Annotated in this window: 52 protein-coding genes and 1 pseudogene (2 of these 53 cut by a window edge); 26 read left to right on the top strand and 27 right to left on the bottom strand. The window is 46.3% G+C overall.

Annotated elements, in window-relative coordinates; genetic code table 11:
• Both NC997_RS09870 and NC997_RS09865 read left to right on the top strand, forming a co-directional pair.
• Positions 1 to 384, top strand: partial view of a PAS domain S-box protein gene (locus tag NC997_RS09870; RefSeq protein ID WP_190527111.1) — the 3' portion only. Its footprint begins 3,120 nt before the window's first position; 384 of the gene's 3,504 nt are visible here — the last part of the coding sequence; the start codon falls outside the window, past its left edge; it ends in the stop codon at positions 382 to 384.
• Positions 356 to 736 (top strand): response regulator, encoded by a 381-nt coding sequence (locus NC997_RS09865; protein ID WP_190527282.1) that lies wholly within the window; start codon positions 356 to 358, stop codon positions 734 to 736. The genes NC997_RS09870 and NC997_RS09865 overlap by 29 nt, the downstream gene beginning before the upstream one ends.
• 177 nt (positions 737 to 913) lie before the next feature.
• Here the strand turns inward: NC997_RS09865 and NC997_RS09860 are convergent, their stop codons facing one another.
• Positions 914 to 1,498, bottom strand: a complete 585-nt coding sequence (locus NC997_RS09860; RefSeq protein ID WP_190527109.1) for a peptidoglycan-binding domain-containing protein — start codon at positions 1,496 to 1,498, stop codon at positions 914 to 916.
• 691 nt (positions 1,499 to 2,189) lie between these two features.
• On the bottom strand, positions 2,190 to 3,233 hold the full coding sequence (locus tag NC997_RS09855) for a M23 family metallopeptidase (RefSeq protein WP_190527107.1): 1,044 nt from the start codon (positions 3,231 to 3,233) through the stop codon (positions 2,190 to 2,192).
• Positions 3,234 to 4,163: 930 nt separating this feature from the next.
• Here NC997_RS09855 and NC997_RS09850 point away from each other — a divergent pair.
• Positions 4,164 to 4,361, top strand: coding sequence for an NblA/ycf18 family protein (locus tag NC997_RS09850; RefSeq protein ID WP_190428799.1), 198 nt, complete (start codon positions 4,164 to 4,166; stop codon positions 4,359 to 4,361).
• Positions 4,362 to 4,487: 126 nt separating this feature from the next.
• Here NC997_RS09850 and NC997_RS09845 read toward each other — a convergent pair whose 3' ends face one another.
• Positions 4,488 to 5,474 carry a WGxxGxxG-CTERM domain-containing protein gene (locus NC997_RS09845; protein ID WP_190527105.1) on the bottom strand — a complete coding sequence of 329 codons (987 nt, stop codon included), beginning with the start codon at positions 5,472 to 5,474 and terminating at the stop codon, positions 4,488 to 4,490.
• 1,473 nt (positions 5,475 to 6,947) lie between these two features.
• Here NC997_RS09845 and NC997_RS09840 point away from each other — a divergent pair.
• The 7 genes and pseudogenes from NC997_RS09840 to NC997_RS09810 form a co-directional block, all read left to right on the top strand.
• Positions 6,948 to 8,180, top strand: a pseudogene (locus NC997_RS09840) (glycosyltransferase family 1 protein); the annotation flags it as partial.
• 284 nt (positions 8,181 to 8,464) lie between these two features.
• Complete coding sequence (glf, locus tag NC997_RS09835; protein ID WP_190410070.1) at positions 8,465 to 9,697, top strand: UDP-galactopyranose mutase; 1,233 nt, start codon at positions 8,465 to 8,467, stop codon at positions 9,695 to 9,697.
• Positions 9,698 to 9,947: 250 nt separating this feature from the next.
• The gene (locus NC997_RS09830) at positions 9,948 to 12,158 is read left to right on the top strand and encodes a family 1 glycosylhydrolase (protein ID WP_347276100.1); all 2,211 of its coding nucleotides are present in this window, start codon (positions 9,948 to 9,950) and stop codon (positions 12,156 to 12,158) included.
• Positions 12,159 to 12,231: 73 nt separating this feature from the next.
• On the top strand, positions 12,232 to 12,654 hold the full coding sequence (locus NC997_RS09825) for an STAS domain-containing protein (RefSeq protein WP_190428803.1): 423 nt from the start codon (positions 12,232 to 12,234) through the stop codon (positions 12,652 to 12,654).
• 1,271 nt (positions 12,655 to 13,925) lie between these two features.
• Positions 13,926 to 15,899 carry a glycoside hydrolase family 2 TIM barrel-domain containing protein gene (locus tag NC997_RS09820; protein WP_190410073.1) on the top strand — a complete coding sequence of 658 codons (1,974 nt, stop codon included), beginning with the start codon at positions 13,926 to 13,928 and terminating at the stop codon, positions 15,897 to 15,899.
• Positions 15,811 to 16,911, top strand: a complete 1,101-nt coding sequence (galT, locus tag NC997_RS09815) for a galactose-1-phosphate uridylyltransferase (protein WP_190527103.1) — start codon at positions 15,811 to 15,813, stop codon at positions 16,909 to 16,911. The genes NC997_RS09820 and galT overlap by 89 nt, the downstream gene beginning before the upstream one ends.
• A gap of 114 nt (positions 16,912 to 17,025) precedes the next feature.
• Positions 17,026 to 18,123: a M24 family metallopeptidase gene (locus NC997_RS09810; RefSeq protein WP_190527101.1), complete on the top strand. Its 1,098-nt coding sequence runs from the start codon at positions 17,026 to 17,028 to the stop codon at positions 18,121 to 18,123.
• Positions 18,124 to 18,396: 273 nt separating this feature from the next.
• On the opposite strand, the gene NC997_RS09805 is transcribed toward NC997_RS09810, so the two are convergent.
• Positions 18,397 to 19,229 (bottom strand): IS5 family transposase gene (locus NC997_RS09805; RefSeq protein ID WP_242031354.1). Its coding sequence is split into 2 segments (ribosomal slippage): positions 18,397 to 18,845 and positions 18,845 to 19,229, totalling 834 coding nucleotides; the frame shifts between segments, so codons are not numbered across the junction.
• A gap of 133 nt (positions 19,230 to 19,362) precedes the next feature.
• Here NC997_RS09805 and NC997_RS09800 point away from each other — a divergent pair.
• The gene (locus NC997_RS09800; RefSeq protein WP_242031353.1) at positions 19,363 to 20,355 is read left to right on the top strand and encodes a DUF6745 domain-containing protein; all 993 of its coding nucleotides are present in this window, start codon (positions 19,363 to 19,365) and stop codon (positions 20,353 to 20,355) included.
• Between the two features lie 34 nt (positions 20,356 to 20,389).
• Here NC997_RS09800 and NC997_RS09795 read toward each other — a convergent pair whose 3' ends face one another.
• From NC997_RS09795 to NC997_RS09765, 7 genes are all read right to left on the bottom strand, one after another.
• Positions 20,390 to 20,761 carry a signal peptidase I gene (locus tag NC997_RS09795; RefSeq protein WP_190410076.1) on the bottom strand — a complete coding sequence of 124 codons (372 nt, stop codon included), beginning with the start codon at positions 20,759 to 20,761 and terminating at the stop codon, positions 20,390 to 20,392.
• Positions 20,762 to 20,977: 216 nt separating this feature from the next.
• Positions 20,978 to 23,086, bottom strand: a complete 2,109-nt coding sequence (locus tag NC997_RS09790; RefSeq protein WP_190527099.1) for a M3 family metallopeptidase — start codon at positions 23,084 to 23,086, stop codon at positions 20,978 to 20,980.
• 107 nt (positions 23,087 to 23,193) lie between these two features.
• Positions 23,194 to 24,213 carry an aldo/keto reductase gene (locus NC997_RS09785; RefSeq protein WP_190527097.1) on the bottom strand — a complete coding sequence of 340 codons (1,020 nt, stop codon included), beginning with the start codon at positions 24,211 to 24,213 and terminating at the stop codon, positions 23,194 to 23,196.
• 266 nt (positions 24,214 to 24,479) lie between these two features.
• Complete coding sequence (locus tag NC997_RS09780) at positions 24,480 to 26,519, bottom strand: leucine-rich repeat domain-containing protein (protein WP_242031352.1); 2,040 nt, start codon at positions 26,517 to 26,519, stop codon at positions 24,480 to 24,482.
• A gap of 59 nt (positions 26,520 to 26,578) precedes the next feature.
• On the bottom strand, positions 26,579 to 26,914 hold the full coding sequence (gene petJ / locus NC997_RS09775) for a cytochrome c6 PetJ (RefSeq protein ID WP_190527095.1): 336 nt from the start codon (positions 26,912 to 26,914) through the stop codon (positions 26,579 to 26,581).
• Between the two features lie 52 nt (positions 26,915 to 26,966).
• Positions 26,967 to 27,233 carry a hypothetical protein gene (locus NC997_RS09770; RefSeq protein ID WP_190527093.1) on the bottom strand — a complete coding sequence of 89 codons (267 nt, stop codon included), beginning with the start codon at positions 27,231 to 27,233 and terminating at the stop codon, positions 26,967 to 26,969.
• Between the two features lie 112 nt (positions 27,234 to 27,345).
• Positions 27,346 to 27,570 carry a hypothetical protein gene (locus NC997_RS09765; RefSeq protein ID WP_190410082.1) on the bottom strand — a complete coding sequence of 75 codons (225 nt, stop codon included), beginning with the start codon at positions 27,568 to 27,570 and terminating at the stop codon, positions 27,346 to 27,348.
• Positions 27,571 to 27,694: 124 nt separating this feature from the next.
• Between NC997_RS09765 and NC997_RS09760 the strand changes: the two genes are divergently transcribed.
• Together NC997_RS09760 and NC997_RS09755 are read left to right on the top strand one after the other, a co-directional pair.
• Positions 27,695 to 29,170 (top strand): alpha/beta fold hydrolase, encoded by a 1,476-nt coding sequence (locus NC997_RS09760; protein ID WP_190527091.1) that lies wholly within the window; start codon positions 27,695 to 27,697, stop codon positions 29,168 to 29,170.
• Between the two features lie 165 nt (positions 29,171 to 29,335).
• Positions 29,336 to 30,145 carry a histidine kinase gene (locus tag NC997_RS09755; protein ID WP_190527090.1) on the top strand — a complete coding sequence of 270 codons (810 nt, stop codon included), beginning with the start codon at positions 29,336 to 29,338 and terminating at the stop codon, positions 30,143 to 30,145.
• A 154-nt stretch (positions 30,146 to 30,299) separates the two neighbouring features.
• Here NC997_RS09755 and NC997_RS09750 read toward each other — a convergent pair whose 3' ends face one another.
• Both NC997_RS09750 and NC997_RS09745 read right to left on the bottom strand, forming a co-directional pair.
• Positions 30,300 to 30,491 carry a YqaE/Pmp3 family membrane protein gene (locus NC997_RS09750; RefSeq protein ID WP_190410085.1) on the bottom strand — a complete coding sequence of 64 codons (192 nt, stop codon included), beginning with the start codon at positions 30,489 to 30,491 and terminating at the stop codon, positions 30,300 to 30,302.
• Positions 30,492 to 30,704: 213 nt separating this feature from the next.
• Positions 30,705 to 31,097 carry a phage holin family protein gene (locus NC997_RS09745; protein WP_190439040.1) on the bottom strand — a complete coding sequence of 131 codons (393 nt, stop codon included), beginning with the start codon at positions 31,095 to 31,097 and terminating at the stop codon, positions 30,705 to 30,707.
• 50 nt (positions 31,098 to 31,147) lie between these two features.
• On the opposite strand from NC997_RS09745, the gene NC997_RS09740 reads away from it, so the two are divergent.
• Positions 31,148 to 31,297, top strand: a complete 150-nt coding sequence (locus tag NC997_RS09740) for a hypothetical protein (RefSeq protein WP_190429278.1) — start codon at positions 31,148 to 31,150, stop codon at positions 31,295 to 31,297.
• A 186-nt stretch (positions 31,298 to 31,483) separates the two neighbouring features.
• On the opposite strand, the gene NC997_RS09735 is transcribed toward NC997_RS09740, so the two are convergent.
• Entirely contained in the window at positions 31,484 to 31,762 is a 279-nt protein-coding gene (locus NC997_RS09735) for a hypothetical protein (protein ID WP_190429277.1), read from the bottom strand.
• Between the two features lie 15 nt (positions 31,763 to 31,777).
• Positions 31,778 to 32,260 carry a VOC family protein gene (locus NC997_RS09730; RefSeq protein ID WP_190527088.1) on the bottom strand — a complete coding sequence of 161 codons (483 nt, stop codon included), beginning with the start codon at positions 32,258 to 32,260 and terminating at the stop codon, positions 31,778 to 31,780.
• Positions 32,261 to 32,340: 80 nt separating this feature from the next.
• Here NC997_RS09730 and NC997_RS09725 point away from each other — a divergent pair, with 80 nt between their 5' ends.
• Both NC997_RS09725 and NC997_RS09720 read left to right on the top strand, forming a co-directional pair.
• Positions 32,341 to 32,829 carry a DUF4385 domain-containing protein gene (locus NC997_RS09725; RefSeq protein ID WP_190527085.1) on the top strand — a complete coding sequence of 163 codons (489 nt, stop codon included), beginning with the start codon at positions 32,341 to 32,343 and terminating at the stop codon, positions 32,827 to 32,829.
• 151 nt (positions 32,830 to 32,980) lie between these two features.
• Entirely contained in the window at positions 32,981 to 33,886 is a 906-nt protein-coding gene (locus NC997_RS09720; protein ID WP_190527083.1) for a hypothetical protein, read from the top strand.
• A 185-nt stretch (positions 33,887 to 34,071) separates the two neighbouring features.
• On the opposite strand, the gene NC997_RS09715 is transcribed toward NC997_RS09720, so the two are convergent.
• Positions 34,072 to 35,100, bottom strand: a complete 1,029-nt coding sequence (locus NC997_RS09715) for a hypothetical protein (protein WP_190527081.1) — start codon at positions 35,098 to 35,100, stop codon at positions 34,072 to 34,074.
• Positions 35,101 to 35,394: 294 nt separating this feature from the next.
• Between NC997_RS09715 and NC997_RS09710 the strand changes: the two genes are divergently transcribed.
• Both NC997_RS09710 and NC997_RS09705 read left to right on the top strand, forming a co-directional pair.
• Positions 35,395 to 36,408 (top strand): hypothetical protein, encoded by a 1,014-nt coding sequence (locus NC997_RS09710; protein ID WP_190527079.1) that lies wholly within the window; start codon positions 35,395 to 35,397, stop codon positions 36,406 to 36,408.
• Positions 36,409 to 36,688: 280 nt separating this feature from the next.
• Complete coding sequence (locus tag NC997_RS09705; RefSeq protein WP_190439025.1) at positions 36,689 to 37,291, top strand: hypothetical protein; 603 nt, start codon at positions 36,689 to 36,691, stop codon at positions 37,289 to 37,291.
• A 200-nt stretch (positions 37,292 to 37,491) separates the two neighbouring features.
• Here the strand turns inward: NC997_RS09705 and add are convergent, their stop codons facing one another.
• Complete coding sequence (gene add / locus NC997_RS09700) at positions 37,492 to 38,505, bottom strand: adenosine deaminase (protein WP_190527077.1); 1,014 nt, start codon at positions 38,503 to 38,505, stop codon at positions 37,492 to 37,494.
• A gap of 469 nt (positions 38,506 to 38,974) precedes the next feature.
• On the opposite strand from add, the gene NC997_RS09695 reads away from it, so the two are divergent.
• The gene (locus NC997_RS09695) at positions 38,975 to 41,230 is read left to right on the top strand and encodes a Tex family protein (protein WP_190527075.1); all 2,256 of its coding nucleotides are present in this window, start codon (positions 38,975 to 38,977) and stop codon (positions 41,228 to 41,230) included.
• A gap of 226 nt (positions 41,231 to 41,456) precedes the next feature.
• Here NC997_RS09695 and NC997_RS09690 read toward each other — a convergent pair whose 3' ends face one another.
• The 6 genes from NC997_RS09690 to NC997_RS09665 all read right to left on the bottom strand — a co-directional run bounded on the left by NC997_RS09690 (position 41,457) and on the right by NC997_RS09665 (position 48,517).
• Positions 41,457 to 42,167 (bottom strand): class I SAM-dependent methyltransferase, encoded by a 711-nt coding sequence (locus tag NC997_RS09690; protein WP_348257782.1) that lies wholly within the window; start codon positions 42,165 to 42,167, stop codon positions 41,457 to 41,459.
• Positions 42,168 to 42,501: 334 nt separating this feature from the next.
• Positions 42,502 to 42,972 carry a phosphate-starvation-inducible PsiE family protein gene (locus tag NC997_RS09685; RefSeq protein WP_190527070.1) on the bottom strand — a complete coding sequence of 157 codons (471 nt, stop codon included), beginning with the start codon at positions 42,970 to 42,972 and terminating at the stop codon, positions 42,502 to 42,504.
• A 125-nt stretch (positions 42,973 to 43,097) separates the two neighbouring features.
• A complete protein-coding gene (locus tag NC997_RS09680) occupies positions 43,098 to 43,955 on the bottom strand; it encodes a nitrate ABC transporter ATP-binding protein (protein WP_190439011.1) in 858 nt (285 codons plus the stop codon).
• A gap of 159 nt (positions 43,956 to 44,114) precedes the next feature.
• Positions 44,115 to 46,118 (bottom strand): nitrate ABC transporter ATP-binding protein, encoded by a 2,004-nt coding sequence (locus NC997_RS09675; protein WP_190439008.1) that lies wholly within the window; start codon positions 46,116 to 46,118, stop codon positions 44,115 to 44,117.
• A 100-nt stretch (positions 46,119 to 46,218) separates the two neighbouring features.
• The gene (gene ntrB / locus NC997_RS09670) at positions 46,219 to 47,055 is read right to left on the bottom strand and encodes a nitrate ABC transporter permease (RefSeq protein ID WP_190527068.1); all 837 of its coding nucleotides are present in this window, start codon (positions 47,053 to 47,055) and stop codon (positions 46,219 to 46,221) included.
• 103 nt (positions 47,056 to 47,158) lie between these two features.
• Positions 47,159 to 48,517, bottom strand: coding sequence for a CmpA/NrtA family ABC transporter substrate-binding protein (locus NC997_RS09665; protein ID WP_190527066.1), 1,359 nt, complete (start codon positions 48,515 to 48,517; stop codon positions 47,159 to 47,161).
• A 922-nt stretch (positions 48,518 to 49,439) separates the two neighbouring features.
• Between NC997_RS09665 and NC997_RS09660 the strand changes: the two genes are divergently transcribed.
• The gene (locus NC997_RS09660) at positions 49,440 to 49,964 is read left to right on the top strand and encodes a dihydrofolate reductase family protein (RefSeq protein ID WP_190527064.1); all 525 of its coding nucleotides are present in this window, start codon (positions 49,440 to 49,442) and stop codon (positions 49,962 to 49,964) included.
• A 115-nt stretch (positions 49,965 to 50,079) separates the two neighbouring features.
• Here NC997_RS09660 and NC997_RS09655 read toward each other — a convergent pair whose 3' ends face one another.
• Positions 50,080 to 50,244, bottom strand: a complete 165-nt coding sequence (locus NC997_RS09655; protein WP_190527062.1) for a hypothetical protein — start codon at positions 50,242 to 50,244, stop codon at positions 50,080 to 50,082.
• Between NC997_RS09655 and NC997_RS09650 the strand changes: the two genes are divergently transcribed.
• The 5 genes from NC997_RS09650 (at position 50,243) to NC997_RS09630 (ending at position 54,109) form a co-directional block, all read left to right on the top strand.
• A complete protein-coding gene (locus tag NC997_RS09650; protein WP_190527060.1) occupies positions 50,243 to 51,142 on the top strand; it encodes a hypothetical protein in 900 nt (299 codons plus the stop codon). The genes NC997_RS09655 and NC997_RS09650 overlap by 2 nt on opposite strands.
• 19 nt (positions 51,143 to 51,161) lie before the next feature.
• Entirely contained in the window at positions 51,162 to 51,656 is a 495-nt protein-coding gene (locus NC997_RS09645) for a hypothetical protein (protein ID WP_190527058.1), read from the top strand.
• 74 nt (positions 51,657 to 51,730) lie between these two features.
• Positions 51,731 to 53,065: a bifunctional ornithine acetyltransferase/N-acetylglutamate synthase gene (gene argJ / locus NC997_RS09640; protein WP_190527056.1), complete on the top strand. Its 1,335-nt coding sequence runs from the start codon at positions 51,731 to 51,733 to the stop codon at positions 53,063 to 53,065.
• Positions 53,066 to 53,130: 65 nt separating this feature from the next.
• Positions 53,131 to 53,664, top strand: a complete 534-nt coding sequence (locus NC997_RS09635) for a hypothetical protein (RefSeq protein WP_190527053.1) — start codon at positions 53,131 to 53,133, stop codon at positions 53,662 to 53,664.
• Positions 53,665 to 53,749: 85 nt separating this feature from the next.
• The gene (locus NC997_RS09630) at positions 53,750 to 54,109 is read left to right on the top strand and encodes a hypothetical protein (RefSeq protein ID WP_190527051.1); all 360 of its coding nucleotides are present in this window, start codon (positions 53,750 to 53,752) and stop codon (positions 54,107 to 54,109) included.
• A 207-nt stretch (positions 54,110 to 54,316) separates the two neighbouring features.
• On the opposite strand, the gene map is transcribed toward NC997_RS09630, so the two are convergent.
• Positions 54,317 to 55,078: a type I methionyl aminopeptidase gene (map, locus tag NC997_RS09625; protein ID WP_190527048.1), complete on the bottom strand. Its 762-nt coding sequence runs from the start codon at positions 55,076 to 55,078 to the stop codon at positions 54,317 to 54,319.
• A 150-nt stretch (positions 55,079 to 55,228) separates the two neighbouring features.
• Positions 55,229 to 55,855 carry a methyltransferase domain-containing protein gene (locus NC997_RS09620; protein ID WP_190527046.1) on the bottom strand — a complete coding sequence of 209 codons (627 nt, stop codon included), beginning with the start codon at positions 55,853 to 55,855 and terminating at the stop codon, positions 55,229 to 55,231.
• Positions 55,856 to 55,966: 111 nt separating this feature from the next.
• On the opposite strand from NC997_RS09620, the gene hemH reads away from it, so the two are divergent.
• Entirely contained in the window at positions 55,967 to 57,130 is a 1,164-nt protein-coding gene (gene hemH / locus NC997_RS09615) for a ferrochelatase (protein ID WP_190527278.1), read from the top strand.
• Between the two features lie 83 nt (positions 57,131 to 57,213).
• Here hemH and NC997_RS09610 read toward each other — a convergent pair whose 3' ends face one another.
• Positions 57,214 to 57,671, bottom strand: partial view of a DUF4126 domain-containing protein gene (locus NC997_RS09610; RefSeq protein ID WP_190410108.1) — the 3' portion only. Its footprint extends 121 nt past the window's final position; the window shows 458 of its 579 coding nt (coding positions 122-579); the start codon falls outside the window, past its right edge; its stop codon occupies positions 57,214 to 57,216.

Below are 57,671 nucleotides of genomic sequence, written 5' to 3'. Positions count from 1 at the left end.
CGGGTACTGATTGCTCGATTTGAGCGACACGGTTTGGAAACGATTCACGCAAAAAACGGACGCGAGGCAATCCAAAAATTAGCAAAGATAAATCCCGATCTGCTAGTGCTGGATATCGTGCTGCCGGAGTACGATGGTTTTGCTGTAGTAGACTGGCTGCGTCAGTGCAATCGCCTGCGCCAAATTCCAATCGTGGTATATTCTGCTAAGGATTTGAACAACGCCGAAAGAGAGCGGTTGCGGCTGGAACAAACCGAGTTTCTCACTAAAGGTCGGATTACTCCAGAACAATTTGAAGGGCGCATCATTGCCTTACTGAATCGGATGGTTCCCAACAGGAAGGAAAACTGCAATGGTGACAACGAAGCGCATCCTGGTAATTGATGATGAAGAGGATATTCGGGAAGTAGCTCAGTTGAGCTTAGAAATGGCAGCCAACTGGGATGTTTTGACAGCGAGTTCTGGGAGGGAAGGGCTTGCCAAGGCTGAAGTTGAACAACTTGACGCCATCCTTCTGGATGTGATGATGCCTGACTGGGACGGTGTAACAACGTTTCAACAGCTGCAAGCGAATCCGGCAACCCAGCACATCCCCGTACTTTTGTTGACTGCTAAGATGCAGGCTGCCGACAAACGCCGTTTTGCTCAACTAGGAGTAAAGGCAGTAATTGCGAAACCTTTCGACCCGATGACTCTGGCAGATCAAGTTGCGAAGTCTTTAGGATGGGATATTTAACTGAGTTTTGCTACCAATCGACTGCAAACTCACCCCATCCCAAATTTGAGTGAAACCCAAAAGAATAGGGCGCAGTTGTGCGCCCTATTCTTGTTAAACAGTAAAATCAATTCGATGAAATGAGGTTAACTCAGCTCGTTCTAGGATAGATAGACCAGCTTCTTAGCTAAATCTTCTCTATACTCCCAGCGCTCTGCGAGTTTGCGGTCCCACTACTCCATCTGCACGTAAGCCATTTCTCGACTGAAAATTCCGGACTGCTCTTTGAGTCACCGAACCATAATATCCAGTCGGTGAAACCCCTAAAGCAGATTGAACTTGTCGAACAGCAGAACCTCTAGAGCCTAGGCGGAGAAAGGAACCGCCAACACCAGAACCAGGATTAGAACCAGAACCTGGTCTCGTGCTGATATAGTTAGCAGCAACATAACGGCCCGTAGAAAGCTTTGCATACCCGTTGCGATAAGCCACAACTGGTGCAAGTGCAGCTCCATTACGGACGCAGCTATGCACTCCGTAACGTGTGCTGGGACCGTAGCGAGCATTGAGACAACTGCCGTTTGTATTTACAAAATACTGTGCTGCGTTAGCTGGTTGGATCTCGCTGAGACCTCCGAACAAGAAAGCTACACCAAGTAAACCCAGCCAAGCTGAACTCGGTGGTTGCTTCCAGTTCAGCGAAAAGTCACGCAGACTATACTCGATACCAGCTTCTGCCTCTTCATAGGTATTAGAAACATGAATGTAAGCAAGAGTTTCCATGATTTTTCTCCGTATGGTTGAGAAACACTTTGTGATGCTTCAGGATGGCTGCTGAGTTTTTCGGAAACATTTTTCGGAAACTCAGGTGATTTTTTATGAATTGTTGAGTTTCAGCCACATTAGAGGAACCTAATGTGCAATTTACTTTCTAAATGAGACGTTCAACTGTAGCCGTTCCAAGACATACAGACAATTCAGCAATACACAAATAATGTGAACTGACAGATGGCAATTCAATCAACGAGTCAAGTTCCAGAAATATCTGGTCTATCCCCGCTTTAGAATAAATCGTTTGCTCAGTTGTCCGATCGCTGTTTTCCCGCACTGACGCACCTTCAGAAAAGTTGCATCGATGCGAGATGGTAATGCTCGTGTCGGTCAGAACGCTTTGTCTATCTGGTTAATCAATACTGTAAGGCTTTAACTCCTCACAATAGTCAAACAATAAGGTAGACATTATCGCAATCTTAAAATCTTAATTTTTTATTCAGAAAAAAGTGAAGAAAAATAAGTTTTATTAAGAAGAAGTAAAGAAAAGGCGATCGCTTTGTCACCTCCCTTGGAAAATCAGGGTAGAAAGAGCGATCGCCTATAGAGAACCTGATAGTCTATCTAGAGAAGAAATCGGGTAGCACTTTCTCTTAGCACGTTCTTTGAAGATTCGTAACCATCAGTCGTCAAACCAAACCTTTTAGAACCGTGAAATCTTCAAAGAACCGTTAAAAGGCTCAGAACGGAGCTGACGACCATTTCGCCAAACTTCTACTCCGCGTGGACTAATAAAATAAGAATAACTGCCGTTATCCGCTTGATACCGATCCTGCCCAACACGCCAAGCAGCAAGCTGCATCGAAGCGCTCGGTTGTTGCTTTAATTGCCCCATATAAAACAATTGACCATTTTCCCGACAAACTTTCACCAGAGAGCTTGCCGTCTCACCTTCAATCAAGGGGTTGCCGCATTGATTGAAAGTCGCAGCAACAGCATAAGTCGCTGGTGCCGGAGTCACTGCAATCGGTTGCAGTGGTTTGGGTGCGATCGCGCGCGGTACTGGAAGAGAGTTCCCTTGCTGACGACCCCCAGAATAAACATTTAGATTCGGGTAAAGTTTGGTGTTGCCTCTCGTGTCCGCGTTGTTGCGTACAGTCTGAGAAACCACTGGAGGCGGATCAATCGGTTTAGGCGCAGCGGTTGCTGTTCGCGGCGGTGGAATCCTGCCTGCGACTAAAGAGGGCAATCCGGCAGCCGGGTCAACCGCTAGACGACCATCAGGATGATACTCAAAGTGGAGATGAGGGCCTGTACTATTCCCTGTCGAACCCATCTCAGCAATTACTTGACCCTGAGTAACTTGTTGACCTTTACTCACCAAAAGACGACTATTGTGACCATACACCGTGTGGCTTCCATCAGGATGCTGGATTTCTATTACGTTGCCTAATCCCCATCCCGAATCATCACGACCAGCTTTGATGACTGTACCCGATGCGGCAGCAACAATCGGAGTTCCAGTGCTATTAGCAATATCAATTCCTTCGTGATAAGTATTAAAGCCTTGAGTGAGATTCCCTTGAGTGGGCCATATTAAGCCAGAACCAAGGGAGGGATGACCTTGAGTAGGGGAATAGTCTTTTGCTTGAGTCAGGAGGCAGAAACTTGTACCTAGCACGGTGGCGCATGAGATAACGCCAATTAAGCCATATTTACGGAATTGAGAAATAGCGAGTTGTTTCATTAGATCAGAGCCTGGAAGAAGAAGGGTCTAGGAAGCCTTTTTGTTATCTGTTGGCTTCAGCTTTGAGCTAGCTATATCAGGACAATCGCTATGCAGATTAGGGATACCCGTTTAAGGGGGACAGTAGAACCCCCTCCTCTTATCTTTAGAGGCAAACCTGCATCTCCCAATCCCTCGCCGTCAACGGGGAGGGGCGCTTGGTTTATAACCTACGCTGCTAGGGAGTCATCTAAAGCGGACTGAAAAGTAGTTGTACTTTGTTCTGTTCGCTTGGAGTTGAGCTTTCGGACAGGTCTATAGATGAAGGAGCTTGCTATTTAGTTTAAGTGGATATTTTCTCTTAGAAGGGTTGCTTAGAAGTATGTTCCTTGTTTGGGGATAGATCCAAAAATGGTCAGAATCACTAATAAATGGCTTAATTTAAGCAAATTTGCTTTAATTCAGGAATTAGCGATTTTTATTTGAAGCAAATACGGCAGAATAGCCTAACCTTCTAGCCTTCCTTCCCTGAGATGCCTATCCTTTACCCATCACTGCGGAAACAGAGTTTATTTTTTTTGTGTTCTGTAAAAAAGTTCAGATAGCTCCGATAGTGACAAAGGACTCTCTCAATCTGACACGCAAGCAGATGGGCATTATTCAACTTTAGTCTGCTCGTGCTGCCCTTCACTCTCCGACAGCTCAAACAGCCTGAGTGCAAAGAAGTGTTAGATATTTGGCTAATCCTTATTGAATAAATCTATCGGATTATTTCTTAAGGAAATTAAAGTTACATCGGGTGGAAGAGGAAGCTGCAAACTTGAAAATGATATTTTGTAATTGTCAGGCAACAAAAGAAGTTTAAATAAACTGGTTCATTTAGCTTCATTTTCAGACACATATCAATTACTTAACTTTAGTTTTTGGCCTAGTTGGGCACAGGAGAATATTATGGAACGCCCCATTGAATTGTCTTTAGAGCAAGAATTTAGCCTAATTTCTTTTGCAGATCAAGTGCAGCATATGTCTCGCGAGCAAGCTCAACAATTTTTGGTTCAGCTACATAAGCAAATGATAATTCGAGACAATATCTATCAGAACTTGCTGAAGCATCAATGGGGTCTGGATTCAATTCTGGGATCTGTGTAAAGCTTGAAAGCGATCGCCTAAACTTTCCTAAACTTTGAAAAATTACATATATATGAGTAAAGCCCTGGTTTACAGCCAGGGCTTTGTTGTTAGCTTTGGTTTTTAAAGACTTGGTTTAACGCTGGTTTAACGCTGACGTGCAGTTTCATGGTTCTGCTTACGGAACAGATTAGCTAGACCGATTAGACCCAGCAAGCCTAACCAGCCCCAACTGGAATTGCGATCGCCTCTTGCAGACTGAACTCCTTGGTAAGAAGTGGTGTCTGTAGTAGCGCCGTTGGGAGTTGTGCTACCGGGAACCGTAGTTGTGTCCGAAGTAGTGCCTCCAGGCGTCGTAGTCGTGGCGTCAGGAGCAGCGGTAGTCCCTGTTGCACCCCCAGGCGTTGTGACGGTGCCGTAAGGAGCAGTAGAAGTCCCTGAAGTAGTGCCACCTGCACCCGTTGTCCCGGAAGTAGCACCTGCACCCGTGGTACCAGAAGTTGCGCCACCTGCTCCTGTGGTACCGGCAGTTCCGCCACCGATGCCAGTGGTACCAGAAGTTGCACCGCCTGCGCCTGTAGTACCGGCAGTTCCGCCACCGATGCCAGTAGTACCGGAAGTTGCTCCACCCGCGCCCGTTGTCCCGGCAGTTCCGCCACCGATGCCAGTAGTACCAGCAGTTCCGCCACCGATGCCAGTAGTACCAGCAGTTCCGCCACCGATGCCAGTAGTACCAGCAGTTCCGCCACCGATGCCAGTGGTACCAGAAGTTGCGCCACCCGCGCCCGTTGTCCCGACAGTTCCGCCACCGCCTGCACCTGTAGTACCAGCAGTTCCGCCACCGATGCCAGTAGTACCAGAAGTTGCACCGCCTGCGCCTGTAGTACCGGCAGTTCCGCCACCGATGCCAGTAGTACCAGAAGTTGCACCCCCTGCGCCTGTGGTACCGGCAGTTGCACCGCCTGCACCCGTCGTACCAGAAGTTGCGCCACCTGCACCCGTACCAGTACCGGAAGCTGAACCACCAGCACCACCGCCTGTTTGGGCAACAGAAGGCAGAGTTAAGGGTAGAGCCGCTACAGTGAGGGCAAAGGTACTTGCAAAAAGAACTTTGGACAAATTAGAAGGTTTCATCGTAGTGGTTTTTCTTATTCTCTAGAACTCTGCGATTTGTTATTATTCAAAAACAGTCTTGTTAACTTCATGGGCAGCTAAATTACGAAGACTGGATATACTTCCCGCTCATGAAGTCCCGATATAGGACGATCGTGGTTTAGAATACGGGTCTGGAATTACCAGAGCGTTTTGCTATTCTCCTCAGATGCGATCGCTCTTAGGAAGAATAACTGCCATCAGTTCTCTTTACTTCTACCAGAGGAACAGACCCACCTCTCCCTGAAGGATTGACTTTACTTTAAGCCAGTGTGTGCTTAAGAATACAAACAGTTCTATGGGGAGCTATGCTATGCTATGCTTCTCCCGATAGCACAGCAGATAAGCTTAGTGATTAGTTGAGACTGTGTCATCGAGGGGAAAATATTTTCCTTTCGTTATTAACTTTCCTTGGCTATTTTCCCCTTTCATCCATCTGCTTTACAGTTTCTCTGAGCAAGCGATCGCTCAACGCTCAGTTTGTAAAACAGAGTCAAGATTCATCACTCCCTTTGGGAGGTTCGCCAAATTCTCCTAGAGAAGTTACTATCTACTGTTCAGTAACTTTGCAGAAGGCCTTTCGAGGCAATTCCTCGAAGTATACTCCACGCTCAATAAAAATTATTAATATATTATTAAGGTTTTTATTTAAAGCCTAAATAATATATTTTCTTTAGTAGCTTTGGCTATTAAAATACTTACGAAAAACTTTTGCACACCTTTTGTATTTGCTACTAAAGGTGATACATAAAGCATAAATTATATAAATTTAGTACTGTATTTTTTTAGGATACAAGCATTTAATTCACCTTTATTCAATCCATTTAGAGCGATCGCTAAGCGCACAGCTTCGGCGAATATAACTCTTATTGAATAACCTAAAATGCAAGCACCTGAAATGATAAACCGGCGTAAAACAAATTACGTGAGATTACGTGCGCTCGTTACTGAAGCTACTACAGCCATCGAATAGGGATGCAATAATGCTGCTACTTGGAAGCATTGTCTTCTAAGTCCTGCAACCCACCCGCATCTCTTGTTTACTCCCATTAGAAGTCACTATACTTAGGTATTTTGTATTATTTAGCACAAACTAATTTAACATTAAATTTATTCTTTAGGAAGAAGTCGCGTCATTCCTCTGGTAGAAGCTAGAACTCAACAATAGCTATTATTTTTTTAGCAGTGGCAGCAAATTCCTTCTCCAGGCAGAAGCGGATGGTAATAAAACCCGATAAATTAAGCAGAAGTGCGAAGTCAATGAAACTGCTTTAGAGTCGCAAAAAGGGTAAACAAGGCAGGAAAACATCATTTCTAGCTGCTTTTTGTAGTTATAGCTAGGAATTAATTTTAAGTGTTCTTTTCACTTCAAGGCTTTCCACTTTGTTCTTCTTTGTGTGTAGGTAGGCGATTCTGAAAGCTTAAATCCAATCTACGAAATATCTGAGGCTATTTATGTCCCAGCCCAAAAATTTGATAAAGAATAGTGTGAGTAATGGTGGGGCATGGGAGATACAGTTCTCCATAAAAGATGCACTTGAGTCTCCCTCAGCGAGTGCATTTCCAACATTACAGTCGGATGGTTCTGATTCCTTGTCAAATACACCGGCGCTCATTTGTTTGTCGCATTTGCGTTGGGATTTTGTCTACCAACGACCGCAACATCTCTTGAGCCGCTGTGCAAAGCAGCGAAGAGTATTCTTCATTGAAGAACCGATTTTCAGTTCCGATCCATCTTGGCGGCTGGATGTTAGCCTCCGCGAGAGTGGTGTCTCGGTGGTGGTGCCTTACTTGAGCGAAGGAATGAGTGAGGAAGAAATCATTGCTGCTCAAAAGGGGATGCTCGATGATTTGTTAGCACAAGCGCAGATCCGCGAGTATATTCTGTGGTATTACACACCGATGGCAATCGCGATCGCAGACCACTTAGATCCTTTAGTCGTTGTCTACGACTGTATGGATGAGCTATCTGCATTTAAGGGAGCGCCACCCGTGATGATTGAGCGCGAAGCCGAACTCTTTAAACGTGCAGATTTGGTATTTACAGGCGGACAGAGCCTTTACGAAGCCAAGCGCAACCAGCACCCGAATGCCCACGCCTTCCCCAGTAGCATCGAGAGAGCGCACTTTGCACAAGCAAAAACTCTGACAGAGGAACCAGCCGATCAAAAAAATATTCCCCACCCGCGTCTGGGATTCTATGGGGTAATTGATGAGCGCATGGATCTGGAACTGCTGAGTGGCATGGCCCAAGCGCGACCTGACTGGCATCTGGTTATCATTGGCCCAGTCGTCAAAATAGACCCCAAAGAGCTGCCCCAACATCCCAATCTTCATTATCTGGGTGGGAAGTCTTATCAAGAGTTGCCTGCATATCTTGCTGGGTGGGATGTAGCGTTGTTGCCTTTTGCTCGTAACGAGTCAACCCGCTTTATTAGCCCTACCAAAACTCCAGAATACCTCGCTGCTGGGAAGCCAGTCGTATCTACCTCGATCCGGGATGTCGTTCGTCCTTACGGAGAGATGGGTTTAGTGCAGATTGCAGATACCGTCGCAGATTTCGTCGCCGCAGCCGAAGCAGCAATCGAGCAAAATTACGATCGATCGGCATGGCTGAGTCAGGTGGATGCTTTCTTAGCGCAGAATTCATGGGATTCCACTTGGGCGCGGATGATGCAACTGATTGAGGGTGTAATGAACGACACGAGTGTATCTCAAGAATTGCGCGATCGCGTTGCCAAAACTTCAGCGTCTCAAATGGACGAGCGTGCAGGAGTTACCTCGGTTAACAAACCTCAACAAACATCCTGAGCTAGTCCGCTCAAAGCGAATCAGGACTGGTTTTTGGTTGATTTTCTGACTTTTCAGTTTTTCAATTTTTACTTTCTACCCAAGGGTAGCCGTTTCATTTTTCCCTTACTCCCGTAAGGGTTTCACCGCCATATTTCTATTAAATAAGCGAGGCTTTTAGAATGTTCGATTATCTTATTGTGGGTGCAGGGTTCGCTGGAAGTGTCCTTGCAGAGCGGCTGGCGACTCAGTCGGGCAAGAAGGTTCTAGTGGTTGACAAGCGATCGCACATTGGCGGCAATGCTTACGATCATTACGATGATGCAGGCGTTCTCGTACACAAATACGGCCCTCACATCTTTCATACCAACTCCCGCGAAGTCTTTGAGTACCTTTCCAAATTCACCGAATGGCGCTCTTACGAACACCGCGTTTTGGCGAGTGTAGACGGTCAACTGGTACCCATGCCCATCAACCTCGACACCGTTAATAAACTTTACGGACTGAGTCTCACCTCCTTTCAACTCGAAGAATTTTTCGCCTCGGTTGCTGAGAAAAAAGAACAGATCCGTACCAGCGAAGATGTAGTTGTCAGCAAAGTAGGGCGGGAATTGTACGAAAAATTCTTCCGGAACTACACGCGCAAGCAATGGGGAATCGATCCCTCGGATCTCGATAAGTCAGTCACCTCACGGGTGCCTACCCGTACCAATCGAGACGATCGATATTTCACCGATAGCTATCAAGCGATGCCATTGCACGGCTATACCCGGATGTTCGAGAAGATGTTGTCTCATCCGAACATCAAAATCATGCTGAACACCGATTATCGGGAAATTCAGAAAGTCATTCCGTACCGGGAAATGATTTACAGCGGGCCTGTTGATGCTTACTTCGATTACCGCTATGGAAAGCTTCCCTACCGTTCCCTTGAATTCAAGCATGAAACGCACAACAAGCCTGTGCATCAATCAGCGCCAGTCGTAAACTACCCCAATGAGCATTTATACACGCGCATCACTGAGTTCAAGTATCTGACCGGACAAGAACATAGTAAAACTAGCATTGTTTACGAGTACCCCCAGGCAGAGGGAGATCCTTACTACCCAGTACCGCGCCCAGAAAATGCCGAACTCTACAAGAAATACAAGGCATTGGCTGATGCAACCCCGGGGGTACATTTTGTCGGACGCTTGGCGACCTACAAGTATTACAACATGGATCAATGCGTGGCTCAGGCGCTCACGGTTCACAAACAGATTGGCACGAAACAAGAACCAATCACTTTAGAACCTGTGGAAGCGAGAAGCAACTACACCCAGAATGTTTCTCTCAGTGAAATCGTTGAACAACGCCCGCAGACAGAAGTTGCAACTACAAACGGAAACGGTCACGGAAAAGCCGTTAGTCATTAGTCAGTAGTCAACAGTCATTAGTCATTAGGGATTTGCTAATGACTAATGCTTGCTTGAATCATTTTTACTGCCATGAACGATGAATAAAACATCGGAAACAATAGCCATGAGTCATGGGCTACTGACACTTCATGCACAAGTTATTCGGGGGTGAGGAATGATAAGAGCAGCCTTAAGTAAAGAACTAATCATTAGCAATTCTGAACGAACTCAAAACTCAAAGCCCAAAACTCAAAACTCTAAATTGGAGATGTGGGCTGGAGTAGAGTGTACCGTTAACCGCGTAGGCGATCGCTATTTCAACCAGTTGGAACGAAACGGTCACAAAACGCGCTTAAGTGACCTCAATTTGTTTGCCGAACTCGGCGTAAGTGCCATTCGCTACCCGATCCTCTGGGAATTAACTGCCCCTGATGGGCCAGATAGCGCCGATTGGTCTTGGGCGGATGAACGACTGGGACGTTTGCGCGAACTCGGTATCCGTCCCATTGTCGGTTTAGTTCACCACGGCAGTGGCCCTCGTCATACAAGCCTGGTGAATCCCACCTTTGCCTCTGGGCTTGCCCAGTTCGCCGAAGCCGTTGCCCAACGCTATCCGTGGGTGGAAAATTACACCCCTGTTAACGAGCCGCTCACGACAGCGCGTTTTAGCGGACTATACGGTCACTGGTATCCTCACGGTCGGGATAGTTTAACTTTCTTGCAGGCATTGCTGACGCAACTCCGCGGCACAATCCTGTCAATGCAGGCCATTCGCCAAGTTAACCCAGACGCAAAGCTGGTGCAAACCGAGGACTTGTGCAAGGTGTTCAGCACGCCACAGATGGCGTACCAAGCAGAGTTTGAAAATGAGCGTCGCTGGCTGAGTTTCGATCTGCTGTCTGGTCGCCTCAATCCCGATCGCCCGATGTGGCAATATCTATGTAAAGTTGGAATTCCTGAAGCTGAACTGGAGTGGTTTTTAGAAAATCCCTGTCCGCCAGACATTATTGGGATTAACCATTACTTAACGAGCGATCGCTTTCTGGATGAGCGCCTAGAACGCTATCCCCAGTGGACGCATGGGGGAAATGGGCGGCAGCAGTACGCAGATGTCGAGGCAGTGCGGGTGCGTGCTGAAGGAATCGCTGGACCCTACACGCTAATCAAAGAGACATGGGAACGCTACGGCTTGCCAATTGCGGTCACTGAAGTCCATCACGGTTGCACCCGCGAGGAACAACTGCGCTGGGTTAAAGAGGTGTGGGAAGCAGCAACCCGTCTGCGTTCCGAAGGCATCGATCTGCGGGCTATCACCGCTTGGTCGCTCCTCGGTTCTTATGACTGGACTAGCTTGGTAACAAAAGATAACGGTCATTACGAGCCTGGGGTGTTCGACTTGCGATCGCCTGAACCCCGCCCAACTGCGATCGCCCATATGCTGCGCGAGTTGGCACGCGGCGAGATGCCTCACCATCCCCTTTTGGATGTGCCAGGATGGTGGCATAGAAACCAGCGACTGCTCTATCCACCCGTTGCGGAGAGCAACGGCGCAGAGGCGCAGAGGCACAAAAACCCAGAAACGCACCTCAGTCCTCAGTACCTAAGCACCTCAACACCTGTCCGTTCTTCCTCACCGCGTCCGCTCGCCATTATTGGAGCGAGAGGCACGCTGGGGAAAGCTTTTGCTCGAATTTGCGACATCCGGGGTATCCCCTATCACCTCCTTAACCGTCAGGAACTGGATATTGCCGATCCTGCCTCGGTTAAGCGGGTACTGGCTGAACTCAAGCCTTGGGCGGTTGTAAATGCGGCTGGATACGTTCGCGTAGATGATGCGGAGCGCGAACCGGATGCTTGTCTGCGCGAAAACGCAGTTGGCCCAGCAACTCTTGCGGCTGCTTGCGCGATGCAGAAAGTGGCGTTGCTCACCTTCTCATCGGATCTGGTATTTGATGGAACTGGTGTTGCTCCTTATGTGGAGAGCGATGCTGTTGCACCGCTCAATGTGTATGGACGCAGCAAAGTAGAAGCTGAGTCGCAAGTTCTAAAGTTTCATCCCTCGTCGCTCGTCGTCCGCACCAGCGCCTTCTTCGGGCCGTGGGACGAGTACAACTTTATTACAATGGCGCTCCGCACCCTAGCGGCAGGAAAACCCTTTATTGCGGCAGAAGATTCGGTCGTTTCACCGACCTACGTTCCGGATCTGGTCAATGCCAGCCTTGACCTCTTAATTGATAGCGAGAACGGTTTGTGGCACATTGCGAACCCTGGTGAGAGTTCTTGGGCAGATTTGGCACGGTTTGCTGCAAAGAAAGCTGGTTTCGATGCTACCCGAATTGAAGCTTGTCCCATGCAGGCGCTGAGGCTATTGGCACCACGCCCAATTTACAGCGTTCTGGGCAGCGAGCGAGGGGTACTGTTGCCGTCGCTGGAAAATGCGATCGCCCGCTACTTCCAAGAATCCAAAATTTCCCTGTAAAAATCGATACTTTAACCCACTCTAAGGTGGGCAGTGCCCACCTTAGTCCATTTACCCATTGAGGTTTTATAAGATGAACGTTCTTTTTAAAATCGTTAAATCCCCAGACATTTTTGATAGCTCTAGAGCAGCTCAGTTTCATCAAGAAATTGAGAATCTGATCGACGCAGGAGTCAAATTTGTTCTCCTCGATCTCAAAAATGTCACTTTTATCAGTAGTTCTGGCTTAATGGCTCTTGTTTCAATGGTGAGGCTTACCCGCTCCGCAGGTTGCAAAATTTTACTTTATTCCAAGAGCGAACAGGTTAGGATTTTATTGGAGATGACGGGTTTAGATCAGGTTTTGGAAACCTTTAATAAGTCAGAAGGATTTCAAAGCTTAGGAAGCTTAGCGCGAGCTAATGTTAATCCTATATCAGAAACCTTGTCAAAGTCAGCATATTCACCAAAGCTGAAATCTACCAGCTCGCCTGTCCAGCCTGCTTCGGCTCGTTAAATCGTTAAGTTTTCGCGATTCTTCTCCGAAATTGGAGCGTGTGTTCCTGAACGATGAACGCAGCAAAATTATTACTCTTTTGCTTCTAACAATGCCTGACAAGCGTTGTGCTAACGTATCCTACTCTTGAGAAAAGGTACGTTATCAATGAAGCAACAGTAATATACTCTTTCTGCGAACGGCAAATAACCCGATTTAATAACATCTCCCAATTTTCTTAATTGCAACCATCACAGTTATCCTGACATAACGCCGGATTTACGATTCTGACCAATCCAATTTTTTTCCATTAGCCAGAGAGAGTGCATTTGGGCGAATATCTTCGCTCACCTCACTGGAAAAATCCCGCCATAAATCTTAACGATCTGCCGTCGATCGATTTGATTCTACTCTCGCAAATGCACAAAGCTCGTTTCGAGTGCATTGCAGAGCAAAAACTGAATACAAACATTCCCATCATATCTTCCCTTTCCGCAACTGCTACAATTAATAAAGAAGGGAGTTTAATGCAACCTAATCTGCTCAAAACTTGGAACCTTTAACTGTTACCAAGGGGAATGTTGATTTTTAGCTTAAGTCGATGCCTGGAAGACACGGGTCGATGCTCCTCACAGCCGTACTACCACCTGTTATGCGAGTCTGCTAAAGCTTCAACCTGCTTCTGGGAAGACGGCATTTCGTCTCTTTATTACTGGCAATACCTTCGCTAACCAACAACTGAAGGAAATTCCTCGACAGTATTCGGATATCGATTTGGTTTTGCTGCACTTGTATGGAACAAAAGCATTCGCAATTCGTCTGATAATCGATGCCAAGCAAGGCGTTAAGGCAATTCAATAAATTGTTCTTTCTACGCCATCCCAATTCACTCCAACGATTACACGAATTTTAAATCGTCGTTAGAGGATTTTATGCAAGCTATTACTGCAACGAAACTTGAACAAAAAGTTACTTATCTGAGTCACGATAAGACTTACAATTTTGAGGCGTCGATAACACAGTAGCCGGATATGTGGTACAGAGACAACGTACCTCGATCCGGAAAAGATTGGCAAATGGATGTAGTAATAACGATAGGCATTACTTATCGTATTAATGGCATTAAACAGTCTTGGTTCTTAAACTGTATTTTTGCTAGAAAAAAATAACCTTAAATCGCTGAAATCCAGACTGTGTAGACATTTAAAAAATTTTATAGAAAAACACTTAAAAGAGTTAGTACTCAGATATTTATGGGTACTCTAGAAATATAACCTTGGATAGATGACTATATGCACTCTTTGGGGAAATGGCTGGAGAATTGTTATATCGCGTCTGGCGGCGCTACTCAGTCTAATTTTGACCAGTTCGACAGAGCATATCCGCGTCCGCAGTTACAGCGATCGCATTGGATTTGTCTCAACGGTCCGTGGAAGTTTACTTATGACGATGAGGGGAAAATAACTCGACCCTCAGATGTTTCCGGGTGGACGCATACAATTGAAGTTCCCTTCGCGCCAGAATCCTCAAAAAGTGGCATTGGCGACACAGGGTTTCACCCGAACTGCTGGTATGAGCGGGAATTTAACATTGTTAAGGGTGCAGGTCGGGTGCTGCTTCACTTCGGGGCAGTAGATTATCGCGCCCGCGTGTGGATCAACGGTCAATTTATGGCTGACCATGAAGGCGGACATACTCCCTTCAGCATCGATATTACGCCAGTATTTAATGAGAACGGACCGCAGCGGGTAACAGTGTGGGCGCAAGACGACCCCCAAGACTTGGCAAAACCTCGTGGTAAGCAAGATTGGCAACTGGAACCGCACAGTATTTGGTACCCGCGCACCACTGGGATTTGGCAGACCGTTTGGGCGGAGATCGTTCCTTCTACTTATATTGAGCGCATCCGCTGGACGCCGCACTTTGAGCGTTGGGAAATTGGCTTTGAAGCTTTTGTTGCAGGTGACCAGTGCGATGGCATCGAGGTAAAGGTAAAACTAACCGTTGGCTGCCAGTTGCTAGTCAACGATACCTATGAAGTAATTCACGGAGAGATTCACCGACGGATTGCCCTTTCTGACCCTGGTATTGACGACTACCGCAACGAATTGCTTTGGAGTCCAGAAAAGCCAACTCTGATCGATGTTGAAGTGCAGTTGTGGTCTAATGGCGAGTTGCTGGATGAAATCAAGTCTTATACCGCAATGCGGACGGTGGGAATCCAGCGCGATCGCTTTATGCTCAATGGTCGTCCCTACTATCTGCGACTGGTTCTAGACCAAGGCTATTGGCCTGAAACTCTGATGACCGCACCTTCCGATGAAGCGTTGCGGCAAGATGTTGAGCTAGTCAAAGCAATGGGATTCAACGGGGTTCGCAAGCACCAGAAGATTGAAGACCCCCGCTTCTTGTATTGGGCAGATGTGCTAGGACTGATGGTTTGGGAAGAAATGCCCAGCGCCTATCGCTTCTCTCCTAAAGCGGTGGAACGGATTACCAAGGAGTGGACTGAGGTCATTGAACGCGATGCCAGCCATCCTTGCATTGTGGTCTGGGTGCCCTTCAACGAATCTTGGGGTGTTCCCGATTTGACAGCGACAGCAGCCCACCAGCACTGCGTCCAAGCACTGTATCATTTGACCAAGACTCTCGATCCAACTCGTCCAGTCATCGGTAACGACGGTTGGGAAAGTGCGGCGACCGATATTTTGGCTATCCACGACTACGATAATAAGCCGACTCGGATGGCAAAACGCTACGGTCCGGAAGTGAAGCTATCAGACCTTTTCGATCGCCAACGTCCGGGTGGGCGGGTTCTGACGCTGGATGGCTATCCTCATCAAGGACAGCCGATCATGCTGACTGAGTTTGGCGGTATTGCTTATGCGGGTCGGGAAGATAAAAAAGCTTGGGGATATGTGCGTTCCCATGATGTCTCCGAACTGCAAATCCGGTATACGGCGCTACTAGATGTGGTGAACCGAGTCGAGTTATTTAGCGGTTTTTGTTACACCCAGTTGACCGATACCTACCAAGAAGCGAACGGACTGCTATATGCCGACCGGACTCCGAAATTTCCTATCGAAGCGATCGCATATGCAACTCTAGGCAGGGGTGAGGAAGACGAAGAGGACGTTATGCTCACAACAGTTAAAGCTGCATTGGGGCAAGAAAACAATGTATTCCCAGGAGCTGTTGAAGCCGGATGGTCGCAAGCTGATTCTATACAGCAGATTCCCCATTGCGGAGGAAATTACAGCCACTAGCCCTAGTAATGAGCCAGTGCAGGCGAATCCTCACCTGCGCTGGCATCCGTTGCGGGGCGAATGGATTGCTTATGCAAGTCACCGTCAGGGGCGGACTTTTATGCCGCCCCCAGAATACAATCCGTTAGCACCTACCAAAGATCCTCAGTTTCCGACGGAACTCCCGCAGGGGAAATATGATATGGCGGTGTTCGACAACCGCTTTCCCTCAATGGCTTTGGGGGCGCACAATCCACCCGCTAGCATTGTGCAGACTCTCCCAGCAAACGGCGCGTGCGAAGTGGTCGTATTTACGCAAGATCCGCAAGCTTCCCTCAGTTCTTTAGAACTGGATCAATTAGAGTTATTGTTGCAAGTTTGGGGCGATCGCACTCGCGCTTTAGGCGAAACGCCGCAGATTCAGTATGTACTGCCCTTTGAGAACAAAGGGGTCGAGATGGGGGTAACTTTACAGCATCCCCACGGTCAAATCTATGCTTATCCGTTTGTTCCACCTGTCCCAGCGCGGATGTTAGAAAGGCAACAAGCGTATCATCAGGAGCATCAGCGGGGTTTGCTGCAAGATTTGATCCAAAAAGAGATTTCGGACAATCAGCGAATTATTTATCTAGATGAGGAAGCGATCGCATTTGTCCCCGCTTTCGCCCGTTACCCTTACGAAGTCTGGATTGCCCCGATTCAGCCCACCGCTACATTTGTGGATCTGACAGATGGGCAGCGCCAAGGACTCGCCAAAGCCTTAAAAACTGTCACTCTCAAGTATGACGGTTTGTGGAATCGTCCTTTCCCTTACTTGATGGCGTGGTTCCAAGCACCCACCGATGGAAATCCGCACCCAGAAGCACATCTGCACGCAGAGTTGTATCCTCCCTATCGGACTCAGGATCGGCTTAAGTACCTGGCGGGAACCGAACTAGCCGCAGGAATGTTTGCCAATGATGCGCTTCCGGAGGAGAAGGTGAAGGAGTTGCAAGCTGTCGTCATCACACTTGAGAATCCTGTGCGGTTGTGAATCAAAACTTAACCCCCGAATCCCTTCGTTTGCAGGGAAGGGGCAAGAACTTCAGTTTCCTCCCCGTTTCCGGGAGGGGCTGGGGGAGGAATTTCCTGCTGTAAGAGGTGAGTTATGAATCAAGTTAGTGAAGAAGTCTCTCAGAAACTAGAGTTAATCCGAAACGCCTTAACGGAAGCTGACGCGCAGGGGTTGCGATTGCGCGGCACCGATTGGTTCGCCTGGGCGACTGCTGGCGGTTCCAGCACCGTACTGCTGACGGCTGAAACTGGAATCGCAGAAGTGCTGGTGACTGCTGAGGATGCCTGGATATTAACCGATGAAATCGAAGCGCAGCGGTTAAAAGATGAGGAAATTCCCGGAAATTTCCAGCATTATGCGAATCCTTGGGCTGATGCTGCGGCGCGTGAATCTTTTGTGCAACAGGCAACCAATGGGGGGAAAATTTTAAGCGATCGCCCGATTCCTCATGTTGAAAAGCGATTACCCGCCTCTCTACAACAGCATAAGCGAACCTTGATACCAAGCGAGCTAGAGCGATATCGCCAGCTAGGGCGTCAGGCAAGCGAAGCGATGACTGAGGTACTCAAAGCCGCCAAGCCAGATTGGACAGAATATCAGCTTGCCGGTGCGGGTGCGGAGGCATTATGGGCGAGGGGGATACATCCAGCGCTGACGCTGGTAGCAGGCGAGAGACGTTTGCCGCTATACCGTCATGCTACTGCCACAGGTGAAGAGATTGGACGGCAAGCAATGCTGGTATTTTGCGCCAGAAGACATGGTTTGTATGCGAATCTTACCCGATTTGTTTCATTCGGTACGCTTTCAGAGCAAAGCGCCAAATTGCATGGTGATGTCCGTCAAATTGAAGCAGAAGTCTTGGATTTTTTAAAGCCGGGAATCGCTCTGAATGCAGTTTATGACACTTTAGCTGATGTTTATCAGAGGCACGGATATCATAATGCCATCCGCCAACATCATCAGGGTGGAACAACGGGATATCTAGCGCGAGAAGTTGTAGCGAATCCAACGACTAATGACACGTTGGAAGAAAACATGGCAGTTGCTTGGAATCCAAGTTTACCGGGTGCAAAGATTGAAGATACTTTTGTACTTCTCAAGGATGGATTGGAAAATTTGACTTTCGATCCAAATTTTCCCAATGTCGAGGTAGCAGGAAGATTGCGTGCTTTGCCCTTAGAAATTGGATAATGGAAATGCCCTAGCAAATGGAATTCGCGGCTAGACAGACGAAACCTGCGTAGGCAGGTTTTAAAATACCAAATTTTCTGAAGTCCGCGTAGGCGGACTTTGTTTGTGTAGCCGCGATTTCTAATCGTCAGGACAATCGCACCAGATACATTCAGTAACACCGCCGCCGTATGTCACAGGAAAAAATTAGACCTCTTGCAAAAGTCGTCGCTGGGGTAATATGGGGTCTAAAATTAGGCGATTGCTAGCTGCCGGTCATAAGTTTTACTCATCTTACCTTTGACTGAGCCGAAGTTCATAATTGTACAGTCCGGCTATCAAGTTAAACCTTAAACTGAATCTTTTTCGGCGATTTCTATAACGGTCAGCTAGAATCTTAAATATTTTCAGTTTTCGGTTAATATGTTCGCCAATTACTCGCTTCTTAGCCAATTCCCTATTTTTCTTTTTATCCGAAGAACTTAACTCCCCTTTCCTTGGCTTCTTTTGGGGGATTTTACTGTTGCTATGAATTTTTTGAATTCCTTGATATCCTTTGTCCGCTAAGCATTCAATAGTTTTGTTTAAGGGGATTTTGCTCTGTTTAAATAAGCGAAAGTCATGGATTTTTCCTTGACCCTGCGCTATACAAATAATTTCTCCCGTTTTTTGATTGACTACAACTTGAGACTTGAGGGTATGCTTTTTCTTCTTGCCACTATAAAATTGTTTCTGTTTTTTTTAGGGCGTTCGATAGGGCTTTCTGTCACATCAATGACCACGGTCTTGATTAAAGAATCTGATTGATACAGAGATTTCTTCCCTGGCAAAGTAAAAATTCTGGCTGAGCTTAACACTTTTTCGATTTTCCGAATAATTCGACAAGCCGTAGATTCCGTTACTCCCCAAGATTGACCTATATGGAAATACGTCCGATATTCTCGCCAGTAATCTAATGTCATCAAGACTTGGTCTTCCAGACTAATTTTTCCAGGTCGCCCAGTTTTCTTTTTTCGTCCCTCGTGCTGCTGAACTATTTCCACCATCTGCTTAAAAGTTTCTAGCTGGACGCCCCAAAAGCGTTTAAATTCTGCTGGCTTAAGATGTTTAGCTCGTTCGTATTTCATTAGCTTTACTTATGAATTACCAGGGGTGAGCCTAGAAGACAGGTGAGCGAGCGCATAATTTCAGACCTCATATTACCCCAGCGACGACTTTTGCAAGAGGTCTATTGAAAAGCTGATTCCAGAACAAGAAGCTTTGATTCCTGTTTATCGGGAGAAGTGGCGAAAGATTGCTCTCTCTACTGAACCGATTGATAGAGGAAAGGCTGCTGAATCAGTAATAAATGCTTATGATTCAATTGGCAAAAAAGCGCCTAAGATTATTTTTTCTAATAGCCCTTATGCGGCTTTAAAAACTTTTTCAGCCAAAATTACAAAGCAACCAAAAAAAGCACTTAATGAGCAACTGAGGTTCCAACCGTGGCATCAGATGGAAGAGCAAATTAGTAACCAAATAATAGAGAAACATCTCAATGACCAACTATGGGGAGGACTGGAGAGGCAGCTATGGGGAGGACTGGAGAGGCAACTGTTTAAACAACTAATCAAGCAGCTAGGAAGTAAGATTAACCACAAATATATTCCACCAGAAGTGTGGGCGTGTGGAGGTAGTAATTTTGACTTCTACATTTCTGTTTTAAATTGCACTTATGAGCAAAGCAAATGGTCAGTATTTCAATCGCTAGTAAAAAATTGTGGGTGGATTTTACCATCTGAAGAGATAGCAATTATATGCGATCGCCCTCGCGTCCTCTCCTTCGACAACCAGCAGCGTCTCCACGCAGAAGGCGCACCCGCGATCCAGTTTGCAGACGGATACAGCCTATACGCCTCTCATGGGGTAAGATTACCTGAAAAATACGGCAAGCTGCACCCGCACCAGTGGCAAGCTAAATGGCTTTTAGAAGATAATAACGCCGAACTGCGGCGAGTGCTAATTCAGGGAATTGGCTATGATAAAATCGCCCAGGAATTAGGAGCCATTGAGTTAGACTCTTATCAAGAATACACTTTATTAAAAATTGATACCGATATTGATGTGGAGCCAATATCTTTGTTAAAGATGACTTGCCCAAGCACCGGATTTATTCATGCGTTGCGCGTACCACCTGAGATGATATCGGCGCGGGAAGCGATCGCTTGGGTAAATTGGGGAATTAATCCCAAAGAATTTTCTGTGCAAACATAAAATTTTTTGATGATGCCCGCGATATTGAAAACAATTAACTAACTGCTACACTATCTCCCAACTTTGAGGGCCAGCGGACAGTCAGAATGGTACAATCTGACTCAGCAGACCAAGAATGGGGCACGCCTGGAGACCAGAGAACGTAGTCGCCTTCACGAGATAATAAGACTTCTTGCTCTGGAAATTTAACGTGAAATCGTCCTTTAATCAGGATAGAAAGTGTCGTTGCTTCCTCATTCATTGCCCATTCGGATCTACCGTCTCCTGCTGGGTGAATACCCCATTTCACTTCTAGGCTGGAAGTCGAACGAATGTCATCGATTGGGTTTATAAAATGACCGAGAAACCAACCAGAACGATTTGCACCTTCACTATGAGCATTCCCAACAACAACATTAGACGGCATTTGCGAATCCTTGCTGATATGCAAGTATTAATTTTATAAAACTCAGCAAAATTATCAAGTCGGATGACTAAGTGTTAACGCACAAGTGCTAACGCACAAATGTGAACGCACACAGATTGTGCAAAATCTTAGGAATTGTAGAGACGCAAAATTCTACGTCTCTACAGGATGGGATTTCTCTCTACTCCCGGCGAGATTTCCCGGCGAAATGATTCCTTAACGTGACGCCACGGCTAAGCCGCTATGACGCAGTAAAGGCTCCGTACTCGGTTCGCGTCCCCGGAAGGACTTGAACACTTCCATCGGGTGCAAGCTACCACCCAGCGCCAACACGGTGTCGCGGAAGCGCTTACCTGTAGAAGCTACAGCCGTCTCATCTTCTAAACCAGCGTCTTCAAAAGCTGCAAAGGCATCAGCACTGAGAACTTCAGCCCACTTGTAGCTGTAATAACCCGCCGCATAGCCGCCAGCAAAGATATGTCCGAACCCGCATAAAAAGGCATCTTCTGGCAGAGGGGACAAAATTGTTGTGGTTTTGGCAATGCGGTTCCGCACATCAGCCACAGTTTCATTGCCACCCGGTTGATAGCGATGGTGCAGTTCAATGTCAACTAAGCTAAAGTGCAATTGCCGCAGCGTGCCAGTACCGCTCATGTAGTTGCGTGCTGCCAAAAGCTTTTGGTAATAATGCTCTGGTAAGGTTTCCCCGGTTTCGTAGTGCTTCGCCATTCCCATCAAAGTGGGTCGGTCATAGCACCAGTTTTCCATGAACTGGCTGGGTAATTCTACCGCATCCCATTCCACATTGTTGATGCCTGCCGCACCAGGATAATCCACCTTGGTCAGCATATGTTGCAAGCCGTGACCGAATTCGTGGAATAAGGTTTCTACCTCACCAAAGGTCATCAGGCTAGGTTTGCCATCGACTGGGGGAGTCTGGTTGCAGACCAAATAAGCAACGGGTAAGCGGGTGGTGGGGGTGCCAGCTTCGATAATTTTGGCACGGACGAGGCACTCATCCATCCAGGCACCGCCGCGCTTTTCGGCTGGACGGCTGAAAGGATCTAAATAGAAGTATGCGATCGCATTGCCTGTTTCATCGGCAATCTGGAAGTAACGCACATCCTCATTCCACACTGGGGCTTGACCATCAGCCGCCGTGACGGTAATTCCAAATAACCGCTTGACGAGGCTGAATAGCCCATCTAGCACTTGCGGTAAGGGGAAGTAAGGGCGTAACTCTTCTGCACTGAAGGCGAACTTTTCTTCTCGCTGGCGTTCCGACCAAAAGCTGATATCCCAGTGCTTCAAGTCGCTGCTTTCTGCGGCTCCTTTACTAGCAGCATAAGCTTTTAATTCTTCTAATTCCTTCTTAGCAGCATCATAACTAGCGCCGCGCAGTTCATCTAGCAGCCCCTCAACTGCTTCAACGCTGGGAGCCATTTTTCGGGCTAAGCTTAACTTGGCAAAACTGTCAAAACCGAGTAGCTTTGCCTTTTCTTGGCGCAGTTCCAAAATGCGCTCGATGAGTGGGGTGTTATCTAACTCGCCACTCGATGCACGGCTGATATAGGCTTTATAAAGCTTTTCGCGCAAGTCCCGACGGGTACTGTGCTGCAAGAAAGGGCCAAAGCTGGGAAAATCCAGGGTGATGCGCCAAGGGCCATTTTCAGGGGTGGCATTTTCTTCGCCAGCAGCACGGGCAGTTTGAGCGGCTAGACTCACTAAACTGGGCGGTAAGCCGTCAACTTCCTCTTTGTTGGTGAGGGTCAGGCTAAATGCTTTAGTGGCGTCGAGGACGTGGTTAGAGAACTTGGTAGAAAGTTCTGCTAATTCGAGTTGAATGGCGTTGAAGCGATCGCGCTTTTCTCCTTCCAACCCAACACCGGAAAGTTCGGCATCCTTGATCGCTGATTCTACAATCCGCTTTTGGGCTGATTCCAGGCTATCCCAAGCGTTGCTACTTTGCAGTGCCTTAAATGCTTCATACAGCGGCTTACTTTGGTTCAGCTTGTTGGAAAACTGCACCACTTTTGGCTGCACGGTTTCGTGCGCTTCGCGGATTTCGGGGCTATTCTTCACAGCCATCAAATGACCGACAATCCCCCAACTCCAGGTTAAGCGTTCTACCAGTTGTTGGAGGGGATCGACTAAACCGCTCCAAGTCGGCTCTACCTGGGTTTCTAGGGTGGCAAGTTCCTGTTCTAGTTCAGCCAGTAGCTGCGTCATCCCCGGAACGACGTGTTCCGGCTTGATGGCATCAAACGGGGGCAGCCCTTTGCCGATGAGTAACGGGTTATCAGTAATAATGGCGTTTGCACTCATAGGTGATTTGTTTGTAAACGTATTTGGGCTGAATCGTCCTTGTTATCCGATCTTAAGAAAAAAATCAGCTACCCTTACAGGGTGGTTAACCGTAGCGAAGTTGCGGCTTATCGTCGGTACTCGTCGCCGCAGTCACCGATGACCTGGTATAGATCGCGCGATTGTTGAGCGATCGCATTCATTCGCCGATCATCCTCTGCATCTAGTATCAAATCAAACACCCTGGCATTGTCTTCGATATGCTCCGACACTCCTAACCGTGCGCCGATGATTGCACCGGCGACTGCTGGCTGCTCTAGAATATAACGCACCGCCACATTCGAGATATTTACCCCGTACTTCTGGGCAATCTCTTGGAGGACAGAAAGTAACTCTTGAAATAAATTCCAGCCACCCCACGCATCTACCATATTCTTGTATTTTCGCAAGCTAGCCGTCTTCAGTTCTCCTGCTCGCGGTTCTGGTTGTCCCAGGTACTTTTCTGACAGCAAGCCGCCGCAGAGTGTCCCGTAAGCAAAAAGCTGGATGTTATTCTCTTGACAAAATTGCACCATGTTCACTAAAGGACGCCTGTCAATCAGAGAAAACTGCACCTGATTGGACACAATTTTGATACCTGCCTCGGTAATAATTTTCAGCCGTTCTGTATCAAAATTTGTCAAAGCTAGATGCTTGATTTTTCCCTCCTCTTGGAGTTCTGCCATATACTTGAGCGCATCCAAGTAGTTTTTATCGCGGTAATCCCACCAATGAAACTGCATCAAGTCTAAGGAATCAACTCCCATTCTTTTTAGGGAAATATTAATGTTATCTTCTACCAACTTGCGCGTTATTTTAGTGGGTCTTGGCACCCATTTTGTGAAAGCTTGCAAGTTAGACAGCGCCTCTTCACCACGACTTGCTACCAATTGCCGCCGGAACTCTCCAATAAAGTCCTCAGCGGGGCCATAATGGTCGGCTAAATCCCAAGTGGTGAAGCCTGCATCCATGTAATCAAACATATTTTGGATCGCAGCTTTTGAGTCAATTCTTCCATGTGCGCCTGACACTTGCCACATTCCATTGAGTACGCGGCAGATATTCAAATCTGGGGTAAATTGTAATCTGCTTGATTCGGGTAAGTTCATGTTGACGCTTTGTTATGTATAGATAAAATTATTGCTTATAGTGTCAGAAGTTGGATGCGATACACAAACTTAACCTCTCCCCAAACCCCTCTCCTACTAGGAGAGGGGCTTTCCCCCTTTCCTACTAGGGAAGGGGCTAGGGTTTAGGTCTGTATTTTATTTAAGTAAGTAGTGCTACAAATCAATCTTTTTAAAATTAAACTACAAATAAATGCAGATAATTTATCAGTGTTTATCTGTGGTTAATAACTCTAAAAGGTTACTATTCAGGTTTGCACGGAAAAATCTTCTGGATCGATGTCCCAATTGATCCAGCGAATCGCTGCACGAGCCGATGTAATATCCGGCGGCACTCGCATAGCATGAATGAAACCAGTGCTAGGACAAGTCATTTTTAGCAAGTGAATTGGCTCTTTTTGAGGAGCATCATCATCAAAATCGTCAAGCTCGAAACCATCAATATCAGCATCAAGTTTTAGCAAAGTGTATTCTTGCCAGGAATCTAATTCAGTTGCTTGTAATTCTTGACAGATTCGTGCATAGCCAATTCCCTGAATTAATACTCGCCTCAGTTCGGCGTTGTCTTCTTCTAAAATCCATTGCGCCTGCCATTGATGGGGATGCAATTTGCCATATTTTTCAGGCAATTTCACACCGTGATAATAATATCCCGTATGCCATCCATCGGCAAACTGAATCGCGGGTTCACCTTCGGCGTGGAGGCGATCTTGGTTATCGAACAAGAGTTTAGTAGGGCGATCGCATACTACACAGACCTTCTCAAACGGGAAAATCAAACCACAATGCTCGAAAAGCTGGTTCAGGCAGTCAAATGCTTCCCGCGTCTTTTGGTCAAGAGTGACACCTAACGAAGAAACATAAAATTCAGTTGCGTAGACTTGTGTAAAAAGGTCTGTAGGAGTTACTGGATAAAAATCATCTGCATCAAAAGAGCTGGAATCAGCTCCGATGAGTTCTAGAGAATGATTAATTAATTCATCCAGCTCCCACCATCCTTCTTCGTCTCCTGCTGTCAGCTCTAGTTCTATCTGCTCTGGCGCTATTTCATTCCGGATATGATTCCACAACGCTTGACACGGAAGTCCTTCCAAAAACCATTGGAGCTGCTTTGATAGTGACTCTCCCCACACAAGCAGGGATTTCAGCTTCTCAAATCTTTGTTCTTCCGGTGTATTGTCTAGTTTGAGCAAGTTGAATAGTTGAGTACACCCTGCCTGTGGACTACGGTAAAAAAGAACTTCTGGTTCTTCTCTGCCAATCCTTGCATAGACAGATTTGATAGCTTTTTTGGCTTTTTGAAAATCGATCGGCTTCGTTGAGAAAGTGCGCCATTTCTCTTGAAGCGATCGCAACAAACTTCGATTAAAAACTGGATTACCTCGGAGATACAGTTGGGTGAGGTTGATTAACCCAGAAAGCGGATTCAATTCGGTAATTTGATTACCACCAAGCCCCAGTTGGGTGAGGTTGGTTAACCCAGAAAGCGGACTCAATTCGGTAATTTGATTGTTGTAGAGATGCAGATGGGTGATGTTGGTTAACCCAGAAAGCGGACTCAATTCGGTAATTTGATTGCTATTTAGATGCAGTTGGGTGAGGTTTATTAACCCAGAAAGTGGACTCAATTCGGTAATTTGATTGCTATTTAGATGCAGTTGGGTGAGGTTGGTTAACCCAGAAAGTGGACTCAATTCGGTAATTTTATTACTACCGAGATCCAGTTGGGTGAGGTTGGTTAACCCAGAAAGTGGACTCAATTCGGTAATTTTATTGTAATAGAGATTCAGTTGGGTGAGGTTGGTTAACCCAGTAAGAGGACTCAAGTCGTTAATTTGATTACTACCGAGATCCAGTTGGGTGAGGTTGGTTAACCCAGAAAGTGGACTCAAATCGGTAATTTTATTGAAATAGAGATTCAGTTGGGTGAGGTTGGTTAACCTAGAAAGCGGACTCAAGTCATTAATCTCTTCACCAAGAGACAGTTGGGTAAGGTTGGTTAACCCAGAAAGCAGACTCAAGTCGGTAATCCAATTGTTATGTAGATACAGTTGGGTGAGGTTGGTTAACCCAGAAAGCGGATTCAAGTCGGTAATTTCATTACTGCTGAGATCCAGCTCTGTGCAGTATGAAAGTATCAGATCCGCTTCATAGCAGTCCCAAGTGTCAGCTTCCTCTAACAGCACCTCAACTGTGTGTCTTGCTGCTTCTGAGAGGCTATCTTTGTGCAAACACCAGTCAGCAAAGCTGTTAAAAATTGGGCTTTGTTGTTGCTGTGGCTCAGACATTTATCACCTCTCGACTGAAATTTGTGTTTCTTAGTTAGGTGTCAGTAACCAGCAACTTGTTAAGAGCGCCAGTCTTTTTCAGCTTGTTCTAACACGTAAGCGGAAACAGCTTGGATTTCTTGTTCACTGAGGCGGTCTTTGTAGGCGGACATATTGTTTTTGCCGTTGGCGACGATGGACGCGATCGCTTCCACGTTATCCATGCCATTTCGTTTTAATGCCTTGAGTTTCAGATTCTTCCCGCGTCTGATAATATTGCCGCCGTTGAGATGACAACCTGCACATTGGACGCTAAATATTTTGGCACCGTTGACAGTATCTGCGGCTATAGCTGGAACGCGAAAGGCAATTAGCACAGCGAATGTTAGAAGTAGGACGGTTAGTAGCTTCCTCAAGGGACTTTTCCTCGGTTTTTATTAAATGAATAACCATTGACAATCCGCTATTTTATGAATCGGTGTTTTCTCCCTCAACTTCTTCGTCTTCTATCGCTTCCTGAAGAAATAAGCGTGCCAACCTGTTATAAGTGCCAGCACCAACAAATTGAGGATAAGTGTGAGAACGGCTGTACACCCATACCAGTTCTTTCCCGTCAAAAATGCGGATGTCTTGAAACAGACCTTTACATTTTGGTTGCAGGGACTTAGCAGTATTTAATGCGTCCGTCCATCTTTCAAACTCTTGGGAAAATTCACGGGCGATGACTCTAAACATAAGCTTGGGCTTCTTTCTTGACTTGCTAATTTGAAGCTTAAGCGGCGGGTGGGAATTGGGGGAATGATTCTGAAAAAAAGCGACCAAAAGCGCCAATGTCAAAGTCCAAAGGTCAAAGTGCCTCAAAGGAAGCAGTAAATCCTTCAAGACTTAAGCACTCGTCTTGGAAAGATTCGGCGTCTCCGACCTCTTCAACCTTGTATTCCATGAAGCGCTGACCATCCGGCGTTTTTTTGGAAGAGATACAAGTGCTTTGATACTTATCTGCGATCGCTTTACAGGTAGTCCCATTGCGTTTCCAAGCATCGCCCGAACAGCGAATCGTTACCAGCCACATAACTTAAGTCTCCATTGATATTGGGGATGTTGCGATCGCGAAAACTCTGAGTTGCTCTGACGCAATCTGATGCATCATATCAAGGGTTATCACCCTAAGCCTAACTCCGGAGTTAAGGATTGATATGACTCGCAAGCGCTTATTTTCGCTAATTGTGGCGCTGTTACTGATTGCACTTTCCTGGTGGGGGGTAGCGGCGGCACGGACTGGATTGGTGACGCGAACATTCTCAGATACATTCTCAGATAAAGGGTTGCCGATGCTGTACGTCGCACCAGAGGGTTTTGAACAGGGTTCTGAGAAAATACCCGGTGTGCTGGTGGCGCACGGCTATGCGGGTTCTAAGCAATTAATGCTGGGCTACGCGCACGTTTTGGCGCACGCGGGGTATGCCGTGATGCTGTGGGATTTCGGCGGACATGGCGCGAATCCAGCACCCCTCCAGCGCGATTCACTTCAGCAAGACCTGAATGTGGCTTATGCTGCCCTGTTGGAGCAACCAGAGGTCGATCCTAGCCGCTTGGCGCTGCTGGGGCACTCAATGGGGAGTGGTGCGGTGATGTCGGCGGGTATCCGCAATCCCGACCGCTTTGCGGCAACGGTTGCCGTCTCACCGACGGGTGCGGGAGTAACGCCTTCTATCCCGCGCAATCTTCAGCTACAAGCCGGGAGTTGGGAAGGTGGATTTGTGAAGAATGCCCAGCGGTTGCTGGCGGCGGCGGGAGGAGAAAACGATAACTTTGCTGGGGGAAGGGCGCGATCGCTCGTTATCATCCCGAACGCCGAACACATCACTATTCTCCTCCGCAATATCAGCCACCAAGCTGCCCGAACGTGGCTCGATGCTACCTTCAGAATTCAGAGTAGCAGTAACTATATTGACCGCCGGATGGCTTGGTATGCCTTGCATTTGTTGGCATGGCTGTTATTCCTTTTCGCCATTGCCCCTGCTGTTGCTGATCCGGCGACTACACCCAAGCCAAAGGTGCATCCGCTACAAAGCTGGCTAGGTTCGCTTTTAGCTCCCTTCCTTGCCAGCGCTTCACTCCTATTGCTGAGCCGGATGGGGGAAATTGATAGCTTGGGTGGCGTCCTCGTCGGCGGTGCAATCGGAATTTGGTTTTTTGTGGCAGGCGTCGTCTGGCTGGGGATTCTCTTGCGCCTACAACGTCCTACACTCAGGGCGCTGGGGATAGGCTTAGGGCTGTTTGTACTGCTTTGGGTGGGTTTTGGGGCAATGGCACAGTCGGTGTGGCTGCAATGGTGGCTAATTCCAGCACGTCTAAAGCTTTGGCCTTTGCTGTCGTTGGCTTGCCTTCCTTGGTTTCTAGCGTCGGGAGTGGCGCAACAGGATACCGGGGTACTCTCACGGGTAGCGTGGTGGTTGTGGCAAAGCGTGCTGCTAGTAGGCGGCTTTATTTTGGCGGTGTACTTGGTTCCGCAACTTGGTTTTATCTACTTGTTGCTGCCGCTATTTCCGCTAGCGATGGGTATTTTCTCCTTTGCTGGCAGCCAACTTAATAATGTGTGGAGTTATGCACTGGGGAGTGCGTTGTTTTTCGGTTGGGCGATCGTTGCTGCTTTCCCGCTCGCAAGTTAGCGAATACAGAATTAGAAGTTTTCTACCTAAAGGAAGTACCGATTTTGAAGCGATCGCGCCAAGATAGAGGAAGCGGATTATAACCTCTTTTTTTTGCTGGAAAGCTTGTACAAGTAGTTTAATTAAAGCTTCATCTAAATCAACTACTACAAACCGAGGAAGAAAATGCCTAATAATAAAATCAAAGAACAAATTACAACCGATCTCCATCAAGCTAAAGAAACAGGACAGCTCAGAGCAGAGCGGATTCGGGAAATTGTTCAATCTGCTGTATCTCAGGTGGGTTCGGAGTTTAAGGAAGGTTCCAGCGAACTTCGCTCAATTGTTAAAGATGCGGTTTCTGTGGTTCTGGAAAACTTGCAAGATAAAGGTGGCGAACTCAAAGAAGAAGTCACGGCTACGATTGAGGGAGCGGTTGAAGGCTTTAGCCATCTAAGACATCGAAATATTGCGAAAACGCAAGCAGAGGTTAAACAGCTACAAGCTCAACTGGACAACGAAGAAAATGAACTCCAGCAAGAGATTGATAAACTGCTAGTAGACATCGAAGAATCTGGTAAAGATACCTCGCCTTCTACCAAAACTGCTCTGGAGTCTGCGATTAATAATCTCAAAAACAGCGACGAGGTCGCATCGCTGAAAGAGCGTTATGCTCAACTGCAAGCTCAACTAGCGATTCTCCGAGCGAATTTAGCTGCACGTTACGGGGGACGCGCCGAGGACGTGAAAGGGTACCTGGACGAAGCGAAGCACTGGTACGACCGTTCTCGCCCTCAAGCTGAAATAATGGTTCAGCGGGTAGAACAAAAGCGATCGCAGGTTGAAGAAAAACTGGGTGATGCTGGGGTAGCGATCGCTAAGAAAGAACGTCAGGTACGTCAAATCTTGAGTGAGTTGTTACGAACAGCAGCAGATGCAATTCGCGAAAAGGAACATGTCAGTAAATCAGGGACTCCTAAAGATTCTCACCATTAATTAAAACAGAACCAGCTAAGACTTAGCTGGTTCTGTTTTTTAAACTCAATTTTTAAACTTGCAGTAGGGTTTTAACACGCAACCAGCACTCGAGAAAGACTTCTACTCCCACTACTAGCGCTACAAGGGATAGAAGCGTCTAACTAACCTTGGTTTAGTATACGTTTTCTCCTCCAGCCATTCTTTCTTCGTGCTTCACGATTACCCAAACTGCATGAATACTACCGGGAAGCCAACCCAGAACCGTAAGCAAAATGTTGATGAATAAAGTTGGGCCAACACCAACTGTCAGAAAAATGCCTAAAGGAGGCACGAGAAGACCAGCCAGAATCCGGAGTAATTTCATGAGACTACTTCAACTTTCTTATTTAAACTCTTATTAGTCTTATTCTCCTAAATCAAGTAATTGAAGACCTCCCCCTAACGAATTATCTTCGTTTTGATAGATGGTATACAAAACTGCATTCATCTTTCTAGCTTGCAAACTAAAAAAGGAGGAACAGCATCTAGCTTTCCTCCTTTTTTTAATCTCTATCAATTTTACTTCTCTGGATAGAGATTAACCTTGAGTTTTCAAGTCACTACTGCTGCCGGTTAGTACACCCGCGTTTCTCTCAGCAAAATATTTGCTGATGAAAGTATTCGCAAAAGATAGAACGACGGGTGCCAACAGAAAAGCTAAAATCCCATGCATACTAAATCCGGGAACCAAAATTGAAGCCACCCAGAAACATATCCCGTTAACGACGAGCGAAAATGTTCCTAAGCTGACGAAGTTAAGCGGCATAGATAGGAGAGATAGAGTCGGCTTAACTCCAGCATTGACCAAGCCAATCGCTACAGCAGCAATTAAAGCAGCAGGAAATGTAGCAATATTAACACCTGGAACAAGTAAATCAACAATTAGTAGGCTAAGAGCCGTAGCTACCCAGGTAAAAAGCGTTCCCATCATGGTTTTTTTCCTTAAATTGACACAATAGAAAATTTTAAAGTCCTGATACTATGCTCAGCGATCGCCTAGCCTTCAACCTCCCTACGAAGGTAGATTTTTCTAGAAGCGATCGCCTGTTGCCTTGGTGTTTTAGTGTCTTGGTCGTTGATTACACACAAGATGTAGATAAGGTAGTTCCTCTCGCCAGGAGAAGGCAGTAAATCTCAATACAATCAGGACAACTTAAGCTAAGTGAAATTAGTGATGTATAGGATGGGTGAGCGATAGCGAAATCTATGCAGGGGTTGGCTTTCCCAAGCCAAATACCACTTGCGTGCGGGGGGTTCCCCCGCACGCAAGTGGCTCTCCAACCTACGAACATCTTCAATTTAATTGCATCCGCTTACTTATTGTTGAGGTGCAGTTATGCTGACGTTATTCGTTGAGCTATCCAATACTATCCAGCCAGATTTCCCGTCTAAATTCTCTGCACTATTTGCCACTTTAAAATAGAGCTTCTCGCCGCCACGAGTTTCAACAGCAAAATCGGCTTTTTCCGCATAAACCACTTTAAATCCTCGGTCTCTCAGACAATACATCGCCCAAGCTTTCAGCGTGTGCTTGTGTGGTTCATATTGAATCGGAGGCTTGTTTAACGCCTCTTCCATCACCTTAATTAGCTGCACTGGTTGCACGCTCCACTAGATACTTTCCCTTTTAGTTTCTTCTGGATCGCAGCGAATTTCAATCAGGAATCCATCCGGGTCGTAAAAGTAAATGCCTCGTCCGGTGGGACGGCTGACAGGGCCATGATCGATGGGCACTTGATTTTGTTTTAGCACCTCGACCGCCCGCTCGAACAACTGCGGGTCGATGTCAAAGGCGAGGTGATTGGCGCGGGTAAAAGCGCGATGCGGGTCATTGTCTGGGGGTGGCAAATCCGGCTCCCAAAACAAGTCGAGGACGGTACCATCGGGGGTGACGAAATTGGTAACTTTGCCTGATGCTACAAGCGATCGCAATGTGGTCGGCACTTCTTCACCCGTCAGTTCGTACAAACCCAGGATACCCCCGTAGAAGTGGCGGGAAGCTTGCAAATCGTGGACGTTCAAGGCAATGTGGTGGACTCGCCGCAGATCCCCTGCGGAAAGGGCAGTGTTGACGGATTGGGGGCTAGATAGCATGACAGAAAAGACTCCTTTCGTTACTTTCGATAGAAGCAAGACTTTTTTCTTTAAGTCTATTATTCAAAATAAAAATTATCATGCCCTTTGATTACACTTTAGATTTTAAGGCAATCGATTTTCGCTCTTCTCCCGAACTTTATCGAGTGGGTAAGGGCGAGCAGGGGGTGCTTTTGGTAGAACCCTACAAATCAGAAATTCTTCCCTACTGGCGCTTTAAAACTCCAGAGATTGCCAGAGAATCGAGCGAAAAAATTTACCAGATGTTTCTGGATTACCTAGAACAAGATGATTTTGTTGGCGCTGATATGGCACGGAAGTTTTTACAAATGGGTTATACGCGATCGCGCAGATATGCCAATCATAAAAGCGGCAGAAAATTTAAGTCAAATCCTCAAAAAGAAACTTCTAAAGAAGCCCTGCTTCAAGCAAGGAAAGATATTTTACCCAATGAAGTAGATCCGGTGAAAGCTGAATCAGCCGCAATCTTTAAAGAGAAATGGATGCAAGCAAAGATAAATGAGAAATATTTACAGCTTTTAGCGAAGCACAAACAGATGTACGAGTAAGGATGAAAGAGAATAATCTTAGCAAATAGAATTCGCAGCTTCGCCAGCCTTCCTATGTCAGTTCAAATACTGACACATAATCAACTCAGAGTTTTCGGAAACGCTTTCTACATTGGTGTTGTATACAATTAGTTTACCGAGAACAATCAAAATGAGTAATAGCCGGAAATCAATTTTATTTTTTAGCTTATTTCTCACCCTTTTGGGAACAATCACCTCTGGGAAACACGTCCTAGCGATCGCCCAATCTTCAGAATCAACCCAGCGACTAACTGTATCACAGACATCACCCTCCAAATTGGCACAGCTTTCTTCTACATGTACCTATGACGATAGAAAAACCGTAGAAACTGTGAAAGACAAAAAGGGTAAAGTGACACTGGTTGGTGAAACTTATGTCATCGTAACTGAAGGACAGGATGGTATAAGATATGCAACTTGTAATCTTCCTGATAGTTTCAAGGCAGAAGGAAAAGCAATTACATTCAGTGGTGAAGTAAAAGAAATCTATCCTAATGAACGTTGGGCAGCTACACCGTTAAAAATTACAGCAATCGCATCCAGCACCCCAACTTCGACCCCAACCCCAACCCCAGTTCAATCTATTCAAAGCCTATCGAATGGTAACTACACCTTTTGTAGCAAACCTCCCTCAGGCACCGGGAACCAACAGGGTGTAGATTTAGGGCATTGTTATGTATTTGGGAAGAAAGGAAATCGCCTAGTCGGAGACCTTTACGATACCAAAACTTTGGGCGAAGTAACCGCTTGTGTTAGCGGTGTAGTTAATAAGAGAACTGTTAGCGGCGAAGCGATAGAAATTGTCGGAGATATTGGTCGGCAAAATATACCGCCAAACTCATCAGGCACCCGGTTAGTTAATTGGGACAATCAGGGTTACTTGAAAGTTGCGAGAGCTACTGTAATTGGCAGGCTGAATAGCCCTGGCAGGAACAATGTCAGAAAAGTTCGCTATCGTTCTGCTTTGCTTAACTTAAATGGTTTTTATCGCCACAATCAACTGAAACAAGCACCTACAAACTGTTTAAAACGCTAAGAAAGGCAACCGCTAAAAGTAAGCGATCGCATTCTCAATAACAGTAGGTTAAACCCAACAACAAAGAAACCCAACCAATGCTTAATCGAGTTGGGTTTCTTTGCCGCATTCCAACTTAAATTTTGATTGATAGTAAAACTTTACTACCAATATTTGTATCAATAATCCTCAAATTGATAAATTTATTAATTCAACTTGTCTCCCGTTGAATGAGTATACTTCTGATACCCATTGTTTGTTGGATAATTATTTGTTGGATACAAAGCATTGGATTTGAATAATTGTCCCGATTGGATAATCGCAATAGCGATGGGTTCTAAAGCTTTTGTCCAGCTGTCTCTGATTCGCTGCTGCTCTTCCGGGGTGGGGTTGGTGCTTAACCGTTGAATTTCAGCCAGGACAATTGCTGGTAGTTGCTCGTAGAAACTCATTGCTAGTTCACTACCTACCTGATTCAGCAACAGTTGCACTAAAGCAGAGCTGTTCATTACATCATTCTCAACACTACCCGTTGCACCAGTGGCAGTTGCACTAGCGGCAGTTGCACTAGCGGCAGGGGGCGGATTTAATTGGGGGATAGCATCAACGGGAGATACAGGGGTTTTAACAGGCTCAGCAGGACTTTGAAGCGTGTCCCTGGCATCTTCAATCGGAGGTTGAACAATCACAGCAGGACTTTGAAGTGTGTCCCTGGCATCTTCAATCGGAGGTTGAACAATCGCAGCAGGACTTTGAAGCGTGTCGCTGCCATATTCAATAGGAATAGTAGGTTGAACAGGCACAGGACCTTTATGCGTATCCCAGGGGTCTTCAATCGTAGGGTGAACACCCGTAGCAGCGCCTTTAAGGCTGTCGATTGCACCTTCAATCGTAGGGTGAACACCCGCAGCAGCACCTTTTATTACTAAATCCGCAGCACCTTCAACAATCGCTTTAATACCCTCACCTACACTTTTACCAGTAAACGCCGCAGCAGCTGCACTGACTACAGCACCAAAGGTTGCTCCAGCTAAAGCAGCATTCGCCACACGCCTGCGGGTGCCTGTTGGCTGAACACCAGACTCTTCTGTAGCCGCGTCAGTCTCTTCATTCGCTGCATCTGACGCAGCATCACCGCCATCTCCGCTAGTGTCTGCTGGAGGAACGCTGGACTGTGCCGGAATCCGGTCAGTATTTTCGTCATGCCGATCAAAAGGCTGATTGCTCTGTGTCATAATGCCCCGTCTCCTGCCTACCAAAACGGCTTAACGATCTGAAGTCACTGCTACTGCTAATTTAGCGATCGCACGTATAGACTTACACCGACCTCAAGGGAGACATCCTTAAATACCCAGCAAGGTATAGCCATATACGATGATTGGGATTCCATATCTACAACTACAGATGCAATAGGTGTTGAGTCATGTCTGCCTTTAGCTCAGTTAAATCCTTCTTGAGGCTCGTTAGAGTTGCAATAGATAACGAGCTACAGCAAAACGATATTTAGATGCTTGGGGGCAAAAGAGACAATGATGACTAATAATACGCCAAATTTCGAGAGACGTGACGAAAATGCTGGCTCTAGCGAGACAGCTCAACCTTATATTCGTACAGAAAGCACAACTCAACCTAGTGGAATAGCAAGAGCAGAAAACAGCCCTACGATTACATCTCAATCTGTTGCTCGGCAACAATCCACTGACATCAATGCTCGGCAACAACCCACCGACATCAATGCTCGGCAACAATCTACCGACATCAATGCTCGGCAACAATCCGGCAGTATGAATGCTGGACAACAATCTAGCAGCATGAATCCAGCCTTATCTAGAGCGCTGATGGGAGGACTCATCGGTGCTACCTTAGGGACACTAGCCGGTCTGGTAGCTGGTAGGAGAACATCTGAGGGTGTGAAACACGCTGCCAAAGGTGTTGGCGATGCGACAAAGACTATTGCTGGCGGTGTTAACCAGACTGCAAAAGGTGTTGGCGAAGCAGCAAAGACTGTAGCTGGCGGTGTTGGTCAGACAGCCAAAGGTGTTGGCGAAGCGGTTAAGAGTGTAGCTGAAGGCGTTAACTACGCTGTAGTAGGCACATTACAAGATACCGCTGAAGGTGTTAGCCAGGCTGTAGTAGGTACATTGGACGCAGTAAAGGGTACAGCTTCAAATGCTAAGCAAGTTGTAGCAGGTGCCGCAGACCAGCTACAGGATAAAACTGAGGATGCCAAGCAATCTGCAATCAGTGGATTGGACGCAGTTCAGGATGCCGCTGAGGATATCAAGCCATCTTACGAGCAGAACGTCAAGGTAGCTAAAGAGCATCCGGTGATCAGTACGCCGCAGGTCACGACAACTGCGAACATCGGCATGGAAAGGGACATGGATATGCAGACAGCATATATTTCCGGCCCAGATGAGGAAGATGTGGTTAATCGAAATAGGTTTTCAGAGACTGAAACCTCACTAGATCCTAATGCAACCTATCTCCAAGAAGGGGAAGGTTCTGGTTTCCAACGTTATGAAGATACTGCTGACATTTAGAAGCAAGTCTTGATGACTGCGAATGATTGATAGAAGGGTTAGGAGTTAGGAGTTAAGAGTTGGAAATTGATAACTCATAATTCATGACTCCTAACCTTTATCAATTGTCCCTGAAAAACAACCCTTGCAAATTAGAATAAAATTGTAATTAGTTGGGTTTGAACTAAGCGTTAGCAAAGGATATTTCCGCATTTGCTTAGGTTAAGAGAATATCGCTTTTTTCCCATTTAAGCAAGCGGCTATCATCAGTATCTATTTAAGTAGAAAGGAGACGATTTTTATGATTGATAATGACAAGGTTTTGGGTGAAGATGAAATATTTGTTGAACAAATCCCACACGAATATGATGCTCCTCCGGCAGACACAGGCATGAATAATGCCTTGACTAAAATAGCGATTGGAGCATTCATTGGTGCTACGGTGGGTGCGATAGCTGGTGCTATGGCGAATAAGGGTGCTGTTGATCGGGTAAACCAGACTGTAAGAAATGCAGGAAATGCAGTCAAAAATGCCGCTGACGGTGTTAACCAAACTGTAAGAAGCGTAGGTGATGGTGTAAAGAACGTAGCTGTCAGCGTTAACGACACAGTAATCGATGTAGGGGACAAAGTTAAGGGCGTCACCCAGGATGTTAATTACACCGTAAAAGATACCCTTAGCACAGTTAAGGGTACAGCAGAGAATGTTAACGAAACTGTGAAAGGTACAGTGGATGTACTCAAGGATGCAGCGGATAATGTTAACGAGAATGTCAGAGGTGCGGGAGAAGCATTGAAAGGTGCATCTGAGGATGCCACTCCATCTGAACCTCAGATTGTCAAGGGGCCTGATAAGCAGGTAAAATACATTTTAGTGCCAGTAGAAACTGAAGGGAATGTTTGATAAACCAAACTTCGAGGAAGGGGAAGTTTAGGAATAAATACTTGAAGTGTTGCTTTTGCAACTGGACAAATTTTTGTCGTCAGAACAAATTTTAATTAGAAGCGATCGCTTTCCGGAAAATGGAAGCGATCTCTTCTTTTTTTCTAATAAAAAGGGTAGATTGAGGCTTGACTTTTATTAATTGTAGAAATTTTAAGAGATTAGGAATTGATTAAGGGCAGTGCCGTTTCAATTTTTCCAAGTAGCTCCATTTTTTCTGTGTCATCACACCAAGAAGATTTGATAGCATTTTTAATCAAATTTACAATATCATCCAAAGAAAATCCTAATTTTTCAACCAACATTCTATACTCGTAACCTAAAGTCGAATTAAACATTTTTGGATCGTCAGTATTAACCGTTATCAGCAGTCCTTCCTCGTATAATTTTTTAATCGGGTGGAGTGAGATGTCAGCAACGACTCCTGTTCTCAGATTAGAGATAGGACACATCTCTATGGGGATTTGCTCTGACTTCAAAAAGGATACTAATTCTGGATCGTCTATCGCACGTACACCATGCCCAATACGATCCACTTTTAAGCTGCGAATGGCTCCCCAGATACTCTCAGAACCTGCTGCTTCACCCGCGTGGGCAGAAGTTTTAAATCCCAAGTTTCTCGCTTGCTCGTAAACCGCTTCGTAGGGTTCGGGAGGAAATGTTTGTTCCGAGCCACCGATGCCAATTCCCAAGACTCCAAGATTTTTTACCTCGTGAATCTGCTTTACCCAAGTCATTCCCTGTTCCGGTCCGAAATCTCGAATCAGATCGGCTACTAAATTCACTGTAATTTTATCGGCATGAACATCCAAACCTTTGCGAATTGCTTCTGTGAGTTTCTGGGGTTCCAGTCCATGCCTAATAAAATCGCCTGGAGAATAAAAAGCTTCCACATAAATAATATTTTGAGAAGCTAAATCCTCAGCAACTTTACTGGCAATCAATGTAAAATCTTCGTATTCTCGTAAAAAGTTGTTCTTCCAAACCCAGGTGTCAATAAAATGTTGGAAATCTTTGTATTGAAATTTTTGCTCCATCTGGGAGAATGAACCAACGGAAGAAACGGCATTATACTTTTCTATAAGTTGCCAAAGGGCTGTGAGGGGAATTGCTCCCTCCAGATGAAGATGAAGTTCAACTTTGGGTAATTGGTGCAGAGTATCATTTAGCAACATATTCTTAAAATGAAAAGTAATTTTTATCGGCGTCAGATGACGCAATTTTATCGCTCAAAAATCGCCAACTCTATTTATTAGAGTTACTTTGCCTAAAGGTTATTATCTTCCTCCAAGTGGTTCACCCGATTGGGTGACAGTATGGACAGATAGCTCCCAGGTGAGAATATAGCGGGCAAGCTAGTTGAGTCCAATACAAACCTAACCCCCAGCCCTTCCCTAGTGGGAAAGGGGAGTAAGACTTAAATTAAAGCCTCTCTCCTCCTAGGACAGAGGTTTGGAGAGAGGTCAAAAATGTACTGCATCCAACTGAGAACGGCTATATCTCATTGATATTCCTTGGCAGTAAGGGTGCCTTTACACACAATTAGTTTTCTGTCAATGTGGAAGCGATAAAAATAATTCGTGGATGGGTGTTTTAGGATGATCATCACAGAAGTGTCTGATTCGTAACTGCTGAACACATCCGATGCTGAACATTCCTCAACTACTAGCACAAGAGCTTTCCCTCAAACCTTCTCAGGTGCAAAGTGCGCTGGAACTTTTCGCCGAGGGGTCAACGATTCCCTTTATTGCTCGTTATCGGAAAGAGCGTACTGGCACAATGGACGAAATCCAGCTTCGCAACCTGTCGGAGCGATTTACCTACCTGACGGAGCTAGAAGAGCGCAAGGCGGCGATTCTGGAAGCGATCGCATCCCAAGGTAAACTGACCGATGAGCTGAAAGCTAAAATCGAATCCTCTGTGCAAAAAACCGAACTAGAGGATCTTTACCTACCCTACAAAACGAAGCGACGGACACGCGCCACCATCGCTAGGGAAAAAGGACTGGAACCCCTGGCAGAGTTCATCAAGTCGCTGAACAATCGCACTGCTCAGCCTGCATCCTTGGAGGCTGAGGCAACAAAGTATATTTCTGAAGAAAAGGGAGTGAAGACGGTGGAGGAAGCGCTTAAAGGTGCTTCTGACATTCTGGCGGAGGCGGTGTCTGAAAAAGCTGAGGTGCGATCGCATCTACGCGACTATTTGATGAACGAAGGGGTATTCGTCTCGCGCATCAAAAACGATCATCCCGAAGGTTCCACCAAATTTGAGATGTACCGAAATTTCCAGGCTTCGGTAAAAAATATTGCGCCGCACAACTTGCTGGCACTGCTGCGAGGCGAGACGGAGGAAGTATTGAACTTAGAACTTTCCTTCGATGAAGAAGTTGTCCTGTCGTATTTGGAGTCGCAGGAAATCCAAACGAAAGTCCCTGCGGTGAGAGACTTTTATCGGGGAATGCTCAAAGATGCCTTCAACCGTTTGATGAAAGCTTCCCTGATTAGCGAAGTGCGTGCTGATAGAAAAGCTTATGCAGATGTCGAGTCGATTAAGACATTTGAAAGTAATTTGCGGGAGTTGCTGCTGTCGAGTCCAGCGGGATTGAAGCCAACGCTGGCAATCGATCCGGGATTTCGGACTGGCTGCAAAGTTGCCGTTCTTGATGAGACGGGGCAATTTTTAGAATACCAGGCTGTCTTTCCCCATCAAGCAGCCGAGCAGCGATTGAAGGCTGCTAGCACTCTCAAGAAATTGATTGAAAAGTACAATATTCAACTGATAGCCATCGGTAATGGCACTGCCGGACGGGAGACGGATGAGTTCGTTGCAGAAATTCTCAAGACGATGGATCTCAAACCGATTAAAGTCATGGTGAATGAGTCGGGAGCATCGATTTATTCTGCGAGTGATGTCGCGATCGCAGAATTCCCCGATCTGGATATTACCGTTCGCGGTGCCATCAGCATCGGTCGTCGCTTGCAAGATCCCTTAGCCGAACTCGTCAAGATTGACCCCAAATCGATTGGCGTCGGACAGTACCAACACGATGTCGATCAAAAATTACTGAAAACGAAGCTAGATGACACGGTAGAAAGTTGCGTGAACTATGTCGGTGTGGATTTGAACACTGCCTCAAAAGAACTTTTGACCTTTGTTTCCGGGATGACACCAACGGTTGCCAAAAATATCATCACCTATCGCAACAAGCAGGGTGCATTCAAAAACCGCCGGGAATTGATGAAAGTGCCAAAATTAGGGCCAAAAGCCTTTGAACAGGCGGCTGGTTTCTTGCGGATTCGCGCTGGCGAAAATCCTTTAGATAATACAGCCGTACATCCTGAGAGTTATGGGGTTGTACAAGCGATCGCTAAAGATTTAAATGTACCGTTGGAGCAAATTACGCAAGTTGCAGAAAAGCTCAAGTCAACCAACTTGAAGAAATACGTCACCGATACCGTCGGCGAACCGACGCTGCGCGATATTATCAGCGAACTAGAAAAGCCGGGAAGAGATCCCCGCGCCGAGTTTAAATATGCCACTTTTAAAGAAGGAGTCAAAGAAATCAAGGATCTCCAAATTGGTATGGAGCTGGAAGGGATTGTGACGAATGTTGCTAACTTTGGCGCGTTTGTCGATATTGGCGTTCACCAAGATGGTTTGGTGCATATTTCGCAACTCTCTGACCGATTTGTAGACGATCCAAAACAAATTGTCAAAGTCGGACAAGTTGTGAAAGTGCGAGTTCTAGAAGTCAACGAGCAGTTGAAACGCATTAGTTTGTCAATGAAATCAGCAGGTGAAGCGAGTGGCGGAAGTAGTGTGAAAAAAACAAGCGATCGCATGCAACAAAAATCACCCACACTGAACGACTTAAAAACAAAGTTTGGTAGAAAATCGTAAGCTTGCAACTTCCTAGCTCGATCCCCCCAACCCCCCTTAAAAAGGGGGGCTAAGATTCTTAATACTTTGGCAATATTGGGTAAGCTCTAAATAAAAAAATACTTTTTTATTTACAGACTCTGATTTTTATCAAGTTTTTTTTGTTTAGAAATGAAAAATGTTGGTCTTAGCTTCCCTTAAAAAGGGGGGTTGGGGCGCTCAAATATAGCAGCAGCCCAAAATTATCTTATCCCTCCATCTTTTGAAATACCATCAAATGCTGCTGAGGTAAAAAGCTTTTTGTTTCCAACCATTGCAAACCCACTGCTGCCATTTCTTTACGCACTTGCTTTTGAGTCATTTTGTGCAGCGCTTTGATCAGAATAAACGGATTTTCACCGCGATACTCAACTAAAACTACACGTCCACCTGGTTTAAGCGCCTTCACAAGTGCTTCCATCACTTCTCTGGGATACTCAAATTCGTGATAAGCATCCACCATTAACGCCAAATCGACACTTGCTGTCGGCAGATTTGGGTCTTTAATTGTGGCTAAAATTGGCTCAACATTCGTAATATTTCCCTCTTTTTTCATAAAATTAATCATGTCGAGCATCTCCGGCTGAACATCCACCGCCAGCACCTTCCCTTGTGACACGAGGGGAGCAATGCGAAAGCTCATGTATCCCGTCCCAGCTCCGATATCTACCACAATATCAGTAGGTTTCAAGTCAAGGGCATTCACCACTTTAGAAGGTCGCTCTTCAGCTTCTCGACTCGGTCGTTCCAGCCAAAATGCTCCCTCATGTCCCATTACTTTAGCAATTTCTCGACCCATGTAAAACTTGCCAATGCCTTCTGAGCTGTGGTTGCTTCGTTCCTGATAAATCGCGTTATCAGAAGCTATTGTATTTGTTAGTCCCGTGTCAGCAGGATTAAGCAAGAAACCGCCTATCATTACCAAAATAATCACTGCTACACGTAATTTTTTCAAAATTTCCATCCTTGGTTTACCTAAGTATGTCTCTGCTTTGTGCCCCAAAGCTCAACTTAGCACTCAGACAGTCAAGAGCATATCATCCGATTCCTTAAAATCTTCGGAATTCCCGAAGAAACGGCTATATGAAGAATCGGATGTATTAGGAAGTAGCTGGTGATGCGATCGCGGCATCGACTAATGGGCTAATCCCACTCGGAGATTCTCAAAGCACCGCTGGACGCCCATTTAAGTTGAAATTTCATCATTAAGTGCGCTTCGATCTGCCAGTGCGAGTGTCAGTCCTCAACCTGCCTTATTCGTTATGCTGTTTGGCATTCATGTGACGAATAATCCAATAACTAATTGAAAGAGATAATAGGGCAATTCCCAACCCAATTATGTCAACCCCTGATGTTTTTTCCAAGTCTAGAATAATAATTTTTCTGGCAACAGCGATTATAGAAGTAACAATAACTAATTCAACTTGAATAACGTGTTTTTTTAGATATGCAGTGATATTTTCTAATATTTCAAGAGCAATCAAAACATTCAAAAACAATCCAAATATTTTGAATAATGTTTTAGTAAAAGGCTCATCTGGTTGACCAATCAGCGTTTGTACCAAAGACAAGCCTAGATTCCAAATTGCTAACAAGATAACTAATATCATAGCAATTGAAAGAATTTTGGAAACTATACCCTCTATATTTTCTAGCTGGTGCAAAAAGTTTTCATCTCTGAAAGCTGCTCTGATTTGTTTTGTTAACTTTTTGCCTATCCGCATTTTGCTAGTCTCTTTTTATAGATACACCATTGAGATTGTTTGAAAAGCGTTAGTATTTTTTATGATTAACGCGCTAAAAGGCAAAAGGAAAAAAAGGAGCGTTATTTTTCCTTTTGCCTGTTGCTTTATTCGTCGTGGGCGAAGCGATTGTAGAGAAAATCTAGAGCGTGATTCCGGAGTTTGTAGTATTGCGGATCTTCCATAATGCGGGCGCGATCGCGCGGACGCGGAAAAGGTATTTCCATTACCTCACCAATTTTAGCGTGAGGCCCATTCGTCATCATCACCAATCGATCTGCTAGAAATAGAGCCTCATCAATATCGTGAGTGATCATCAACACCGTCGCCCGGTTGTCGTTCCAAATTTTTAGCAGTTCTTCCTGTAATTCTTCCTTAGTAATTGCATCCAACGCCCCAAAAGGCTCATCCAAAATCAATACTTGGGGGCGAATCGCCAAAGCACGAGCAATACTCACCCGCTGTTTCATCCCGCCTGATAGTTGAGGTGGCTTTTTGTCAGCAGCTTCTGTGAGTCCTACCATTGCTAGATGATCTCGCACTATTGCCCTTTTTTCAGCTTCCGGTTTATTAGGATAAACTGCGTTAACAGCCAGGTAAATGTTTTCAAACGCAGTCCGCCAAGGCAACAAAGCGTAATTCTGGAATACTACCATGCGGTCTGGTCCCGGTTGGGTGATGCGCTTAGAGCCAACCCGCACCTCGCCGCTGCTGGGCGTATTGAAACCCGACACCATGTTGAGCAGTGTCGATTTACCACAGCCAGAGTGACCGATGAGGCAGATAAACTCGCCTTGCTGTACGGTAAGGTTAACGTCTTCCAGCACCGTGTAAGGACCTTTTGGTGTTGGATAAACTTTGGATACGTTCTCAATCACCAAAAACGGTGAACTAGGGGATTTTTGAGTGTTGAGTGTTGAGTTTTGAGTTAAAGAATTTGAGGTTTGAAAGTTAAAAGCTTGCATGGCTGTAGAAGGAGTAAATAAACTGTGGGAGCAAAACTAGGGGATTTCTAATCGCGGCTACACAGGCGAAACTCTACAAAAGTGGGTTTCAAATTCAATCCACGCAGGCGGACAAGAGTTTGTATAGCCGCGAATGACCTTCGCTGGGGTTTCTATTAATTAAGCTGCCGTCTTTGTCCTGGAATCGATGACAACTTCCGCAACTGAAAAGTCCTGCTTAATTGCCAGACTGTTGAGGTAGGAAATTGGGTCATCGGCGTTAAAGGGAGTGCCGTCAAAAAGTTGAATTGCGCCGCGAGTGTAACTAATGTCAAGACCCAGTTCTCGCGCTGCTGTACTGAACGCACCAACTCGACAGACTCGTTCCAGGATTTCTACCCAATTTCTGGGGAAAGGAGTATCGCCCCAACGAGCTAGCTGTGTCATAATCCAAAGTTGCTCAGTGCGACTGGGACGGTTGACTCCACCTTCACCGTAAAACTGGTGATGGGCATACTCGCGCATGGGATGCTCTAAGCTACAGGCAGAGTAGTTTGGTTCTCCCATCTGGATGTAAGCCAAATCGGTGCTTACATACTCCCGTCGCGCCAAAATCTCCCGAATTTCTTGGGCATTAGCCATATCTGCACAGTATTTGCAAGCCTCTAAGAGAGCTTTAACTAAGGCAATGTGGGTGTTCGGATAAGCTGCTGCCCAGTCTTCCCGCACTCCTAGAACTTTGCCTGGGTGTCCCAGCCAAATTTCTAAGTCTGTCGCAATAGTAAAGCCAATTTCTTCCTCGGCGGCGCGGAGGTTCCAAGGTTCCCCGACGCAGTAACCGTCAATCGTTCCGGCTTGCAAATCCACTACCATTTGGGCGGGAGGAATGGTTTTTAGGGATACGTCGCGGTCGGGGTCAATGCCACCAGCTGCCAGCCAGTAACGCAGCAACAGGTTGTGCATGGAACTGGGATGCACCATTCCCATCCGGTGCTGACGATCGGGAGTGCGACGCAGGTAATCTTTAAAATCAGATAAGGTGTACACGCCTTCCTCGTAGAAGTGCTTGGCAAGGGTGATGGCGTTGCCGTTGCGGGTCATGGTCAGGGAGGTGACGACCGGAACGGAGCGGTTTTCATGACCTCCCAGAGTTAACCAGAGAGGCATTCCGGAGGGCATCTGGGCGGCATCTAAATATCCGCCAGTCATGCCGTCGGTGATTCCCCGCCAGCTGGTTTCACGCATCAGGTTGACTTCATCAAGTCCATGCTTGGTAAAGAAACCTTTTTCTTTAGCGACAGCTAGAGGCGCACAAGCGGTTAGCGGTAAGAAGCCAATATCGAGATTAACTTTTTCTAGACCATGACGAGCGATCGCTGTCGTCTTCCTCGCCCGAATTTTCTTAATCCGTTTCTGCTGATTGAGGAAGTAAATCATCTCACTTCGCAAGCTGTAGTAGCTGGGATGTTCTACTACTTCCATCCGCTTGCGGGGTCGGGGAATATCAACTTCTAGAATTTGACCAATCTTGGATTCTGGCCCATTGGTGAGCATTACAATTCGGTCAGATAACAGTACCGCCTCATCGACATCGTGAGTCACCATGACGGCGGTGACTTGGTTTTCTTCGCAAATTTTCATCAGCTGTTCTTGCAAGTTCCCCCGCGTCAGTGCATCTAATGCACCAAACGGTTCATCTAATAGGAGTAACTTGGGACGAATCGCGAGGGCGCGGGCGATCGCTACCCTTTGTTTCATTCCACCGGATAATTGAGCGGGTGGCTTATCGGCAGCATGACGCAACCCTACCATATCGATATGCTGCTCAACGATTGCTTTGCGTTCCCCGGCTGGCAAATCTTTCATCACCGAGTTTACAGCTAACGCAATATTTTCCCGTACTGTGCGCCAAGGCAATAGCGAATAATTTTGGAATACTACCATCCGGTCAGGGCCAGGTTTAGTAATGCGTTGCCCTTCCAGCGTCACTACACCTTCAGTTGGCAAATCTAAGCCTGCCACCATGTTTAACAAAGTGGATTTACCACAACCGGAGTGACCAATTAGAGAGACAAATTCTCCCTTTTTTATCTGGAGGTCTATTCCTTTGAGGGCGACATAGGTGCCACCTCCGGTTAGCGAAAAAACTTTATCAATTTGGTCAACAGCAACAAAAACGCTCATGGTAGTTGGTGATTGGTAATTGGTAATTGGTGATGACTAACGGGTGATTGGTAGTAGGTAATAGGTAGTAAGTAGGCGCTTTTTACCCATTACCCAGTCCCTACTTCTGTCCTTCGGGTAAAATCCGCGTTTCGATCCAACCCATCGCTTTATCTAGCAGCAGACCAACAACACCGATGTAGATTAAAGCCAAGATAACTTCGCTAACTGCGTTATTCTGATAAGCTTCCCAGATAAAGAAGCCAATCCCAACAATCCCGGACATCACAATTTCTGCTGCGATAATTGCCAACCAAGCCAAACCGATTGCAATTCTCAAGCCTGTGAAAATGTAGGGTAAAGCAGCAGGAATGAGAATATTGAAGAAGTATTCTTTCCGTGAAAGCTGCAAAACTTTGGCAACGTTGTTGTAATCTTGAGGGATTTGCTTCACTCCTACCGCTGTATTAATCAAGATAGGCCAAATAGCGGTGATAAAAATTACGAAAAGAGCGGCTGGTTCGTTTTGGCGCAATGCTGCCAAAGAAATTGGTACCCAAGCTAGAGGCGGTACAGTTCGCAATAACTGGAAGAGGGGATCTAAAGCTTTGGACATCATTTTATTCGTACCAATCAAGATGCCCAAGGCAATACCAATAACCGCTGCTAAGGAGTAACTAATAGCAACTCGTTGTAAGCTAGCGAGAATCTGCCAAAACAAACCTTTGTCCGTACCACCTCGGTCATAAAAAGGCCAGAAAATTAGTATCCAAGTATCTTTGACAACCTGGATTGGCCCTGGAAGGGTTGCCCCCGGAGTCCAAGAAAACAGCTGCCACAAGAGGAGGAAGATAGCGATCGCAATAAATGGCGGTATCAGGTCGGGAAATTGTTTGTTCAAGCGGGATAACCAAGCGTTCTGGGAAGCAGTTGCAGGGCGTCTTTGTAGCGTTGTCATGGACAGTGTTCTCCTAAACTTTACTAATTGACTAAGGGGTAGTTGGTCTATTGGTTGCTGTCTGTTGTCCGTTGTTTGTTATCAACTAACTGCTGACAACCGACTAAGCTTTCACCTTTTTGATTTTCAGTTGTTGCAGGTAAGCTGTGGGATTCTCTGGGTCAAACTTGACACCATCAAAAAATTCTTCAACGCCACGAGACGTACTTGTAGGAATGTCCGCAGCAGCAATTCCAGCTTCTTTGGCAGCTTCTCGCCAAATGTCTTCCCGATTGACTTTATCAATAAGGGCTTTAGCATTTGCCAATGCAGATTCAGGCAAAAATCCCCAGCGGACGCTTTCTGTGATAAACCAAAGATCGTGGCTCTTATAAGGATAAGAAACACTTCCTTTTTCATCTTTCCAGTAAAGAGATGCCATTGATTTATCATCAATGACACGACCATCGCCCATGTCATATTTCCCCTGAAATGGTTCGGCTAAAATTTCGGATGGAAGATTAAAATAATTTCGTTCGCCAAGGATTTCAGCGGCTTCTTTCCGGTTGTCAAAATTATCTAACCACTGCTGCGCTTCCATCAGACCTTTCAAAAGTGCTTTGGTAGCTTTGGGATTCTTGTCAACCCACTCTGCTTTCATAGCAAAGTATTCTTCTGGGTGGCACTTCCAAATTTCCGCTGTCAATGCTGAAATGAAGCCAATCTTATCTTTAACAATTCGATAAGGCCAGGGGTCGCCTGTACTGAAAGCATCCATCGTTCCCGTTTTCATATTGGCAACAGTTTGAGCAGATGGTACGGGAATTAATTTAACTTCCGTATCTGGATCGATGCCGTTTCCTGCTAACCAGTAGCGAATCCAGAAATCCTGATTAACTTGTGCAAAAGTATAGGCGGCGCTGAAAGGAGTTTTTGCAGATTTGAGTCCATCAAAAAATGCCGTGGCCTTGTCCATTTTTAGCCCAAGGCCCTTTCCTTGATGCTTGCTAGCAATCGCAATTCCATTTCCATGAGTAATCAACTGAGCCAGCACGTACATGGGAATTTTCTGATTACCTTTGGTGATTAAGCCTTCAGTAATGAGATGCGGCATTGGCATCTGATATTGACCACCATCAACGCCGCCACCCGCTGAACCTATTTCGGTGTTATCCCGCATTGAACCCCAGGAAGCTTGCTTGGAAAGCTCAACTCCAGTCATGCCATACTTGGCAAAGAAGCCTTTTTCTTGAGCAATAATAAAAGGAGCTGCTTCTACAATTGGGATATATCCTAGTTTTACTTTATTAGTTTCCGGTGCTTGTTCTGGGCTAATGTTAGCGGCAGGCGTTGTCTGTGCTTGCGTTCTGTTGCTGAATTCCGGGGGATTTCCTAAACAGCCTTTGAGCAATAAAGACCCCATTGCGGATGCTCCAGCAGTTAGGATAAATTTGCGGCGTGAAAGTTTAGAAAATTCGCTCATAAAGTCTCCTTCCTACAATCTGGTTTAGTCTTTTGAACGGAAGAGCTATCTTAATTAAAAGAACGCTTTTTGAACGCAAAAGCCATGCCAATTAGAGGCATAACAAACCGATTTCCTAGAAGGGTCAAAGGTTTAATGCACTAAAATTGACGGTTGTTTGCTACAACCAAGTCGCGAACCTAGTGATAGATTTACGACAATTAGCTTTTGAAAAATTTGCTGAGGTTGGTCGCGCTAGCTTCTTTGCGTCAGGTAACGCTGCTTTTCCTCTGCGTTAAAGGTAAATATATCACCTTGATTAGTGAGCGCCTAGCTAAAAAGCGTTACTTATCAGTGGAATCTTCAATGGTATTTATAAATTTTTTCTTTAGATTAGACGCCATAATCAGCTAAACCAATAGGCTGATTAACGGGTGATTATCTAAACTCCTGAATTTGACCTAAAACCTAATTCAAGGCAGCGCGATCGCTCAAATTGCATACATCAGGCAGACTTGTTAATGAAAAATCCAATGGTAATCATAGAAATTTCCTTGGATGTCATCGCTCGACCGAATAAACAGCCTAATTAAGTTTTGCTTATTTAACCGATTTAATCAGGTTTATCAAATTTCTTCAACTTGAGGCGATCGCTGATGCTGAATGCATTGATCCCTCTAGCCTATCGGGAGAGCTAAAGTCATCTTCTATTTCCGCCTAATGCAGCAGACAGACTGGTGATTTTGGTAGATTACGATGTGAAGCGAGCAGCCAGGTTTTGGTTGGGTTTCGCTCCCACACAAGCCTAACGAACGGCTTTTCAAAGGTTTCAAGAGTTTTGGAGAGTCTTGCCGCTCGAAACCTCACCCCCAACTCTCTCTTTGCTTGCAGGGAAGAGCCGGGGTGGGGTAAAACTGGACTGCATCCAAACCAGAATTGCTGTATGCGAAAACTAAAATATTACGTAGCTTGCACCATTGATGGGTTTATTGCCCACGAAGACCACACAATTGATGGTTTTCCTCCGGAAGGCGAACACATAACCGATTATCTCGAATCGCTCAAGCAGTTTGATGTCGTTTTAATGGGACGCAGGACATACGAGTTTGGGCTAAAGCTCGGCGTGACTAATCCTTATCCAGCAATGAAGCAGTACGTTTTCTCGCGGACGATGAAGGAAAGCCCCGATGAGAATGTTGAACTCGTTTCAGACAATATTGCTGAATTGGTCAGAAAATTGAAAACTGAAACCGGCAAAGACATCTACCTCTGCGGTGGCGCGGATTTAGCGACAATGCTTCTTGGCGAAAACTTGATTGACGAGATCATCCTGAAGTTGAGTCCGGTACTGTTCGGATCGGGCATTCCACTTTTTTCGGGAGTCATCAAGCAAACAGCTGTAGAACTCACCGACAGCAAAATCTATGAAAGTGGTGTCTTATTGCTTCATTATCGGGTAAAGACTTGAAGTATTGAGGCTAACAGATTAGAAGAGATTATGGTTAAGCGATCGCAAATTCCTAACCCTGACGCAGGGATGAAACCAAAGAAGTTCATCGGGAGTAGGAGACTCTGATTGCAAGTCATAACGAGTAAGGCTTGACATCAAAAAATCTTTTGCTGGTTTTTGCACTTATGAATTTATTAGAAAATATTAATGCCGCAACTGCGGCATAATTAATAGTTAGACCAACAGCCGCTTGGCGAAGGGTTTGTGTAAAACCCGCTGCAAGCAATCCTTTTTTCATGAGAATTGCATTTGACTTTGCCGATCCGGATCAAGCTACCAAGTTCCCCAGCCATGGTTGGGCTAGGAATAGCCAGGGAGTTAAGGTTCTATGGTTGCCAGTTCTTAGATTGGTGCATCAGGCTCCAATTATTCGCAAGGCAAATGGTGTGTCAGACGATTTGTCTCCTGGTCAATGGTCAGAAATCAGGGCTTTCGTTGAAGCAATAAGGCGTCTTGTTCTCATACTTCGGGAGCTTCACAAGTGTGTTCGGATCGGGTCAGCTCTGGGGTTCGACGAGCAGGATCAAGAGAAGTGGAATGCCAGCCAGGAAGCGAGTTTGTTAATTCCATTGTTCGTTGACCAGGCTTTCGTTTATACCAGGAGGATTGCAGACCATTTCGCTAGGGCAAGCCGTTACGCTCTCTTTAAGAATCCAGGCTCAGCTCCAAGGGAGTATAAAAAACTTCGATTGTTTGTTGCCGACAAAGCCAAGTTGCAGCGACTATCTCCAATTTGTGACCTTGACTGTTTACAAGGAGCTTTTGCAAACCACTCAGGTTGGCTTGACAAACTCCGGGACTCTATTGATGAGAGTGGCGGAACACAAAAAGGCATTCGCGATATCATAGAACATCATCCGACTCATGTCACCGTATCCCATCACAAAGTAGGTGATGATCCATGGGAAGTGATTGCTAGTCTTGGAGAACCTGGTGTCAATTCTAGCTTTCGGACAGATTTGCTTCCTACACTGAAAGACATTATTGCTGGGCTTAGCTGTCTTTGGACAGAAGTTTGTATTGTTACTGGTCTGCCAAAAGCTGAGTGCCAGTGGGTTGCACCTTATGGCGATGGAGTATTACTTACGGGAAATGATGACGATTACACTGGCTTCTGGCCCGAAATAAAAAGCTAGAGACAGGTTCAGTGGTTGGGTGACAGATGCCAAACTGCGGCGAAGTATGCTTGGTTGCATGAGTCAGCTGCCACAACCAGAAACTTCAGAAAAATATTGGGTGCTTTACTGGTACAAGAAAAGGCAATCTCTAGAGAAGAGTATGTCGCAAGCGCTCAAAATGAGTCATTTCCAGGGAACTTGGCATCTCGTCGCTTACCTCCAAGAAGCTTGCTATTGGGTGGCTCAAAAAACGACTGCGAATTGTTCCAACGGGCAGAATACCGTCGCTGACTGTTTTCAAATCGCGATCGCGCAAGATAAAGTTCTCAACGGCTTGAACCCCAGCCAAGGGCGAGTTACGTTGTCGCTGGGAGTTGTTTCGAGGCGATTTATGTCCCCACGCAAACCATCGCCAGTCGCAAACTTTCTAAACCAGACAGCACTGCTTGGAACGCGATCGCTTTTAACTATCGCCAAGGAGACGGGGAACAAACTATCTTCGCATCCACTTGTGCGATCGCATCCAATTTAATTTATGACTCAGTAACACTCACCGCAGCCCTGAGAATTGCTAAAATTTGCATCATTTATCTTTCAGGGGGAGTGATGACAAACTGGCAAATCATTAGTGGTGGAGTAACGGCTCCTAGAGGGTATCGGGCGGCTGGAATCGCCGCCGGACTAAAGCCTTCAGGCTTACCGGATTTAGCGCTAATTTATTCAGAGGTAGAAGCGATCGCAGCAGGCGTCTTCACCACCAGTCAAGTACGCGCCGCTTGTGTCGATTATTGCCGTCAGCACCTCTCTACCAAACACAGCGCCCACGCAATTCTCTGCAACGCTGGGCAAGCCAACGCCGCCACGGGTTCCCAAGGTTGGATCGATGCGATTGAAAGCGCTCAGATGTTAGCCCAAATACTGAATATCTCCTCTGACTCTATCTTGTTGGCATCTACGGGCGTCATTGGGCAACGAATTAAGATGGATGCCCTGCGGGATGGGATTCCTAAATTGGTCGCCGCCGCTTCTGAAACCGGCGGCGATGCAGCAGCCCAAGCAATCGTCACCACCGACTTAGTGACGAAATCGATTGCCCTAGAGACCACTTTTGGCGATCGCCCGGTGCGAATCGGCGGTATAGCAAAGGGATCTGGGATGATTCATCCCAACATGGCAACGATGCTAGCTTTTGTCACTTGCGATGCGGCGGTTGCTCCTTCTCTCTGGCAAAAAATGGTGAGTCGAGCCGCTGACCAAAGTTTCAACCAAATTACCGTAGATGGCGATACCAGTACCAACGATACGCTGATCGCCTTAGCAAATGGGGAATCTCGCACCCCAGCGATTACCGAGATGGGAGCAGACGCCGAGAAATTAGAGGCGATGCTGACAGAAGTTTGCCAATATTTAGCGAAAGCGATCGCCCGTGATGGCGAAGGGGCTACCTGCTTAATTGAAGTGCAAGTTACCGGCGCATCTGATGAAAAAGCTGCCCGTCAGGTTGCCAAAACGGTTGTCGGTTCATCCTTAGTCAAGTCAGCCGTGTTTGGGCGCGATCCCAATTGGGGACGAATTGCCGCAGCGGCGGGTCGTTCCGGAGTGCTATTCGATCAAGAACATCTCCGCATTCAGCTAGGAGACTTCTTATTGATGGAAAATGGTCAACCGTTGCCCTTCGATCGGGCGGCGGCGAGTGCTTATTTAAAACAAGCGGCGTCGGCGTCGGCAAAAGAGGTTCTCAGCACTGATTCCAGCAATGACTTAATGCAAGTAGAGTCGGGTGAACCTGTTGCGTTTAGTCGTCCTGCATCGCCGACTGATTTTAAAGATCAGACCGTTGCGATCGCGCTGAGCATCGGGAATGGTTCGGGTTCTGGTGTCGCTTGGGGCTGCGACTTGAGTTATGACTATGTGAAGATTAACGCTGAGTACACGACCTGACTTTTGAATAATTTGACCGATCTGTTCTAGGTGCCCTACTGCGGACTCTCGCAAAGGTTAATAGGATGAAAACTGAAACAACCAAAAATATCATCAAATTTCAATCCTATAAGTTTGCCTTCGAGCGCATGGAAGAGGCAATTCAAAAAGAGTTTTTCCTGGAATCAATTATGATTGCGGAAAGCATCATTTCAGATCGGCTTCTCAGTTACTTAGTTGTTAGACTGAAAGAAGCTGGAGAAACTCATCAGTTTACAAATAAAGAAACTTTCTTAGGAAGATTGATTCAGGAATGGAAAAGGCGGGATGAGAAAGTTCCGTATAAAACTAGGGAAGATTTGATTGATGCTGTGAGGCTCTGGAGCTACGACCGGAATGAATGCGCTCATGGTCTTGTGAAATCCCGACCGGGCGACCCGACTACATCGGTAGAAGAGTTTACCAAAAAAGCTTCTAACTGTGCAGTCAATGGGAAACAGCTAGCCCGTGATATCTGTAGCTGGACGCAAAGCAAAAAATCAAAAATTAGAAAGGCGAAAGTCCAAGCGCCTGAATCAATCGATACACCCACACAGCCTGCTTGTTCTGATTTAATTTAGGGCGATCGCTTGGTGAAAGCGCTCGCTGAGTGCCCCATGAAATTACCAACACACGCATTGTCCTCCCTAGGAGGATCGATAATGTATGTTCAGAAAAATGGAGTTGCTTTGCCTTGCCCTCATGTTAGGAATCGCCTTGCTGCCCAAACAAACACTGGCGCAAGAGTCATCTTACTTAGAATCGCGGATTTCTAGATTGGAATCCGAAACTTATCAATTGCGATCGCAAATAAATCAGCTACAGTCGCAGTTACAAGGACAGAACCAGTCCCCCTCTGGAAGAACCGGCTCAACAAAACCAGCGCCTCCTATCGCCCCTAGAGGCAATCGACCAGCCTCAGCAGACCCCATGTTTGACCGCCTAGCCACTCTGGTAATCGAACTCAAGCAGCGTATCAACAAACTAGAAGCACAAGTTGCGGAATTACAAAAACAACGCCGTTGAAACTCCCCACGGCTATAAGCCGGGGGATGCTTTCACCTCAGGGATTTCCAGGAATTTATCCTCCCAAAGGTACTGCGGCGAAGAATTGGGTAGAAGCCAAACAATTTTAGATTTTTTAACCAAAACCTGGTGCATCTACGCTCCCGATAAATTCCCAGCAATTTCTCGATCCCGACAAAGCAACCTTTGATCGGGGAACCGCTAATCTTAAGCTTGGGTAAGGATTTCGACGCCTTCCTCAGTAACAGCCACCGTATGCTCAAACTGGGCGGAGAGCTTGCGATCGAGTGTGACAGCCGTCCACCCATCGTCGAGAACCTCGACTTCCCAAGTTCCCTCATTAATCATCGGTTCAATCGTAAAAACCATGCCTGGTCTCAGACGCTTCCCGGTTCCGCGTCTACCATAATGGAGGATCTCTGGTGCAGTATGGAAAATGCGGTGAACACCGTGTCCCGCGAAGTTCCGCACCACAGAAAAACCTTCTCCTTCAGCGTACTCTTGAATCGCTGCCCCAATATCGCCAATCCGCGCCCCCGGCTTGACTTCAGCAATTCCTCTGTTTAGGCACTCCAGCGTCACCTCAACCAACTTTTTCGCGATGGGTGAGGGCTTCCCGACAAAAAACGTCTTAGAGGTATCGCCGTGGTAGCCATCCACCAGCGGCGTCACATCAATGTTAATGATGTCTCCTTCTTTGAGAACCTGTTTAGCGCTGGGGATGCCGTGACAGACCACTTCGTTGATACTGGTGCAAAGAGACTTGGGAAATCCCTTGTAGCCCAGCGGGGCGCTTTTCGCTTTGCGAGCTAAAGTCCAGCGTTCGGCTTCATCGTTGATTTCTAAGGTACTGACTCCTGGCTTGACCATTGGTTCTAGATGATTGAGGAGTTCAGCTGCCAAGCGTCCAGCCTGACGCATTTTATCTAACTCCCGGTTTGACAACAGCTCAATTGTTTCGCTTTTCATCTGTAATATATTTCCTTGATTTTCTAGTGGCGATTAGCTGCTTGTGAGGCAAGAGAAGGCGTCTCATTTGCAGCTAATTCGTGTATCTGGGAATGCAGAGTAGAGGCGCTGCTTCCCCCTGGCTCTGTTTCTGGTGCGTTCTGGAGTGGTTTATTTCTGGGCGTGAATCACCTGCAAACTTCCACCTGCATGGAGAGTCGGTTCTTCCACCAGATTAAACCCAATCTCCTGCAACAACCCAGCCAAATCCGTCTTTAACAGCTGCCAAGCGGTTTCTGTTTCAAACAGCCACAAAAATAGGGAGATTGGAGGCCAAAATAGCGGATTTGTGGGACGATGAAAATCGACCAGGGCAAAGATACCTCCCGGTTTTAGTACCCGGTAGACTTCTTGGAGAATTTGCCGCAATCGATTGGGTTCCATTTCATGCATGGCAGCACTGGTATGCACGAGGTCAAAGCGATCGCTCAGCAAAGGCATATCCTCTGCCAAGGCTTCCACATACTTCGCTTGCGGGACGTTCCGCTGCGCCCGTTCCAGGGATACGGGAGAGATATCCAGACCCGTGACATCTTCGGAATATTTCACCAAGACTTGGGTTGCCTGACCGCTGCCACAACAGAGGTCTAACACTTTGGTTTCTGAATCGATCGTTAACCCTTGCAAAGCCAGTTGACGAAATCTTGCTTCCCCGCCTACACTCACAGCAGCTAAACGAGCGATCGCATCATACAGCCATTGGTGTTGATAACTCCAAGTCCTTAAAATAGTAGCCACTACTCCACTCCTAGTTAAAATCTGTATCTCTTATTGCAGACCCGAACCTTTAAAAGAATATTATTGTTAAAATCAGTAACGAAAATGAAAGATTTGGAAACTGTAACCGCTATGGGTCGTGTAGGAGTTTTGCTACTAAATCTGGGTGGGCCGGATGATTTAGAGGATGTTGGACCTTTTCTGTTTAATCTGTTTTCCGACCCAGAGATTATTCGCATACCCTTTTCTGGGCTACAGAAACCCTTAGCGTGGCTGATTTCCACCTTAAGAACCAAGAAATCGCAAGAAAACTATCAGGTAATCGGGGGTGGCTCCCCACTGCGGCGGATTACAGAAGCCCAAGCAGAAGCGCTTGAGGCAAAATTGCAGCAACAAGGACAAGAAGCGAATATTTACATCGGGATGCGTTACTGGTATCCCTTTACAGAAGAAGCGATCGCTCGCATCAAACGCGACGCCATAGAACACCTGGTAATTCTCCCCCTCTACCCTCAATTTTCCATCAGCACCAGCGGTTCCAGCTTCCGCCTTTTAGAAAGACTATGGCAGGAAGACCCAGCACTTAGCCGGATTGAATACACCGTTATTCCCTCCTGGTATCAGCAACCCAGCTACTTGCAAGCAATGGCTGAGTTGATTACCCAAGAACTCAACCAATTTCCCAATCCCGACCAAGTTCATCTCTTTTTTAGCGCTCACGGCGTTCCCGTCAGCTACGTTGAAGAAGCCGGAGATCCCTACCAAAAAGAAATTGAGGACTGTACTGCTCTAATTATGCAGACCCTCAATCGACCTAATCCCCACACCCTGGCTTATCAAAGTCGAGTCGGGCCAGTTGAGTGGCTTAAACCCTACACTGAAGACGCCCTAAAAGAACTGGGAGCCAAGGGAGTCGAACATTTGTTAGTTGTACCGATTAGCTTCGTCTCCGAGCATATCGAAACCCTACAAGAAATTGACGTCGAGTACCGCGAACTGGCAGAAGAATCTGGCATCCACGACTTCCGCCGCGTGCCAGCGCTAGATACTCATCCCCGCTTTATTGAAGCAATGGCGACTTTGGTGATTGATGCTCTCGACGCCCCCAGCTTGAAGCTATCCCAAGTCACACAGCTCAAGAAGAAAGTCAAAATGTATCCCCAAGAGCGCTGGGAGTGGGGCATGACCACAGCAGCAGAAGTCTGGAACGGACGTCTGGCAATGCTTGGCTTTCTTGCGTTGGTAATCGAGTTAATTAGCGGTCGCGGCCCTCTACACTTTGTCGGACTAATGTAAAAACTAAAAATAAAACAAAAAAGTAAAAAAGCCAAACTAAAAACAAACAATCCTTTCTTTTGCCTTTTTACTTTTGCTTTCCTTTAATCGGGTTGCTGATAGTGCCCCCTAGAGCGTTTTTGTCCTCGATACCAGCGATACCATTCCTTAGAGCTGCGAATAGCCAGCCACAACAAGAGTAAGGCAATGAGTCCTCCATGCTTGGGCGCATCGAAGGCGAAGACCACCAAGACAACGCACAGAACATCTTGCAAAAAGACGACCCACAGCGGTAAACGCCGCAAGCGGTAGAACCAGCCGACCTGAACTAGCTGGAGGACGAACGCTAATAAGCTGCCCACCACAGCAACTATCCAGAGAAGACCAGTGGAAGCGCCAGCAATTTGGGCAACGGCAACGCCCATAATCGCTCCGACAATTGGGCTGAAAAGTAGCTGGATCAGTTGCAGTACGCGCTGACCCAACAGCTTTTTCGAGGCGAACAGCTCAAATAACGACCAGCTGGTTAGCACTCCTAAAACGACAGGAGGAGGAAAGCGCG

This window comes from Trichocoleus sp. DQ-A2 (genome assembly GCF_039961915.1).
Taxonomy (GTDB): domain Bacteria; phylum Cyanobacteriota; class Cyanobacteriia; order Cyanobacteriales; family FACHB-T130; genus FACHB-T130.
The sequence above is the reverse complement of the archived record's forward strand: the minus strand, read 5'-3'. Positions and strand labels throughout refer to the sequence as shown.

Bases quoted from the DNA above. Each gene is read 5' to 3' on its own strand.
- NC997_RS09660 (WP_190527064.1), top strand. From the start codon at position 49,440: ATGCGAAAACTAAAATATTACGTAGCTTGCACCATTGATGGGTTTATT.
- NC997_RS09725 (WP_190527085.1), top strand. From the start codon at position 32,341: ATGCCCTTTGATTACACTTTAGATTTTAAGGCAATCGATTTTCGCTCT.
- NC997_RS09845 (WP_190527105.1), bottom strand. From the start codon at position 5,474: ATGAAACCTTCTAATTTGTCCAAAGTTCTTTTTGCAAGTACCTTTGCC.
- NC997_RS09855 (WP_190527107.1), bottom strand. From the start codon at position 3,233: ATGAAACAACTCGCTATTTCTCAATTCCGTAAATATGGCTTAATTGGC.
- NC997_RS09795 (WP_190410076.1), bottom strand. From the start codon at position 20,761: ATGCCGTCTAATGTTGTTGTTGGGAATGCTCATAGTGAAGGTGCAAAT.
- NC997_RS09830 (WP_347276100.1), top strand. From the start codon at position 9,948: ATGTGGGCTGGAGTAGAGTGTACCGTTAACCGCGTAGGCGATCGCTAT.
- NC997_RS09690 (WP_348257782.1), bottom strand. From the start codon at position 42,167: ATGATAGGCGGTTTCTTGCTTAATCCTGCTGACACGGGACTAACAAAT.
- add (WP_190527077.1), bottom strand. From the start codon at position 38,505: ATGTTGCTAAATGATACTCTGCACCAATTACCCAAAGTTGAACTTCAT.
- NC997_RS09680 (WP_190439011.1), bottom strand. From the start codon at position 43,955: ATGCAAGCTTTTAACTTTCAAACCTCAAATTCTTTAACTCAAAACTCA.
- NC997_RS09740 (WP_190429278.1), top strand. From the start codon at position 31,148: ATGCTCAGCGATCGCCTAGCCTTCAACCTCCCTACGAAGGTAGATTTT.
- NC997_RS09820 (WP_190410073.1), top strand. From the start codon at position 13,926: ATGCACTCTTTGGGGAAATGGCTGGAGAATTGTTATATCGCGTCTGGC.
- hemH (WP_190527278.1), top strand. From the start codon at position 55,967: ATGGGTCGTGTAGGAGTTTTGCTACTAAATCTGGGTGGGCCGGATGAT.
- ntrB (WP_190527068.1), bottom strand. From the start codon at position 47,055: ATGACAACGCTACAAAGACGCCCTGCAACTGCTTCCCAGAACGCTTGG.
- NC997_RS09785 (WP_190527097.1), bottom strand. From the start codon at position 24,213: ATGAACTTACCCGAATCAAGCAGATTACAATTTACCCCAGATTTGAAT.
- NC997_RS09750 (WP_190410085.1), bottom strand. From the start codon at position 30,491: ATGAAATTACTCCGGATTCTGGCTGGTCTTCTCGTGCCTCCTTTAGGC.
- NC997_RS09665 (WP_190527066.1), bottom strand. From the start codon at position 48,517: ATGAGCGAATTTTCTAAACTTTCACGCCGCAAATTTATCCTAACTGCT.
- NC997_RS09710 (WP_190527079.1), top strand. From the start codon at position 35,395: ATGATGACTAATAATACGCCAAATTTCGAGAGACGTGACGAAAATGCT.
- NC997_RS09810 (WP_190527101.1), top strand. From the start codon at position 17,026: ATGAATCAAGTTAGTGAAGAAGTCTCTCAGAAACTAGAGTTAATCCGA.
- NC997_RS09770 (WP_190527093.1), bottom strand. From the start codon at position 27,233: ATGTTTAGAGTCATCGCCCGTGAATTTTCCCAAGAGTTTGAAAGATGG.
- NC997_RS09760 (WP_190527091.1), top strand. From the start codon at position 27,695: ATGACTCGCAAGCGCTTATTTTCGCTAATTGTGGCGCTGTTACTGATT.
- NC997_RS09705 (WP_190439025.1), top strand. From the start codon at position 36,689: ATGATTGATAATGACAAGGTTTTGGGTGAAGATGAAATATTTGTTGAA.
- argJ (WP_190527056.1), top strand. From the start codon at position 51,731: ATGACAAACTGGCAAATCATTAGTGGTGGAGTAACGGCTCCTAGAGGG.
- NC997_RS09715 (WP_190527081.1), bottom strand. From the start codon at position 35,100: ATGACACAGAGCAATCAGCCTTTTGATCGGCATGACGAAAATACTGAC.
- NC997_RS09695 (WP_190527075.1), top strand. From the start codon at position 38,975: ATGCTGAACATTCCTCAACTACTAGCACAAGAGCTTTCCCTCAAACCT.
- galT (WP_190527103.1), top strand. From the start codon at position 15,811: ATGTATTCCCAGGAGCTGTTGAAGCCGGATGGTCGCAAGCTGATTCTA.
- NC997_RS09720 (WP_190527083.1), top strand. From the start codon at position 32,981: ATGAGTAATAGCCGGAAATCAATTTTATTTTTTAGCTTATTTCTCACC.
- NC997_RS09730 (WP_190527088.1), bottom strand. From the start codon at position 32,260: ATGCTATCTAGCCCCCAATCCGTCAACACTGCCCTTTCCGCAGGGGAT.
- NC997_RS09675 (WP_190439008.1), bottom strand. From the start codon at position 46,118: ATGAGCGTTTTTGTTGCTGTTGACCAAATTGATAAAGTTTTTTCGCTA.
- NC997_RS09635 (WP_190527053.1), top strand. From the start codon at position 53,131: ATGAAAACTGAAACAACCAAAAATATCATCAAATTTCAATCCTATAAG.
- NC997_RS09755 (WP_190527090.1), top strand. From the start codon at position 29,336: ATGCCTAATAATAAAATCAAAGAACAAATTACAACCGATCTCCATCAA.
- NC997_RS09790 (WP_190527099.1), bottom strand. From the start codon at position 23,086: ATGAGTGCAAACGCCATTATTACTGATAACCCGTTACTCATCGGCAAA.
- NC997_RS09860 (WP_190527109.1), bottom strand. From the start codon at position 1,498: ATGGAAACTCTTGCTTACATTCATGTTTCTAATACCTATGAAGAGGCA.
- NC997_RS09650 (WP_190527060.1), top strand. From the start codon at position 50,243: ATGAGAATTGCATTTGACTTTGCCGATCCGGATCAAGCTACCAAGTTC.
- NC997_RS09825 (WP_190428803.1), top strand. From the start codon at position 12,232: ATGAACGTTCTTTTTAAAATCGTTAAATCCCCAGACATTTTTGATAGC.
- NC997_RS09745 (WP_190439040.1), bottom strand. From the start codon at position 31,097: ATGATGGGAACGCTTTTTACCTGGGTAGCTACGGCTCTTAGCCTACTA.
- glf (WP_190410070.1), top strand. From the start codon at position 8,465: ATGTTCGATTATCTTATTGTGGGTGCAGGGTTCGCTGGAAGTGTCCTT.
- NC997_RS09630 (WP_190527051.1), top strand. From the start codon at position 53,750: ATGTTCAGAAAAATGGAGTTGCTTTGCCTTGCCCTCATGTTAGGAATC.
- NC997_RS09780 (WP_242031352.1), bottom strand. From the start codon at position 26,519: ATGTCTGAGCCACAGCAACAACAAAGCCCAATTTTTAACAGCTTTGCT.
- map (WP_190527048.1), bottom strand. From the start codon at position 55,078: ATGAAAAGCGAAACAATTGAGCTGTTGTCAAACCGGGAGTTAGATAAA.
- NC997_RS09685 (WP_190527070.1), bottom strand. From the start codon at position 42,972: ATGCGGATAGGCAAAAAGTTAACAAAACAAATCAGAGCAGCTTTCAGA.
- NC997_RS09765 (WP_190410082.1), bottom strand. From the start codon at position 27,570: ATGTGGCTGGTAACGATTCGCTGTTCGGGCGATGCTTGGAAACGCAAT.
- NC997_RS09850 (WP_190428799.1), top strand. From the start codon at position 4,164: ATGGAACGCCCCATTGAATTGTCTTTAGAGCAAGAATTTAGCCTAATT.
- NC997_RS09655 (WP_190527062.1), bottom strand. From the start codon at position 50,244: ATGAAAAAAGGATTGCTTGCAGCGGGTTTTACACAAACCCTTCGCCAA.